We start from the raw sequence: 54886 nt of genomic DNA, 5'->3' as shown, positions 1-54886 counted from the left end.
CCCTGATTGGTGCGCTGCTGATCGGATTGATCCGCTCGTTCGGATCGCTCGGCTTCCCGCTGTTCACCGAGGGGCTGATGTATCTCTTCATGGTGATCGTGCTGGTGTCGCGTCCGACCGGCCTGTTCGGCAAGGAGGTCGCATGACCGAGTTGCAGGCCGGGCAGGGCGCGCAGCCGCTTGCCCCTCCCCGGATCGACGCCAGGCCGCAGCGCTATCGCGATGTGCTGATCGCGCTCGTGGCGTTCGTCCTGCTCGCGCTGCTGCCGTTCATCTTCGGCAGCAAGCAACTGCTCGACTTCGTGATCCGATGCGCAGCCTACGGATTGTTCGCGACGTCGCTCAACCTGCTGGTCGGCTACACCGGACTGATCTCATTCGGGCACGGCATGTTCTTCGGCCTCGGTGCCTATGGCTTCGGCCTGATGATGCAGAAGGCCGGCGTCGCGATTCCGGTGGCCTTCGTCGCCACGCTGGCGATGACATTCGTCGTCGCCGTCGTCATCGGTGCGATCTGCGTGCGGCTGAAGGAGATCTATTTCGCCTTCGTCACGCTGGCGTTCCAGATGCTGATCCATTCGACGATCCTGTCGTGGCAGTCGCTGACCGGCGGCGACCAGGGCCTGCGTGGCGGCATTCCGCGGCCGCCGTTTCTCGGCATCGACCTGTCCAACCATCTGCATCTCTACATCGCGAGCTGCGCGCTGCTGGTGATCGGACTGTTCCTGATGCGCCAGATCGCACAGTCGCCGTTCGGCTACACGCTGCGCATGATTCGCGACAACGCCACGCGGGCGAGCTTCATCGGCATCGACGTCTGGCGCGCCAAGCTGACCATATTCGTGCTGGCGGCGTTGTTCGCCGCGACCGGCGGCATGATCATGGCGCTGTTCGTCTCCGGCGCCTATCCCGAGTTCGCCTATTGGACGATCTCCGGCGAGGGCATCTTCATCAACATGCTCGGCGGCGTGACCACCTTCCTCGGGCCGATGGTCGGCACGGTGCTGCTCTTGATCCTCAACGATACCGTCACGCGCCTGACCGAGTATCACGGCATCGTGCTTGGCATCGTAATTCTGTTCTTTGCCATCGGCCTGCGGAAGGGCCTGATGGACTTCGTCGTGGAATGGTTCGCGCAGCGTCGCGGCGAGGGGCGCGGTTAGCCATGCTGGAAATTCGCGGGCTTTCCAAATCCTTCGGCGGCGTCAAGGCGACCGACAACGTCTCGCTCGACTTTCCAGATGGCTCGCTCACCGCAGTGATCGGCCCCAACGGCGCGGGAAAGAGCACCTTCTTCAACCTGATCACGGGTGCGCTGCGGCCTGATTCTGGACAGATCCTGCTCAATGGTGTCGACATGGCGGGTAAAACGCCGCCAGAGATCGTGCGCCATGGCATCGGCCGCGCCTTCCAGGTCGCCAGCATATTTCCGTCGTTGACCGTCGAGGAGACGATGCTGGCCGCGGTCTGTGCCGATCAACGCCGCGCCGGCGTGATGCATCGCCGCTTCCCGCTGGCCGAGACGCGCGACCGTGCTGAGCATGCGATGGAGCTGCTCGGCCTCGCCAGCAAGCGCAACAGGACCGCGGCGACGCTGTCGCATGGTGACCAGAAGCTGCTCGATATCGCGCTCGCGCTGGTGCTCGAACCCAAGGTGCTGCTGCTGGACGAGCCGACCGCGGGCATGGGCACCGAAGAGCGCTGGCGCATGATCGACAAGGTGCGCGAGCTCTGGGAGAAGCAGAAGATCACCGTCGTGTTCATTGAGCATGACATGGACATCGTGTTCAAGATCGCGCCGCAGATCGTCGTGCTGTGCTACGGCCGGATCCTGGCGACCGGGACGCCGGATGCGATCCGCAGCAATGAAGCCGTCATCGAAGCCTATCTCGGCAGCGACGACCACGCGGGAGCGGTGGCATGAGCGCGCAGCCGGTGGTGCAGGTTGAGGACCTCGACGTCTACTACGGCACCAGCCAGATCCTGTTCGGCGTCGGCCTGTCGGTGCGCAAGGGCGAGACCATGGCGCTGCTCGGCCGAAATGGCGCCGGCAAGTCGACCACCATGAAGGCGATCATGGGGCTGGCGCCCGCACGGCGCGGCACGGTGAGCTTGCGCGGCCGGGTAGTGTCCGGAATGCGGCCGCATCTCATCGCCCGGGCCGGGCTCGGCTTCGTGCCGGAAGACCGCCAGATTTTTCCCGAGCATACGGTCGAGGACAATCTCGTCATCGGACAGAAGAAGGGGCCTGAGGGCGAGGACGAGTGGTCGATCCGCCGCGTCTACGACGTGTTTCCGCTGCTGGAGCCGCTGCGGCACCGGATCGCCGGAAGGCTGTCCGGCGGCGAGCAGCAGATGCTGGCGATCGCCCGCACGCTGATGGGCAATCCGGTGCTGCTGCTGCTGGACGAGCCGAGCGAGGGGCTGGCGCCGATTATCGTGCAGCGCATCGGCGAACTGCTGCGGCAGCTCCGCGGCGGCGGTGCCACAGTATTGATCGCCGAGCAGAACATGCATTTTTGCCTTGGCCTTGCGAGCCACGCGACGGTTATCGACAAGGGACAGATCGTCTACACATCCTCCATCGAAGAGCTGAAGGCCAACGACAACATCCGGCAGCGCTATCTGGCGCTGTAGGGCGTGATCCAGAGGATCATCCGATAGGGCTGTTCGACGGCTGTGGGAGGACAAATGGCGGGGAAGCTGACGCCGACGCACGAGGCGCCGTACCGCGGGCTGAAGGTGCTCGATTTCGGGCAGGGGATCGCCTCGCCCTATTGTGCGATGCTGCTCGGGGTCTATGGCGCCGACGTGATCAAGGTCGAGCCGCCCGAGGGCGATTGGTCGCGCTATCTCGGCACGACCTACGGCAATCACACGACGCTCTCAGCGGTCTACAACCGTGGCAAGCGCAGCCTGTGCCTCGACATGAAGAACAAGGATGGGATCGCGGTCGCCCAGCGGCTGGCGCGCGAGGCCGACGTGCTGATTGAAGGATTTCGCCCCGGTGTCGCCGGGCGGCTCGGGCTCGGCTACGAGAGCCTGTCGCGCGACAATCCTGGCCTGATTTATCTCTCGGTCAGCGGCTTCGGGCAAAGCGGGCCGTATTCAAAACGGCCTGGCTCGGATTCGGTGGCACAGGCGTTTTCGGGGCTGGTCTCGGTCAACGTCGGCACCGATGGCGTACCGCATCGGGTCGGTACGACTATTTCCGACGTCGTCACCGGCGTGTACGCATTCCAGGCGATCGCGACGACCCTGTTCGCGCGTGCGACGGTCGGCACCGGCCGCTGGATCGACGTCAATCTCTGCCAGTCGACGTCGGCGCTGCTTGGCCACAAGGTCGCCGAGTTCATCCTCGAGGGCGGTGCGCCGCGCGCGCTCAATGTGCCGGCCGGAACGTACCAGACGCAGGACGGCTGGATGATGGTGACGCTGGTCAACGAGCCGCAATACAAACGTCTGTGCAATGCAATCGCGCGCAAGGATCTCGCCAGCGATCCGCGTTTTGCCGACTTCGCGCGGCGTGCCGATGCGGCCGACACGCTGATCCCGCAGCTGCGCGAGGTGTTCCTGACGCAGCCGACGGATGCCTGGCTCACGGCGCTGCACGCGGCCGATATCATCGCGGAGCGTATCCTCAATCCCGGTGAATGGCTGCGCAACGCTCACGTCGACGCGACCAGGGCGTCGGTGCGCCAGGACACGCCCGGCGTCGGCGCGGTCTATTCGCCGCGGACGCCGGGGATCGCGAGCCTGTCCGAGGATCACCTCTGCCCTGCGCCGGATGTCGGGCAGGACAGCCGCGCTGTGCTGACAGAAGCCGGATTTGGTTCCGCTGAGATCGACGGCTTGCTGCAATCAGGCGCGGTGCGGCAAGCCAAGCGATAGAGGAGACGACACATTATGAGCACGGACCTCGTTCGTTACTCGGTCACTGGACAGATCGCGGAGATCGTGCTGGACCGCGCGCCGGTCAATGCGCTCAGCATCCCCTTGATCGACGCGCTGTTGGAGGCGCTGGCAAAAGCCCGCGATGACGAGGCGGTGCGAGCCGTCATCATCAGCAGCACCCACAAGGTGTTCTGCGCCGGCCTCGACCTCGATATCGTCAGAGGCAAGCCCGCGATCGAGACGAAGACATTCCTCGAGCGGCTGTATTTCGCACTGAACGATACGCAATATCGAATGGGCAAGCCGACGATTGCAGCGATCGACGGCGCGGTACGCGCCGGCGGCATGACGATCGCGATCTCCTGCGACATGATCATCGCGGGCGACGGCTCCACCTTCGGCTATCCCGAGATCGACGTCGGCCTGATCCCGGCAATCCATTTCGTGCAATTGCCGCGGCTGGTCGGCAAGCACCAGGCGTTCGGCCCGTTGTTCCTCGGCGAGCCCTTCGATGCGGCAGCGGCCTTCCGCATGGGCCTGCTGAGCGAGGTGGTGCCGAAGGGCACGGCGCTGGAGCGTGCTCGCGAGATTGCGCGAAAGCTGGCAATAAAATCGCCGATCGTGATGAAGATCGGCCGCGATGCCTTCATGCGAGCGGTCGATGCCGATTTCCGCCGCTCGGTGGAGAACACGGCCGAAAGTTTCGTGGTGGTCGCGTCGACGGAAGATTGCCAGGAAGGGCTGAATGCGTTCGTCGAGAAGCGGACGCCCAACTACAAGGGACGGTAAATGGCTGGATTGTATTTCGAAGAGTTCGAGGTCGGGCAGGAATTCCATCATGAGTTCAGCCGGACCGTGACGGAGATGGACAACACCATGTTCAGCCTACTGACCATGAACCCGCAGCCGCTGCACCTCGACGCGCATTTCTCCGAAAAGACCGAATTCGGCCAGCGGCTGTTCAACAGCCTCTACACGCTCGGCATCATGATCGGCATGAGCGTGTACGATACGACGCTGGGCACGACCGTCGGCAATCTTGGCATGACCGACGTCAAGTTTCCGAAGCCGGTGTTTCATGGCGATACCTTGAAAGCGCATACCAAGATCGTCGGCAAGCGGGCCAGCAAGTCGCGGCCGACCCAGGGTATCGTCGAATTCGAGCATACCATGACCAATCAGCGGGGTGAGGTGGTGGCGAGCTGCCGCCGCACCGGCCTGATGCACTGCAAGCCGAAGGCGTAAGCGATGCGATCGTTCCTGTTCGTTCCCGGCGACAGCACCCGGAAATACGAGAGTGCGAAGAAGACCGCGGCGGATGCCTGATCCTCGATCTCGAGGATTCCATAGCGCCGGACCAGAAAGTGGTTGCGCGCGACATCACGCGGCAGATGCTTGATGCGCGCAATCCGGACCAGAAGCTCTACATCCGCGTCAACGCGCTCGACACCGACCTGACGCTCGGCGACCTCGCTGCCGTGATGCCCGGGAAGCCCGATGGCATCGTGTTGCCGAAATGTGCCGGCGCTGCCGACGTCAACAAGCTCGCGCTCTATCTCGACGCGTTCGAGGCGGCCTCGGGTATCGCGCAGGGCACCACCCGAATCGTCACAGTCGCCACCGAGACGGCGCGGGCGGTCTTGAAAATCCTCGACTTCGAGAACATGAGCCCGCGGCTCTGGGGAATGATGTGGGGCGCGGAGGACCTCGCGGCGTCGCTCGGCGCAACCCGCAACCGGACTGACGGCCGCTATCACTCACCGTTCATTCTTGCCCGCGATCTCTGCCTGATCGGCGCGGCCGCGGCCGGCGTGGTTGCGATCGACACCATCGCCACCGACATCAACGATCTCGATGCACTGAAGGCAGAGGCGATCGCCGCGCGGCAGGACGGCTTCCTGGCCAAGGCCGTGATCCATCCCAAGCATGTCGATGTCGTCAACGCGGCCTTCATGCCGACCGATGAGGAGATCGCTTGGTCGGAGCGGGTGATCGCCGCGTTCGCCGATAATCCGTCCGGGGTCGCCAAGATGGATGGCAAGATGCTGGACAAGCCGCATCTGCGCGCCGCTGAGAAGATCCTGGCGTCACGTCGGAAATAGTCAGGACGAACTGGGCTCGATCAGCGCGCCCTCCTTGAGGAGGGCCGCAATCTCCGCATCCACAAGCCCTGCCTCGCGCAGGATCTCGTGGCCATGTTCGCCGAGGTTCGGCGGATAGGCCCGGATCGATGGCGGTGTACGGCTCCAGGTCGCGGCTGGTCCGGCGACCCGCAGCGTTCCTTCCGTGGGATGCTCCAGCGATTGGATCAGCCCGACGGTGGCGAGATGCGGATCATCGATCAGGCTATCGAGATCGTGCAACGGCGCATGCGGAATATCGGCCTCTTCAAAGAACCGCATCCACTCGGCTGTGCTGCGGGTTTTCATCATCTGCGAGAACCAGTCGTAGACGAAGTCGTAGTTCCGCGTGCGGGCCGAGATACTGTTCAGCCGCGGATCGCGGTCGGCCTCTTCGGCAAGGCCGATCTTGGCGAAGAAGGCGTTCCATTGCTTGTCGGAATAGACCAGCGCGCAGATGTAGCCGTCGCTGGTCTGGTAGGGGCGGCGGTCGGGCGATAGCAGACGGGAGTATCCGGGCGGTCCGATCGGGGGATCAAAGCTGCGGCCGGCCATGTGATCGCCGAGCACGAACTGCGCCATGGTCTCGAACATCGGGATTTCGATGGCTTGTCCCACGCCGGTGCGCTCGCGATGGAACAGAGCCGCCAGGATGGCATGGACCGCGTTGAGGCCGACGATGCGGTCGGCCATGGTGGCCGGCGAGTAGCGCGGCTCACCGGTGATCTGGCCGGTGAGCGCGGGCAGCGCCGTCAGTCCCTGGATCAGGTCGTCATAGGCGGGTCGGCCGGCATAGGGGCCGGTCTCTCCGAAGCCGTGCAGGCTGGTATAGACGAGCTGCGGGTTGGTCGCGAGAAGATCGTCGGCGCCAAGCTTCAGCCGCGCCATCGCCGCGGGACGGACATTGTGGACGAACACGTCGGCCGTGGCGGCCAGCCGCAGCAGCGCAGCGCGGCCGCCCGGCTTCTTCAGGTCTAGCACGATCGAGCGCTTGTTGCGGTTGCCCTGCAGGTACATCGCGCCCATCCCGGGATGGCGCATCGGGGCGGCGTGGCGCATGACGTCGCCATCTGGGCTCTCGACCTTGATCACGTCGGCGCCGTAGTCGCCGAGGATCATGGTCGCGTAGGGCCCCATCATGACGCTGGTGAGGTCGATGATCCTGACGCCGGCGAGCGGGCCTGCCGGCGTGGTTGGCGTGTCTCTCGTCGGAGCGTTGCTCAATGGGTGGCGGCCAGCGCTTCGGTGAAGGCCTTGAAGACGTCGGTGCCCGGCTTGCCGCGCTTGTCGACGTCCTTCACCCAATCCTGTGCCACCGACTTGAAGGCGGTGTCGAATACCTTCTTGTCGTCGGCGCTGAAGTTGATCACCTTCATGCCCTGCGACTTGATCTTGTCGGCTGCCGCCTTCTCGCCGTCCTCGAACCGCTTGCAGGCCTCGTGCGTGGTCTGCTCGCCGGCTTCGATCAGCGCCTTGCGCACATTCTCGGGCAGCGACTTGAACTTCAGTTCACCTATTGAATAGGTGAAGATCGCAGTGCCGAAATTCAGGCCCTCGGTGCCCGATTTCAACAGCTTGCCGAAGTCGTAGGACGCAGAGCTCTGGAAGGAGAAGATCAAGCCGTCGAGCGTGCCGCGGGTCAGCGATTCATAGATCTCCGGCGCGGCCATCCGTACCGGCACGCCGCCGATCGAGCGCATCATCAGATCCATCGCGCCGCCGGTGGTGCGGATCTTGAGGCCCTCAAGGTCCTTTGCGCTCTTGATTTCGCGGCTGGTTGCAAGCTGCACCTGATAGGCCGGGAGCGCCAGCGTCACCAGCGGTCGAAGCTGGTTGGGGGCAAATTCCTTGGTCTCCAGGATGCCGCCATTGTGCGAGACCTTGTAGAAGGCGAGCGAGCCTGGCATTCGTTGTCGAAGATGCCGGGCAGTTCGGCGACGGCCGTCAGCGGAAACTTGTCGGACGAATAGGACGGCACGATGTAGGACACATCGGCGACGCCGAGCGCGGTGAGCTGGGCCATGTCCTTGGCCTTGCCGAGCTGCTCGGCCGGGAAATGCTGGAAGGTGACCTGGCCATTGGTCAGCTTGGTGACGAGCTCCGAGAATGGCTTGCCGACGAGCTCATGAATCACGTGGCCCGACGGCAGGCTGTCGGCAAGGCGCAGCGTGATCTTCTCCTGGGCGAAGACCGGCGACGTGGAAGCGGCCAGCAGGGCCGTGCCGACGCCGGCGAGCAAGCGGGAATAGAGGTTCATAAGGGTCTCCCAGAACTGGCCGTCACGGCCGACGGCTTCTTCAATGTTGCATGTGGTTCGGCAGCCAGAGGATGATCTCCGGGAATGCCACGAAAATGGCGATAGCGATCAGGTGCGCGATGAAATGCGGGAATGTGCCGTGGAACACCTCGCCCACGGGGCGATGTGCATAGCGCGCCACGATGAAGCAGTTCAATCCGATCGGCGGCGTGATCATGCCGACCTCGGCGGTCACGATCTTGATGACGCCGAACCAGATCGGGTCGAATCCGAGCGACTTGATCAGCGGCAGCACGATCGGAACCGTCAGCACCAGGATCGCGATCTGATCCATGAACGAGCCGAGCACGATGTATCCGCACAGGATCAGCGTGATGATGATCCAGCGCGAGACATCGAGCCCGCCGACCCAGCCGACGATGTTCTGCGTCACCTGCGTCAGCGTGAAGAAATAGCCGAAGATATGCGCGCACATGATGATCAGGACGATCATGCAGGTGCCCTGGGCGGCATGCCGTAACGTCGTATAGAGCGAGGTCAGGTTGATCTTGCGCTTCCAGCAGGCGAGACAGAACGCGCCGAATGCGCCGAAGGCCGAGGCTTCGGTCGGGGTCGCGATCCCGAGATAGATCGTGCCCGTAACGATCGAGAACAGCACCACCATCGGGCTGACCTGCCAGAGCAGGCTGAACCGCTCCGACCACGTCACCGCCGAGATTGTCGGCGCGCGCGAGGGATCGAGCAGCACGAGGATGTAGATCGTCGACATGATGATGATGGTAACGAAGATCGCCGGGATGATGCCGCTGATCAGCAGCTTCCCGATGTTCACCTCGGCAAGCAGGCCGAAGATGACCAGTGCCACCGAGGTCGGCAGCAGCATCGCGAGCGTGCCCGAGATCGCGACGACACCGGCCGCCATCTTCGGCTCATAGCCCTGGCGGATCATCGCGGGCAGGCTGGTCGAGGACAGCGTCGCGGCGGAGGCCGTGCTGGTGCCGCAGATCGAGCCGAAACCCGCGCCGGCGAGCGCGGTCGCCATGCCGAGGCCTCCGGGAATACGCCCGACCCAGGCCGCCGCGGTCTTGAACAGGTCGTCGGCGACGCCGGACAGCAGCACGAGGTCCGCCATCAACAGGAACATCGGGATCGTGATCAGCTCGTAGGAGGTGACCGCCGAAAGCGGCGTGGTCTGCAGCACGCCGAGCAGGATCGGAAGACCTCCGGTCAGATAGAGGCCGAGCCCGCCTGAGAACGCCATCGCGAACGCGACCGGAGTTCCGATCGCAAGCAGGAAGAACAGCAGCGCGAGGATGAAGGTCGGGATCATTCGAAACCTCCGGCAGCCTTCTCCGAATGACCGGAGATAGCCGGCAGCGGCAGCAGATTCTCGCCGGTCAGGAGGCTTGCGGTATTGGCGATGAGATGAACGGCGAGGCGCAGTGCGAGGATACCGGCACCGATCGGCACGAAAATCGAGGATGCCCAGGTCGGCCACGGGATCGCACCCGCCATCACGTCGCTGGAGACATAGTTGTCGAGTGCGCGCTGGTAGCCGAGCCAGGTGATCGGAACGAAGATGGCGAGACCAACGAGGTTCGAGATGATGACGCAGAGGCGCTGGATGATCGCTGAGAAGCGCGGCAGCAGGATATCGACGCTGATATGTCCGTTCACCGCGTAGGTACCGGAGAGCGACAGAAAGAACACGCCGGCCATCACATAGAGCGAGATCAGGTCATAGGCCCAGGAGAACGGCCGGTTGAAGACGTAGCGCATCACGACATCGGAGAAGACGATGATCATGATTGCAAACATCAGGGCCGCTGCGATAGCCGAGGTCACCTTCTCGATGGCGGTCAGGGCTTTCAGACTTGTCTTGATCACGTATGGCTCCGTCGGCGTTACTGGGCCGGCACCGCCGCAACGGCAGCGCCGAATTCCTTCAGGGCGTCACTGCCGTGCTTGCCGCGTGCATCCAGCCCGTCGGCCCATGCCTTGCCGACGCCCTTGGTCAGGTCCTTGAGCTTTGCGACCACGTCGGGTTGCAGGGTGTCGAAATGGACGCCCGCGGCCTCCATCGACTTCATGGTTTCGCTGTCCTGCTTCTGCACTTCCTTGCAGGCAGACGGCAGGATCTCCTCGGCGACGTCGATCATCGCCTTCTGGATCTCGGGCGACAGTTTCTTCCAGCTGCTCTCGCTGATCGAATAGGCGACGACGAAGCTCGCGAAACCGAAGCCATCGGTGGAATGTTTCACGAGCTTGTCGGCGCCATAGGCCACGACGCTTTCGAGCGGAAACAGCAGGCCGTCCATCGTGCCGCGTGACAGCGACTCATAGGCGTCTGGCGCCGCCATACGTACCGGCACGGCGCCGATTGCGCGCAAGGTGAGGTCCTGTGCGCCGCCGGTCGATCGCAGTTTCAGTCCGTTGATGTCGGCTGTGTCCTTGACCGGCTGTTTCACGGTCAGGATGCGATAGGGCGGCAGGCTCACCGCGAGCAGCAGGCGGATGCCGTTCGCGGTATAATCCTGCTGCGCGATCACGCCGTTCCGCGCGGTCTTCCAATATGCGAGCGTACCCTGGCAGGAATGCTCGAACGCGCCGGGGAGCATCGCGACTTCGGAGACCGGCATCTTGTCGGAGACATAGGCGGGCGCGACATAGCCGATATCGGCGACGCCGGTTTGCGTCAGCTTGAGCATGTCGGCGGCCTTGCCGAGCTGCTGGGCCGGATAGTGCTCGAACGTCACCGCGTTGTTGGTGCGCTTCTGGACTTCGGCCATCCAGGGCTCGAGCACGAGACGGACGAGATAGTGTCCCTTCGGAAAGGAGTCGGCGACCCGCAGCTTGATCGGTTCCGCCGCTGCCGCCAGATTGATCGATGCGATGAGGAAGCCGTAACCGGCCAACGCCCGTCGAAGCCCGCCCATATGTCCTGCCCCCGATTAGCCTTGTTGTTTTAGGCAGCTGCGCACAAACAAAATTGCGCGTCAAGCAAACGCTTGGCTAAGCGTCCTGACGAAAGTGGGGCTTGGGAAGCATCGGGATCTCGATATCCATTTTGTCCATCGCGCGGGAAATTGCCCGGTGCGGTCACTGGCCTGCCACCGGTCAGACTGCTGGGAATTCCAGCTCGAAGGCGACGCTCCGACTGGACGGCCGCAGGCGGATCGAGCCACCGTGACTCACCATCACGGCTTGCGCGATCGCGAGCCCCATGCCGGTGCCGCCCGCATCACGGCGGGTGGTGAAGAACGCATCGAAGATCCTGTCGCGATTCGGCTCGGAGATCGGGTCGCCGTCATTGCCGACGGTGACCCGGATGCTGGGCGTCTCGCCGACCGCCTCAATGGCCAGCGATTTTGCGTTGTGACGGATCGCGTTGTCGGCCAGATGGGCCAACACGATCATGGCCTTTTCGGCCGACATGCCGATCGAACGTTCAAGGCAACCGTGGGCGCTGATGGCAAGGGCCGGAAATTGTTTCCTCAGGCTCTCGATGATGTTTGATAGTCGGGTCTGCTCGTTCTCCGGCACGCCCTGGGCGCGGGCCAACTCGCGGAGCCGGTGGCTCATGGCCTCCAGGCGCTCGGCATCGCCGAGGATGTTCGATACGAAATTCGTCTGCTCGGTCCGCGTGAGTGTCGCCGTTTTGCTTTGCAGCGAGTCCAGAAGCAACTCGGCAGCGCCCTTGATCGAGGTCAGCGGCGACTTCAACTCATGCGTCAGGTGCGCGGAGAAGGTGGCGATGTAGTCGGAGCGGCGCGACAATTGCTGCGCCATGCCGAAGAAGCTGTCGGAGAGTTGCGCGAGCTCACGGGTGCCGTAATGGTCCAGCGGCTTGAATGCATCGCGGTCGCCGCGGCCGATCCGCACGGCGCGGTCGACCAGTTCACGCATCGGCCGCGTGACGGTGCGTGAGAATACCAGGCCGATGGCGATCGTGGCCAGGACGACAACGATCGCGGCCAGCAAAAACTTGCCGCGCTCCCGATAGAGATGCTCGAAGATGTTGCTCGGCGTCCGCGACGCATAGATCACGCCGGCAACCCGGTTATTGACGATAACGGGCATTGCCGAGAAGACGTGAACGCCGACGCCGCGGCTGATCGAATAGATCGGCGGCGGAGGCTTGTCGGGGATGCGGATGCGCAACGCGGCGCTGTACTGGCCGCGCAGCGCCGCCGCCACCTCTTCAATATGAGCCAGGGATTGTCCGACCTCCTGGCGTCCCGCGATGACGACGCCCTGCGGGTCGAGAATCCGGAAGCCTGCCAGCGTCACCTTTTGGGTTTCCAGCACGAGGGGCATGAGCCGCGCGCCGATAGCAATATGGGCCGGATCTGCCGGCTTGGGTGCGGGCAGTGCGTCGGGCCGTCGCCGCAGAAGATCGTTGCCGGCAAGATCGAGCTCGGGCCGGATCGGTGTCACCTGATCGCCCGGATCCGGAAGCGCCTCGGGTGGAACCGCGGCGCCGAGAGGGATGTCATTGGCAAGCTGCGCCTGCACGTCCTGCGCATAGATCACGGCCAGTACGCGGCTCTGTGCGATCAGTTCGGCCTGGGTTTGGCGAATGAGCTGGTTGTCATAGAGCCGGAAGAAGAACAGCCCGAGCAAGGGGAGCACGGCGACCAGGGCGAGCACGGCAAAGATGACGAAGCTGAGCGACGGGCGCCACTTCTGTCGGGCACGGAACGACGTCATGCGGGAGGCTCGCACCTGCCGAGCTTGAACCCGACGCCATGCACGGTCTCGATGACATTGTCGCATTTCACCGCGGCGAGCTTGGCTCTGATGTTGCGGATATGGCTATCGATGGTGCGGTCGGAGACCTGGATATTGAGTTGATAGGCAGCGCTCATGATCTGCTCACGGTTGAATACCGCGGTGGGCCGCGTCAGGAAGGCCCGCAGGATGCCAAACTCGATCGCGGTCAGATGTAGCGGCGTGCCTGCGAACGTTGCGACGTGCTGCTCGGGGTCGACCGAGAGCTGCCCCTTGAAGAGCGCGCTCGATTCCGGCGGGCCCGGCCGCGGTGCCAGCCGTCGCAGAATCACATTGACCCGCGCGATGAGTTCGCGTGGGCTGAACGGCTTGGTCACATAGTCGTCGCCGCCGATCTCGAGCCCGAGGACGCGATCAATCTCATCGTCGCGGGCGGACAGGAACAAGATCGGCACGTCGGATGATTTGCGGACCTCCCGGCAGACATCGAGGCCGTCAAATTCCGGCATGCCGATGTCGAGCACGATCAGGTCCGGTTGCTCGGCGGAAAACCGGGTCAGGGCCTCCTTCCCGTCGCGTGCCTCGATCACGTTCATACCCGCCTTCTTGAGGGCGACGCGGATGACCTCCCGGATATGGAGGTCATCGTCGACGACAAGAATGCGGTTGGTCACGGTCCACTCCGGATACGAGGCGATCTAGCTTGCGGCGGAGTCCTGCTGGCGATCCAGCATGCGCTGAAGCCGCCAGTTGCGGAAGCCCCAGCTGCGCCAGGAGGTCATACGCTCGCGCTGCTCTTTTACAAGGCAATTGCGGCGGTAAACAAGGTTGGGATCGTAAGCGTGGAGCGCGAGCCCCCGATCGATGGCCGGGAGAGCCTGCGGTCCGAGCCGGACCAGATAGTCGATATCCAGGTTGACCCCGCTGCCCAAGGCTTCCCGGCTATGGCTGATGTTGTAGTCGCCAATGATGGCGGCAAAGTTGATCAAGGAGCAAGCGTAGAGGACGACCGTCAATGCGAGCAGGTTGGTACGGATCAGCCAATCGTTCGAGCGCTGCAGGACGATACGCCCAGGATCAGGACCAGGCCGAGCACGACAAGCAGCATCCAGACGAAAGCCGCGATACGCCAATAGGTGAGCAGGTAAGTCTGAACGTAAAGGTCAAGCCGGAGCATCGACGAGATCACCAGCAGGACATTCTGTCCGATCCAGAAATAAACGAGTGCGCGCATCACGCGCGACCGCTCGGCGGCGCCACCCGGCCGCATGGTCACCAGGACGAAGCCCGCAGCGAGCAGCGCGGTGACGATCAGCGGATACGCGCCGCGATGTGCGTAGGACGCGTAGGTCACGTCGGAGGGCAGGGTCCCGTTGCCCCAGAGATAGATCAGGTCGAGGACGGTCTGGATCGAAAACAGCAGGTTGAACAGGATCAGCGAGCGCAGAATCGTACCAGCACTGAGCAAGCTCATGATATCGGCTGTGCGCGGCGGATCGTTTGCGGCAAACCGGCGCGCGTCGTCCGCAAGCTCGGCACTGCTCCGCCATTTGACCTGGACGAAAGGCCACACCATTGCCAGCGCCGCGATCCAGAACAGCGTACGGCCCATGCTGAGATAGGAGGAAGGGTCACTCGGATTCAGCTGGCCGATCCATTCGCCAGCAATGGGTTGGCTGCCACGAACAGCAGGATAAAGAGGCTTCCGAGCACCAATGGCACGCACCATAGGGTGAAGCCTCTGGTGAATGCAGGCCAATTGAATGCGCAGATCACATCCCGGAACAATCTGAAGGGACCGACCAGATAGAGATCGAGCAGGGAGGAAGCTCCCGCGGCTAGACCGTCGAGATGATGATTGGTCGTCAGCATCAGTCCGGCGCCGAGCGCGAGGACAATAATGACCAGTGAAGCCGCGTTGAGCTCCTCGATCGCAGGCAGCAGCCCGGCGAGCAGCAATCGACGATGGCCGAGATTGCCAAGGTTGACGAACAACGACGCGCAAGCGAGCGCGACTGCAAAAATGACGACGGAAAGTCCGAGACGCTGGTCGTAGAACAACCAATCGGCCAATGCCGCGAGAGCGAGCGTGGCCGCGATTTTGACCGGGAGAAGCTTGTTGTCGACTGATCGGGTTTCGATCTCCGGTGGCGCAAGGCTTGTCATGATGACCTCAGGATCGCTGGGATGTGTCGGCCGCAGCGCCTCGAGCCGCTTGCTTGGGTGCGGGATCGAAGTGCCGCTCGGACGAACCTTGAGGCGTACATGTGCAAATGCCGGGAACATGATCTGCAAGAGTTCAGGATTCTTATGCAGATTGCGTGCAGACGCGACTTTACGGCTCGCGCCAGTGAATCCCGTCTGATACGGACGAAGCCGATCGGCCTCTCCAGTCGCGCGTGGTCCAATGCAAGTCAACAAATGTATCGGCACACTCCTGCTCTGGATCGCGGGCCTGGTCTTCGTCCTCGCGGGCATCAACCACAACGATCCGTATTTGGTCCCGCTGCGCGGGCCGGGTAACCTTCTCCTCGTGGTTGCAAGCATCATCATCGTATTCATGCTGATCCGCCGCGCCGCCTGGCGCAGGCGGAGTTGGGCGACGAGGCTTTTGGTCGTCCTGTGGTGCCTGCCGCCGCCTGCGATGCTGGCCGCGCATGGTGTGTTCGAGGTGCGGAGGCATCTTGTTCTCCAGACTGAGCCGGTGCTTGCGCGGTCACTCGGTCAGCATTTTATCGTCGGCTATCGGTCGTTCGACGAGGTCGCGCCGCTCGTGGAGAAGGGGTTCATTGCCGGCATCTATGTCACCCGGCGCAATGTCGCCGGCAGGACGGCTGATGACTTGAAGGCGGAAATCGCCAAACTGCAGGGCAAGCGGCGAGCTGCGGGGCTGCCGCCACTAATAGTCGCGACGGATCAGGAAGGTGGCATCGTCTCGCATCTCGCCCCGCCGCTGACGAGGCTGCCCGCGCTTGCCACATTGGCGGAGCTGGCGCCGGACGAGCGAAGAACGCGAGCCGAGGAGTTCGGGCGGGTTCATGGACGTGAGTTGGCGTCGCTTGGCATCAACCTCAATTTTGCTCCGGTGCTCGACCTTCGGCCGGAAGCCAAGCGCAATCGGCTCGATTTCAACACGCTGACCAATCAGCGTGCGATCTCCGCCGATCCGGCCACGGTGAGCGCGATCGCAGGCGCCTACATCCATGGCCTCGAGACTGCGGGCGTCAGCGCCACGGTGAAGCACTTTCCCGGACTGGGCCGGGTGCGCGCTGACACCCATCATTTCAATGCCGATCTCGATACGCCGGTCGGTGAACTGGAGGCGACCGACTGGCGTCCGTTCCGTGATGTGCTGTCGACGAGCGGCGCGCGACTGATGGTCGGACATGTGGCGGTGAGTGCGCTCGACCCCGGACGGCCGGCGTCGCATTCCAAGGCGGTCGTCGACGGGCTGATCCGGAAGACCTGGAACTATCAGGGCATCGTCATGACGGATGATCTGGTGATGGGCGCGATCTATCAGCACGACGTCTGCACGGCGGTCGTGGAGGCCTTGAATGCGGGCGTCGACCTGTTGCTGGTCGCCTATGACGGCTTGCAGTTCTACCGCATGTTCGCCTGCGCGACCGGTGCAGCGGCAGCAGGCGGGCTCGATACCGCAATGTTGCACGACAGCGAGACGCGGCTAAGGCATGCACAGCTCATCGATTAGACCGTCGGGTTCAGGAATGAACGCCGACGGCCGATTTGCTGTCCTGTTGCTTCGACCACGAGACGTAGTAGGCAACGGCCGTCATCGCCGCGATGCCGGCGAGGCTGACCGCGACCTGCCTTGCCAGCGAGTACGGGCCGGTAATCAGAATGAGGTGCGCAGCGAAGGAGAGGAACACGCCCGCGCAGAACACGGCCAGCCACTCCTCGCCGCATTTGATGATCGGCTGCAAGGCGTATGAGCGCAGGTGCTCCCAGTCGCGCGGCACCAACCAGGTGAACAGGAATGTCAGGGTCAGGAAGTGCAGGATACGGTGAGGGGCGACATCCTCGCGGTCGTTCTGCAGCAGAACGTCGCTCAATCCGCTTGGCATCATCTGGGCGAGTGCCGGGATTTCGCTGCTGGAAACAATCGTCAACGCGAACAGCAGATAGAGCAGCGCTGTCGCGCGCAGCGCGGAACTGGCCTGCATCGCGCGGATCGCAGGGGCATAGCGCGTGCCGATGAGCGCGAGCCAACCGCCCATGACGAACGGCAATTGCCAGCAGAACGGATTGAGATACCAGGCCCCATACGGATAGGATGTCAGGTTCCAGTCGAGTACGCGGGCGGCCGCGTAAAGTGTGACGGATGCGAGAAGTGTCGCGTTCGGGACGTACAGCAGTCCGAAGACGACGATCGGCTGGAATGCCATCAGTGCGATGATGAGTTGCAACACGTCGAGATTGAGCGGTTTGGCCTGCAGGAACAAGCCGTAGATCAGCGTCCGGACCGGGTGGTCGATAAAGCCGGTGATGTTGAATTCGCTGATGATCTCGGGCGCCGCGGTGCGCGCGGCGACATAGCTGATCAACTCGACATAGATCACGAACAGAACGATATAGGCGGCATAGAGCTGCCATACCCGCTTGAAGATGCGGGTTGCCGCCACCAGGAATCCGCGCTCCAGCGTCATCCTTGCGTAGAAGAGCGTCACCGCGTAGCCGCCGACGAACACAAAAAGGTCGGTCGCGCCGCTAAAGCCGAAATTGCGCATGGTTAGCGCGCTGACGAAGTTATGCGGAATATGGTCGAGGAAGAGGAACCAGTTTGCGACGCCAAGCAGCAGCGCGATCCGGAGATCGCCATCGGCTCTCGCGATCTCGGCGTTTGTTGTCGAAGTCATTTGAAGCTGAAAGCTGCCGGCCCGAGAAAACGATTCGCTAATCTAATGGGAACCCACGCCTGGTCCGAATAGACTCTGCGTGAACCCTATCTAGTCCGTTTCGGGGTCCGGCCAAGTGGCCGGCGCAAGAAAGATCACGTTTTCGCAATCACCACGTGAGTGCCGTCACACCGGTTCGTGCTTCCGCCGGTCGCAGATGTGATCCAGCGTATTGGCTTGCAGCTCCGCGCCGGTGAGGGGGATCTCGGGTAGGGCGGCCTCGGAGAGGATGTCGTCCGTGACATCCTCAACCGAGCATCCGGCGATCTCGTGAATAAAGCTCACGTTCGTATATTCCCCCGACGCGATCCGCGAGACGACCTCGCGCCGCGTCAGTTCGGGGTCGACGATCGCCTCGCGGCCGCGGCGGCCATAGTCGATCATCACAACGAAATACTGCATGCCTGGTGGTTCGGTGCGTTGACTGACATCGACCATTATTTCCGATAATCGGAATTATGTCAAGAGAAATTGCCGATAATCGGAATTCGAGCTCGACGGCCCAGACCGATTCGGTGCAGTGGCGCCGAATCGGTCTGGCCGGCTCCAGAAGGAGCGTTACTTCTCGGACGATCGGCCGCCCTTGGGTGCGGATTTCCGTCCCTTCGCCGCCGTCTTGCCGCGCAGCCGCTCGATCTGGCCACGGGGCAGGGTGACGCAGATCTCGCCGATCCATTCGAGCTTGACGCCGTTGATCGGCTTGGCATTGAAGCTCTTGAGATTGACGGTGCCAGAAGAGCTGCCGCGTTCAATCGTCTTCAGGTAGCGCTCGCCGCTCTTCAGCCGGACCGCAGCTTCCTCTCCGTAGAAGCTCGACAGCGGATAGCGCTGCTCGCGATAGACCACGATCACATCGCCGTTCTCGTATTTCGGCAGCATCGAATCGCCCGAAACCTCGAAAGCAACGGTCTCCTCCGTCATCGGGAAAGGAAGCTCGATCTCCCCGAGACCTTCCGGCGGCACCTGCTCCAGCTCCGGCTGGATAGAAGCGCCGGCGCCGACCCGGCCCACGATCGGCACCGAGTTCAGCTCCAGATACTCCATGATCGGGGCGATCTCCGATGCTTGATCAGTCGTATTCCCGACAGGATTTCGGACACCGCGCCGGCCCGAACCCCCATCGCGCGGGCCAGCCCGCCTTTGCTCTTACCTGTCTTTTCCAGTGCTCGTTCAATCAGCGCCGCGTCCAGCATGTTTCATCCTCTCCAAACCCGGATACATTACTACCGTTACGATTATCAGAATTCAAGCTTGACTTTTTGTTCGGAATATCGGAAGTTATGCAAGGCGCCGGCAGAATGACAGAAATGGGAATTTGGAATGGAAATGATGAACTGGCTGCCGGAGCATTCGGCTGCCCTGCAGGACCTGCGCGCCCGCGGCTTGTCCTATTCGGAAATAGCTGACACGATCAACGCAACCTTCAATACGGCCTATACCCGCAACGCGGCGCTGAGCCGGGCGCAGCGCATGGGACTGGCGGGCCTCGATCGGCCCGAGCCGACCTTGCCGGGTCACCTCGATCCACCGAAACCATCCTTGCCTGAACTCCGCGGGTGGCCGTGTGACCGGCGGGCCGAGCCGAAGCTCGATCTGCTTCGCTGTCCAAGGATTTTCACCGAAATGGTGGAGATGCCCCGGCTTCGCTGCGCGGCGGTCGCGCCACGGCACCTCTCGTTGCTTGATCTCCAACCCGGAGACTGCCGTTATCCCTATGGCGGGGATGCCGAGGACGAAGCCATGACCTTCTGTGGTCATCCGCGCCGACCGGGCTCGAGCTACTGCACCCCGCATTTCCACTTGAGCCGCGATCCCGACACCTCGGTGAGACCTGTACTGAACGACGCCTGGCTTCAAGCCATCGGGGCCAGCTGAGGCTGTCATCCGACCGACGCATGTCGATCCCACTACCGCAACCGCGCGGGAGATGCCGCGCGCTCTCACGACTCATTTTTGGAGCTTGCCAATGCCGCGCACAAAGGGCCGGAAACCGTACGATCCCGCTGGAACGCATGATCGTCGCTCCCAGGATCTGCCCTTCAATGCCGAGGTGACGACCGTCGCGGTCGACGATCCCCTGGCACTCGAGCCGGGCGATAAGATCATCGCGTTTCGCTCGATCCGCAACGATCCGCTCGGCCGGTTGCATGCACACCGGCAGATCGACGACACGCAATATCGGAGCGGTCGGGCTTTCCAGAATGACTGGGAGAAGGCCGAGCGTGGCCCGCGCGCGGTAGACACGACGCGGGAGTATGTTGATGGCGGTCAGCAACGTGAGCCGATCACGGAGGGGCAGCGCCAGGCGACGCTGCGCTTGAATCGTGCGGAACACGAGCTCGGCGCCGACGGTTCGGCGCTGGTGCACGACGTCCTGATCCTCGGCATGACCATGGAGCAGGTTGGGCAGCGGCGTGGATTGCGCACGCAGCGCTGGCAGGACTATTTCGCGCGGCGCCTCAAGGAATGCCTGGATCGGCTGGCGCTGATGTACGGGCTCGCAACACCGGACCGGGGTCCGGCGAAGGACCGTCAACGCTGATCCAGGGTGACGTGCTCACGTGCCGGTTGCCGTGCAGGCAACCGGTACGACAACGATTCATCACATTGCGGCATTGTGCTTTGCCTCACAGTGAGCGCCATCCTTGGGTGATGGGTGATGGGTGATGTGCGCGGCCGTGCCGGGTGGAAGATGGTCGACAGCGGCGCGGACTTTCATGTAACTTCGCTCGCGTCGACGACCTGCCTGCATGCGAGCGCAATGTGATTGCCTCTTGTGTGGGGAATGGTCTGGTACGTCCACCAGGGAGTTCGCCGCGGCTACGTCCGCCTACGTCTTATCCTGCATCGCGAACATCACGAGTAACGTGGGTCGATGCCGGCGCGAAGTCCGACCACTTCACCCAAGGAGAACCGACCGATGAATCATACTGGAAACTGCTTCTGCGGCGCCGTCGAGCTCAAGGTCACGGGGGAGCCCGAGGCGATGGGCTACTGCCACTGCCGTTCATGCCGTTCCTGGTCCGGCGGCCCGGTGAATGCGTTCAGTCTCTGGAAGCCTGAGGCGGTCGAGGTCACCAAGGGCGCCGACCACATCGCGACATTCGAGAAGACCGCAATGAGCCAGCGCAAATATTGCAACAAGTGCGGCGGTCACCTGATGACCAACCACCCGACGCTTGGGCTCGTCGACGTCTTTACCGCGACGATCCCGACGCTGAAGTTCAACCCTGGCGTTCACGTCAACTATTCCGAGGCGGTGCTGCCGATACGCGACGGCCTGCCGAAGTTGAAGGACTTCCCGGCCGAGTTCGGCGGCTCCGGCGAGATAATTGCCGAATAGCGCCGCGGTTCGCGGTGACGAAAGCGGGTGGCGACCGAATGTTGCTACCCGCAGATATCTATTCCCCTGCTTGCCGGACGCGGCTCTCGCTTCAGCATCCAGCCGATTTCCGCGACGTTCAAGTCGCCCGACCGCGCGTAGGCACTGCGGGCCGTCTTTTGCCGACGACAGCCATGTCAGGCGAAGGTCCCGCCCTGCAAAATCCGGGTTTGGTTTTGGTCACGAGCTTCCGCTAAAAGGCGTGCAGTACCGGTCCTGGTAGGGCCGTCGTATTTCGCCTGACAAAATAACATGGGAAGCGCCGGATCATGACCAGACCAGAATTGCCAGGGCGCGCGCGCGCGGGGAGGGAGTTCCGACGGCGCTTGACGGCCTGCTGGTTGTCGACTTCACCCGCGTCGTTGCCGGCCCGGCCTGTACGCAAACGCTGGCCGACTTCGGGGCCGAGGTCATCAAGATCGAGAATCCGGACGGCGGGGACGACACGCGCGCCTACGAGCACGCCGAAATCGGCGGAGAGAGTGCCGCGTATCTCAGCCTCAACCGCAACAAGCGTGGCATTGCGCTCGATTTCAACAATCCGGCTGCGCTCGACGTCGCGCGCGCGCTGATCGCCAAGGCCGACGTCGTGGTGGAGAACTTCTCCGGCGGCGTAATGAAGAAATTTGGCCTCGACTATGCATCGGTCGCGGAGACCAATCCGCGGCTGATCTATTGCTCGATCTCGGCCTACGGCCGCAAAGGCGATTTCGCGCTGCGCCCGGGCTTCGACCCGATCACGCAGGCCGAAAGCGGCTTCATGTCGCTCAACGGCTTTCCGGATGGAGAACCGGTGCGCACCGGACCACCGATCGTGGACATGGCAACCGGCATGTCGGCCTGCAACGCCATCCTGCTGGCCTTGATCGCGCGGGATCGGCTTGGCCGCGGCCAGCAGGTCGAGGTCGCGTTGATCGACACTGCGGTATCGATGACCGGCTTCTATGGAATGGCCTATCTCATCAATGGCAACAACCCCGGCCGTTTCGGCAACTCGCCGAACGGCTCGCCGACTGTCGGCGTCTACCGGGCGTCCGATGGCCCGCTCTATATGGCCTGTGCCAACGACCGGCTCTATCGCCGGCTTGTCACCGACGTGCTCGAACGCCCGGATCTCGTCACCGACCCCGAATTTGCCCACCGCAAGGCGCGGTCCGCCAACAAGGAGAAGCTGCGCGGCATCATTGCCAGCGTGTTTGCAAGCGACACGCTCGAGCACTGGATGGCGAAGATGAAGAAGGCCAACATTCCGGTGGGATATTTGCGTACGGTCGAGGAGGGCTTCAACGCGCCTGAAGTGCGCGATCGGCATCGCCTCAGCAAGATCGCGCATCCAACCGCCGGCTCGGTTCCGAACATCGAATCGCCGGTCGGCATGAGCTTGACGCCGACGGTCGATCCCGTCGCGGCGCCGCTGCTCGGTCAGCACACCGGGGAAGTGCTGAGCAAGACGCTTGGGTATGACGACCGGCGCATCGCCGCGTTGGCCGAGGCAGGCGCGTTCGGCAAGGCAGGCAACACCGGCTAGCCAGTCAGCCTGCGCCAAAGATCAGATCCACGTAATGGCAACCTGACCCGCAGGCGAGAGCAAAGCCTCTCGCCTCGTGCGATGTCGTTTACGGCGTCGATGCGGGCCGGAGGCCCCGTGAAGCGGAACCGGCCCGTGCCGGAACCTCAGTTCGGCTTGCTGCGCAAGTTGTTCCTTGGCATAGTTTCAACCTCCTCGGGCTCCGCCCGATCGATCTCGAGGCGTGCCATCCGGAGTATCAAGGTTGCCGTGGTCAGGCCGAGGCGTTCGGCCTCTTGAGCTGCGGTGTCGACCTTCTGGGCCAAGCCTTCACGCTTACCTGGGTATGCCATTCGTAATCCTCACTTAAGGTGCGAGATGAAAAATCCCACATATGTTGCAGAGCTGCAGAACAAGCTCGGAGCTCCATCGAGCGAAACACTGGAAAGCCTGCGACTGTTGAAGGCTCTCCGTCGACTTGCGCCCGGCCAGCGTTCCGAGATCATCGAGCTGGTCGAACGTTTGGCGGTTGAACCGCCGCGCGATCCTTCACTATCCTGAGGTGTTCGCGTTTTCCCTGTGTGTCAGTTGCTCATCGGTCTGGCTGGCGGCTGCGTCGCAATGACGTAGATCGCACCGCCCTCGAGCGCTTCGGATTGATGTCGGGTGCCGGCAGGCAGAAAGATGGTGTCGCCGGCACCGAGACCCGCTCGCCGCCGTCCCAGATGAAGTTCAGCCGGCCGCTGACGATCATCAGGATTTCATCGACCGGATGGGTATGGAAGTGATGCACCTTGCCTGCCGCATCGTGCTGCAGCTCGACGGAGCCCTGGGCCGGAAGCAGGTTCAGGATCTCCCGATCGATGGCAAATTCAGTCTTCGTGCTGGCGATGATCTGGGTCATGCTGCCTGTTCCTTGTTCGCGATCGGAGGTGTCTTGTTCTGTGCGAGCTTGGCAAACGGGCAGCCTCCGCTCGCATTGTTGTCGTCGTGCAGGAAGTACTGCAGGTATTCGCGGCCATCGGTCGCGCCGTAGCGGCCAAGAAGCGGGGAGGGGCTCGCACTGTCGTATGGGATCAGGCGCTTGCGCACCTCGGAAAATGCAGCATTTGCCGCCTTTTCCGTTCCGAGGATCTTCTCGAATACCCAGCGCGGCTGGAACGTGAGCATGAACGCGCTGGATCGACGGCTCTGGCGCATCACATGCGCGGGCGTCGTGCATACGACGAAGATCGGCTCGCCCGCAAACGAGAACTCCCACATCGGGTGGTCGATCTGTTCCGGAATATCTGATGGCCACGGATTCTTGTCCAGGCGTGCGAGCTGATCGAGCGTCAGCCACATCTTGCGATAATAGGCGTCGAGCGTCTGCACGGGGCGGGGCCTCGTGAACACGATCAATGAGGTGTTGGGGCCGAACGAGCGTGCCTCCGAAACATATTGTGCAAGCTGTTCGCCGAGCACCGCAACGTCATACGGATCGAGGAAGAGGTAGCGGAGCTGATCCTGGCGATGCCCGGTCACTCCGAACACGCAAGGAAACGGCCTTGCCTCGCTGCTCATCTGCGCCTCAAACTCGGAGAACATCACGCTCTGCCAGCTGCTGACCGGAAAGTTCGACGCAACGTCGCCTCTTTTCAAGAACAAGCGCTCCATAACACCCCCTACACTCATAACGACACTAACGAGCTATCAACTTGCTTCTCATCATCAGCGGCCCGGCAACGCCGGGCAGCGACATCAGAAGCAGAATGACGATCAAGGCGCTGTAACCGCCGTCACCGATCGCGGCTGCGTTGTGCACGGCGTCGGTGCCGGAGACGCTGCTGGCGGTAAGCATCGCAAAGCCGATGATCGGCTGCGAGACGCCGGCGAAGAGTCCCGCGGCGGTGGTGTTCACGGAAGCGCCCACGCCGATCAAGTCGGAGGTGTAGAGCTTCTTGACGCATTTCAGCACCAGCGGGACGGTGCCGCCGGCGACGAGGCCCAGGATCGTGAACACGACGGTGACGTAAGCGAGACCGAATGTCTGGGCGACCGGCGGTAGCAGCATCGCGATCAGCAGCATGCGCAATGCGCAAATGCCGATCAGTGCGCGGTCGAGCGCCGCGGCGGCACGATCGGCGGCGTGACCGAGGAAGATCGAGCCGAACGCATTGCCTATCATGAAGGCGAGCAGCGGCGTGCCGGCAGCCGTCGGCGAGATGTGGAAGAGGTGGGCGACCATCGGAATGCCCCAGACGCCCGACAGCGTCGTCACGACCGCGAAGTGCGAGGCAAACGTCATTGCGCAACCCCAGTTCGCGACATGGGCCAGCGATTGTCGCGCGGCGATCACGACGCCCTTCAGCGTCTTGTTGCTGTGCGGCGCCGGATCAGGCTTGAGCGTGACCTTGGCGAAGGCCAGGTTGGCGAGGCCGATGCAGGCGATGAACAGGAAGCAGGCCCGCCAGCCGAACCCCGAGACGGCGGCTGCCAGCGGTGTCGTCGCGATCACGCCGCCGACATAGCCGGAGACCTGTGAAATGCCTGACATCATGCCGAAACGCTCGTCGGCAAAGCTTTGCGCGACGAGCTTCAGCAGTGCGGTAAAGACAAGCGCATCGCCGCAGGCGACGATCAGGCGCGCAGCAAACACGTCGAGCAGATTCGGCGCCAGCGCGAACGCCGCGCTGCCGAGTGACGAGGCGATCATGCTGACGAGGACGACGCGCTTGACGCCGTAACGATCGACCAGAAGGCCGGCCGGAATCTGCATCAAGGTGTAGCCCCAGAAGTAACTCGAGGCCAACATCGCCACACCGGCCGCGTCGGTGTTGAAGTCGTGCATGAAGCTGAGGCTGACCGATTGCGGCGCCACGCGCTGCAGGAAGGCGATGGCATAGGCGATAGTCACAGCCGTCCAGGCCAGGTAGGCGCGATCGGTTAAGCGCGACGTCGGGGCGAAAACGGCTTGTTGTCCGAGCATCGACATCACACCCTCGCGTAACCCACCGAGAAAAGGGCATCCGCTGAATTTGGAATCTTTCGCGACATCGCGGCATCGACCAGCGACGCGGTGCCATGATAGGCCTGCCGATGGTGCTTAATGTGGCCGTAAGCGCCACGCATGATCATGTCGGGCAGTTCGAGCGGCTTGCCCGGATAGAGCGAAGTGCACATCTCGACACAGGCCGCCTGCAGTGCCGGGTCCTGCGCACCATCGAGCAATGATGGAGACACTTTTTCGCAAATCTTAGCGTTCGCTGCCCACACGATCGGATTGCGCGTCCGCCACCCGTAGAGCACGTTGCCGTCGGCTCGCTCGGCGGCGCCCGAACATTTCAGGACTTCTGCCGTGAAGAAGCCGTACAAGCCGCGGCCCTGATGCGCCGGCAGTACTTCCGTGCCGCTGCGATAGATTCCAAGCCCGGCCGACATTTGCAGGATGCGGTAGACCGAGAAGGCCACGAGGCCGGAGCCGTCATAGACGAGGATCAGGCTGTACTTCTTATCGAAGGGTGACGAGGCCGAGGTCCAGTGCGGCTCGGTGGCCTGCCAGTTGACGGCAATGATGCCGTTCATGGCGTCCATCAGCGGCTGACGGTCGCAGGCTTCGATCCGGGAGGCGTCGGGTAGACTGTAGATCGCGTAATCCGCCCACGGCGATTTGATCGCCTCGTATCCGCCGCCCAGATGTCGCGACATGGCAGAACTCCAGAATTCCATCGCGAGCTATACAGGGCGGGCTCGAATGGCTTAAAGGACAATATGCCCTCGAAAGCTGCCAAACCGCCCCGGCCTGAGCCGCGCGACAGGAAAGCGCCGCGACGGATCGCGATCGTCGCCTTTCCGGGCGTGATCTTGCTCGACATTTCGGGGCCGGCTCAGGTGTTCGCTGAGCTGGAGGCGATCGAACTGCCCGGGCCGGACTATTCGCTTTCCTATCTGTCGACGTCTGGCGGCTTGGTGCCGACCGATGTCGGCATGATGATCGACACGGCGCCGATCACCAGTGTTGCGCCCACAGAGGTCGACACGCTGGTGATTCCGGGTGGGCCCGGCATCTGGAAGATCCGCAACGACGCCGAGTTGATGGACTGGATTGCGAAGGCGCTGCCGAAGGCGCGCCGCATCGCATCGGTCTGCCTCGGCGCATTTGCGCTGGCTTGGACCGGGATCCTGGATGGCAAGCGTGCTGCAACGCACTGGCGCTATTGTCCTCGTCTGCAGGACAGCTTTCCCAATATCCGCGTCGAGCCCAATGCGATTTTCGTCAAGGATGGACATGTCTGGTCATCGGCGGGCGTCAGCGCCGGCATCGACCTGGCGCTCGCGATGATCGAGGAGGATTTCGGCCACACCATCGCGCTCGATGTCGCGCGCAGGCTCGTGGTGTTCCTGAAGCGGCCGGGTGGGCAGAGCCAGTTCTCGACCGTTCTTGCGGCCCAAGCGTCGGACGTCGAGGGACGTTTCAGCGCGCTGCATGCCTGGATCATCGAGAACATCACTGAAGACCTCAAGGTCGAGACCCTCGCGGAAAAGGCCGGGATGACGCCGCGCACCTTTGCCCGGACCTATGTCAGCCGCACCGGCATGACACCTGCAAGCGGTGTCGAGGCGCTGCGGGTGGAGACTGCGCGCCTGCTGCTCGAAAGCCGCCAGATCGGCGGCGTCGTCGAGGTCGCCAAACGAGCGGGGTTTGGTGATGATGAGCGAATGCGGCGGGCCTTCCTGCGCCACCTCGGCGTGTCGCCGACCGAATACCGAAACCGGTTTTCGGGCAGCTAGCTGGCAGCGAGGCAAGGTCAATCTGGAGCGGTAGCGGCGCGTCGAAGGCCGATCTATCTCATGGGCGAATAGCTGGCCTTCGCTGGCCGGATTCGTGGGTCATGGTGGTAGCTTTTCCGGTTTGTCTGCGGCTAATGTGCCGGCCAAATCGGGAGAAGAAACACCATGAATGACGGGACCCCCATTCGGCAGGCGCGCAATGTCGAGCTCGGCGCCAGCGGCGAGGAATTTCAGAACCTGCACGAATTCGCGCGAAGCGCCCGCGCCAAGCTGAACCAGAATGCCTGGGATTACATCGTCGGCGCTTCGGAGACCGAGACCACGATGCGCCGCAACAGAATGGCGCTCGACGAGATCGCGTTCCGGCCGCGCGTGCTGCGCAACGTCATCAATGTCGATCCCTCGACGGAGGTGTTCGGCCGCAAGCTCCGGCTTCCCGTGATGATCGCCCCGGTCGGCGCGCTCGAAATCTTCGATCCCGACGCGGGCGCGGCCGTTGCGCGCGGCGCCGGTTCGTTCGGCGCGGCCCATATGCTGAGCTCGGTGTCCGAACCCGGGCTGGAGAAAACCGCCAAGGCGGCGCCTGAGGCCTTGCGCATATTCCAGCTCTACGTGCGCGGCGACGATGCTTTCGTCGAGGATGTGGTGAGCCGCACCATCGACAACGGTTACGCCGCGTTCTGCCTCACCGTGGACACCGCCCACTACAGCCGGCGCGAGCGCGACATTGCCAAGCGCTACGTCCGGGAAAGCCGCATCCGCGCCACCGGCGGCGACTTCCAGAAGGGTCTGGAATGGCGGACGGTGAAATTGATCAAGGACAAGTTCAAGATTCCGCTGATCCTCAAGGGTATCGCCACCGCGGAAGACGCAAGGATCGCGCTCGATCACGGGGTCGACTGGATCTATGTCTCAAATCATGGCGGCCGGCAGCTCGACCACGGCCGCGGCTCCATGCATGTCCTGCCCGAGATCGTCGAGGCCGTCGCCGGCCGTGCCAAGATCATGGTCGACGGCTCGATCTGCCGCGGCACCGACATCGTCAAGGCCATCGTCTCGGGGGCAGACCTTGTCGGGATCGGCCGTCTGCAGTGCTGGGCGCTCGCCGCGGCCGGCGAGGCCGGCATCGTTCGGATGCTTGAACTGCTGGAGGACGAGGTGATCCGCTGCCTCGGTCTGCTCGGCGCTACCAGCTTTGCCGAACTGGACAAGTCTTATCTGCATCCGGCGATGCCGACCAACCTGCCGAGCGTGTTCAGCGCATTCCCGCTGCTCGATATCGAGCCCTATCGCTACTGAGCGGCTGCGAAAGACATATGGCGCGATCAGGGCACGCTGGGCACCCCGATCGCGCCAACTCATAATCAACCGTGATATCCATGAAGCCGCCGCGGCAGAGACAAAGTCTGATCCAAATGCGGCACTAGTCGAGGCGAATGGCAGATAATCCATTCGCCGAATTTTCACTCGAGCGCGCCATCGGCCTGCGCTGGACCCTTCGGGACATCCAGGCGCGCAGGCTCAAATTGTCACCGGTCAGCGACGAGGACCTGCGTGTCCTCACCGGGCTTGGCCTCGTCGAACTGCATGACGGCGAGCCCGAGCTGACGGAAGCGGGGGCTGCGGTGCTGAACGACTGAATGGGCCGGCGGCCTAGCGCGCGTTCAGGAAGCTTTCGCCGGAATTGCAGGGCGTGCACTGATAGGTCAGCACGTCGTAGACCTGATCGCGCGGCTCGATCAAGGCAAGCCGCATCTGCGTGCCGCACTTCATGCACGGCATCTCTATACTGGTCTTGAAGCGGGTGCAGGTCGGTGTCGGACGAACGGCGCGCAGCATCGGATCCCCATATTCCCCAAGAGACGCGAGACGAGACGCGAACGCGATCAACGGTAAGGCCGAATCACTATGCCACAGTGCTGACATGATTGGAATCCCGCGATGGCGCAGTCCCGTCGCTGCTAGGTAATTTTTCCTCGGTGGCCGGAGCGAACGGGGCCTCTTATCGTTGGCGATACGGCGCTGACGCCGTCACAATCTATGCTAACGTCGGCCGACGCTAATTTCAGGGGGCGTGATCATGATTGAACCGAAGCTTGAAGTTCCCGCCGAGTTGCGCGATCTCGCGGAAAAGACCATCGACCAGGCCGAGCAGGCCTTCGGCCTGTTCTTTGATGCGGCGAGCAAGTCGATGACGGCGATGCCGGGGACGGGGACCGAAATTTCCAAACAGGCTCTTTCCTTCACCGAGCAGAACATGAAGGCGGCGTTCGAGCATGCGCGCAAGCTCGTGCACGCGACCGATCTGCAGGAGGCGATGCGGATCCAGTCGGAATTCCTGCGCAGCCAGTTCACCAATGCCGGCGAACATATGCGGCAGATCAGCGGAAGCGTGATGTCCGCAACCAAGGACGCCGCGAAGGGCAAGTTCTAGGACGGTCGTCGCGGGCATCGACGCCTAGCGCCGGCGCGCCACGGCAACGCCGAGCAGAAACGCGACGAACAGACTTGCGAGCGGCGCTTCACGTGTGACCGCACTCACCGTGGCCAAGGTGCCGCCAGGCCGGCGCGAGCTTGCGATCGCCTCGCTGAGGCGATCGGCCGCCGCGCGAAGTCCGTCCGAGACCTCCGTGATGGTGCGCGAAACATCCGTCGCGGTGTCGATCGCTCGCTCACCGAGCGTGGGCTGAAGCGGGGACTCGGGTGTTTCGGAGTTCATGTGCCGTGCCGCGATTTCACTGAAAGCCAGGTGCCACTCTTGACTATCCGGGCGTGCTTTGAACGACCGGTAGCGGCCGCGTATCGGGGAAATTCGGTGGCTATGGATTGGTTCCACCAACATGTCTGGCTTTCACATCGCGGAACCGGAAACTTACGCGCCGGTCGCGGCTTGTTTCCGTGGAGGAGACGGTGATGACAATGCAGGCGCATGGCATATCGGATGGTCGTTCGGTCAAGCATAGAAATCGGCATGGTGGCGCGCCGCTGCTGGTTGCGGCGGTGGTTGCGATCCTCGGCGTGTTGGGCATGCTGGTCGTCGACCACGGTCCGTGGAGCAAGCCGAAGGTGCAGCCCGCCGCTTCCGCCAATTACTCGACGACTGGCGAGGCCGCACGTGCGGCCGGCGCAAATGTGATGCCGACCGAGCCCAAGGCGCCGATTGAGCCTGCTCCGCCCGGCCCAAAGCCTGCTCAACCGGCAAACCCGATCCCGCCGCAATAGGTGCGGGCGTTCGCGCGGGATGATCAGCGCACGCTGACGAGCATGCCCCACGCCGCGGCGAACCCGGCACCGACGAGAACCAGCACCGGGCTGTCGCAGAAGATGCCGCCATACTGGCACATGGTGGTACCGATCGAACCAATCTGATGATGGCCCGCGGCATAGAACAGGCCGGACAGGACCGCGAGCACGGCAGCAACGAAATACATCGGCGCTTCCTCCTTGCAATCTAACGGCGGCGCGGGTCGGTTGGACTGACACGCGCCAAAAACTGTCCTGATGTCGATCCAAACATTGTGAGCCGGCTGTCCGCTTGACGCGTCGGGCAACTCAGCGGCACACTGACATCATCGCAACAAACATAGGGCGACCGACGCCAGCTCGTGTTGCGATTCCGGCATCATGCGCGGACTTTCGGTGAAGGAGGTTTCTCACCGTCGAAGCTGACGCATCATATTTTACCGATCGCGTTCAGCTCGTAAAAACGGGTTGACTCGTCGGGCAACTCACCGGCATAATCGGAAAATCAGAAATTGTTGAGCCCGCGCGGAGCAATCCGCGGCGGGCTTTTTGTTTGCCGTTTCACCCATCGGACGGCGGCCGCAACGTCACGACGCCACATCCTCCCAGCCGTCGTCTGAGCGTCGCAAGCGAGCCGCGTCCGAACCCATTGAAACGAGCACGAAATTGGCCGGTGCGCGCGAACGCGCCGGTCCTGCGGCGCGGCGAAAGTCGGCGCCGCCCGCGGCCCCATTCGTCAGGGGATAAGGCTCGCGCCCCAAAGATCGCCGCCCACTGCGCGATCTGCCGCACATTCCTTTCTATGGCTACATGTACCGCGATGATGGTCGCTGTGATCAAGCAGCTGGCGCGACGCAATTTACCGATCGCATTCAGCTTGCAAAAACGGTTGACACGTCGGGCAACTCACCGGCATAATCGGAAAATCAGAAATTGTTGAGCCCGCGCGGAGCAATCCGCGGTGGGCTTTTTTCTTTGCCGTTTCACTAATCGGACGGCGGCCGCCACGTCACGACGCCACATCCTCCCAGCCCGTCGCCTGAGCGTCGTCAGCGCGCCGCCGTCCGAACCACCAGAACGCTTACAAATTGGCCGGCGCGCGCGAACGCGTCGGCCCGGCGACGCGGCGAAAGCCGGCGTCGCCCGCGGCCCCACTCATCAGGGATAAGGTTCGCGCCCCAAAGATCGCCGCCCGCCGCGCGGTCTGCCGCACATTCATTCCATCGCCGCATTGCGCGCTGTCGGCCTATCAACGAGGTATGTATGACCGCCTATCTGATATCGCTTGCGCTCGTGAGTTTGATCGCCGTTGCTTTGCTGGAGGCGGCATGAGTGCCGAGATCATCCAGTTCATCCCGCGACCGCGCCTGGATCGCGAAAGGACGGACTTTCCCACGATCGCATTTCGCTCGGCGTTGCCGGATCTAGAACCAGATCACGCGGACACGGCTCCGAGTGAATATCTCCCGTCCGATTGGCAGGAGAAGTGAGGTGGCGAAGACGATTACACAGATCCGTTCGCTTGCGAGGAGTCATACGAGAAGCGCGATCAACGTTTTCTCGGCGAACAACTTCATTCGCCAGGGGTACAGGCTGTTCGAGCCCGTTTCGCCCTGGGCATGGCAGCACACGCTCTATTGGCGAAAGGAGCTCGTCTAACGCCGGAGTGGGGATTGGGCTGCTGTCATCCGCTCGGCGACGTTGGAAGCCCGGTGGCCGAATGGCCGCCGGGCTTCTTCGCGTATCCGGTTCGCAGATTGCACCTTCGGCAAGCTGCGATGGGCAACTGGAGCGTCGACGGCACATTGAAGCTAGGCGAGGCAATGTTGGAGTGGCTTGCCGTATGCGGACGAAGTACCGCCGCATGCGTTCCCTCAACGGGCGGCGGCGGTAGTTGTCGATTCTGTGCCTCGAATGGACGGGCCGCAGGTCGCACGCCTTGATCTCTGGTGATCGCTCGATAAACTGAGCCGACCCCGATCGCCCGAGTGTCTGGAGCTCGAACAGAGGAAGAGACCATGGTTGAGGTTGGCCGTAGACTCGACGCAGGGGTGCCGCCAGGGGCAGACCGGGATCGTTACGCGCTGATGGTCGCGAGAGCGAAAGGGCTTGTGCCGGCCTTGCGAGAACGAGCGGCACGGACCGAAGAGTTGCGCCGGTTGCCACCTGAGACCGAGCGGGATCTGCACGATAGTGGGCTGTTTCGAATCCTGCAGCCCAAACGTGTTGGCGGAAGCGAACTCGACTACGTCGCGCTCGTCGACTGCGCTGATGCCCTGGGGCAGGGCGACGCCTCGGTTTCGTGGAACTTTGCCAATCTTGCCAGCCACCACTGGATGCTGGGCATGTTCGCGCCGGAAGCGCAGAGCACAGTGTGGGGGGGCGATCCAGACACGCTGATTGCGTCTTCCTTTGTCTTCCCGGCAGGTCGTGCCAGGAAGACAAGTGGCGGATATGTGCTGAGTGGTCATTGGCCGTTCTCGTCCGGGGTAGAAGCATGCGGGTGGAACATGCTCGCGAGCGTGGTTGCTTCGGATGATGAAGCCGATGGTGTCGAATACCGGCTATTCCTGTTGAACAAACTAGACTACAGCATCGACGACACCTGGAATGCGGCTGGTTTGCGTGGAACCGGGTCGAACGATGTGCGGGTAGCTGACGCATTCGTTCCCGAGCATATGACGATTGCCGTCAGCGATCTGGCCGGTGGCGCAACGCCAGGCAGCGTTGTCAATCCGGGCGCGCTCTACATGCTACCGGTGTTCTCGTTGTTCCCCTATGTATTGTCTGGAGTCGGTCTGGGAAACGCGCAGGCTTGCCTCGACGATTATGTCGAGAGCGCGCGGCACCGCGCCTCGACCTATAATCGGGCCAAGATCGGGGACCTGCAGAGCACGCAGATCAAGATCGCGGAGGCGTCCGCGAAGATCGATGCCGCGCGGCTGATCATGCGCACGAACTGTGTTGAGGTGTTTGCCGACATTCAGTGTGGCAATATCCCAAGCATTGCCGCGAAGACGAAGCTCCGACGCGATGGTGCGTTCGCGGTCAATCTTTGCACCGAAGCAGTCTCTCTCCTGTTTGCAGCGAGCGGCGCGCGCAGTCTGTTCACATCGGGCGCGTTGCAGCGCCAATTCCGCGATGCTCATGCCGCGAACTCGCATCTCGCCTTCAATTTCGACGCGGCGGGCACCAATTACGGGCGGGTAGCGCTTGGGCTGCCGTCTGAAAACCTGACGCTTTGAGGTGAGCTGGATGTCCGACTCACCCAAACAACCACCGGATCCCGCCAATGAGCTCGCGAGCGACAGTTCGACGATCGATCCTCGTGACTTCCGCAATGCGCTCGGTACCTTTGCGACTGGTGTAACGATCGTCACCGCGTTGTCGGCCGAAGGGCGGCCGTATGGAATTACCTGCAATTCTTTCGCATCGGTATCGCTCAATCCGCCGCTGGTGCTGTGGAGCCTGGGGATGTTTTCGCAGGGGCTGCCGATCTTCCAGAATGCCAGCCATTTCGCGGTCAATGTTCTTGACGCCTCGCAGCAGACGCTGGCGATGCAATTTGCCAGGTCGTCGGGTGACAAGTTCGCAGGCGTGAACTGGACGCCAGGCCTTGGGAACGCCCCCGTACTTGCCGGCGTGGTCGCAAATTTCCAGTGCCGTGCCGCCAACCGCTACTACGGCGGCGATCATGTCATCTTCCTGGGGGCGGTGGAGGCCTACGCCTATGGCCGGAACGATCCGCTGTTGTTCGCGCGCGGAGGTTTTGGCCGCTTCTTGGCTGACGATGGTAAAGAACCATCATGAATCGAAAGACGCCCCTCAAGCGAGTTCGTACCAAGCAAAAGCGACTGTCAGCTGACGACCGTCGCAGTGAATTCGTCACCAAGGCGACCGAGTTGTTTGCGGAGGAGGGATTCGGGGGCGGCACGCGTGCGCTCGCCCGCAAGCTCGGTGTAACCCAGCCGTTGCTTTACCGCTATTTTCCCAGCAAGGACGATCTCATCAAGGAGGTCTACCGCAAGGTCTATCTCGAACCCCTTGAGATCGGCTGGGAGAGATTGCTGTCGGATCGGTCGCGTCCGCTCCGCGCGCGGCTGCAGGAATTTTACGAGGTCTATACGGACGCGATCTTCAATCGAAGATGGCTGAGGATCTATCTTTATTCAGGCCTGAAGGGTCTCGATATCAATCGCTGGTATGTTGGCATGGTCAAGGACAAGATCCTGACCCGCATTCTCAGGGAGTGCCGCCACGACGCCGGACTCGCGACGCAGAGCCGGCCCAGCGCTGCCGAACTGGAACTGGCCTGGGTGTTTCACGGCGGTATCTTCTACTACGGCGTACGCAAATACATCTACGAAGCGCCTGTCCTCGAAGACAAAGCGCAGATGATCAGTGACGCGCTGGACATTTTCCTCGCAGGGTTCGAGCGGATGGCGGAGAGCGCGACCGATCGTCGGAGGGCGCCGATCAAGGTCGTCGGCTGAGCCGAATTAGTTCGCCGCCATCTGATCCCGATACCAGTCGCCGATCTCGCTCGCCGTCATGAGCGCTACGCCGTCATGGCCGATGACGTAATCAAGCAGGGCCTCCAGGTACTTGATTCGATGTGGCACACCCGTGATGTAGGGATGCACCGAGATCGCCATGATCCGGGCATTCTCTGCGCCTTCGAGGTACAGGCGATCGAATTGATCGGTGCAGCGCGTCAGGAACTGCTCCGACGGTAGGTGTTGCAGCGCGTGGATGACGATGTCGTTGGTCTCGACGGAGTAAGGGATCGTCGTCACGGTTCCGTGCGGCGTGGCGATGTCCTGCGGAAGATCATCGATCACCCAATCGGCCACGTATTCGATCCCGTTGAGACGCAAGAGGTCGAGCGTTTCTTCGGTTTCGGTCAGGCCCGGGCTCTCCCATGATCGTGGCGGCTTGCCGGTGAAGCCGGCAATGGTGTCGACCGCGCGCTTGATTGCATCCGCCTGGTTTTCCACCTTGTGCATCGGTCCCTGGACGAATCCGTGTCCCATAAATTCGAAGCCAGCCTCGAGCGCCGCGGATGCGACGCGCGGATAGCTGTTGCAGACGTTGGCATTCGCAGCCAGCGTCACCGGTATCTTTCGGTCCGTGAGGGCCTTGAATTGCCGCCAGAAGCCGGCACGCATGCCGTACTCATGCCAAGACCAGTTCGGCACGTCCGGCAGCAGTGGCTGCCCCATCGGCGGGCTCAGCACGGTACGCGGCATCGGATTCCCAATGCGCCATTCCTCGATATTGAGGATGACCCAGACAGCAAGCTTCTTGCCATCCGGCAATGCCAGTTTCGGCCGGTCGACCTGTGCTGGTACGGAATGCGATCAGTGAAAGCCACGTCAAAACTCCTTCACGTCGATGCGCCGGCGCCGGCGGCATTGATACGCGGCAAGACCTTCTCGGCCATCAGGATCATCGATTGGCGGCCAAGCTCGCGATCCTTCCAGTCCTTCCCGGCATAGAGCAAGGTTCCGAAGGGGCCGATCTCCTGCTGGAAAGACAGCAGCTGGTCGGCCACACTTTCGGGTGTGCCGTGGATGATGAGCTTGTCGCAAATCGATTCCAGCGTCACCTCCGCGTCGGGCTGGTCCCGACGTGTCTTGAACAACTCGAGCCGGCCGCCGCGTTTCAGCTTCGTGAACAGCTGATGATAGTAATACACATAGGGACCGTCGGGTGCCGTCGCATAAGCCCTCGCGGTGGCGGCGTCCTTTGCCACGAACACGCTCTTGGCGACGCGCCAATTGGCAGGGTCGACTGTCCGGTTCATGCGCTCGCATCCCTCGACGTATTTGGGCCAGTGACTCTTCACCCAGGCAGGCATCAGGAAGTTTGCTGAGATCGGATCCCAGCCGCGAGCAGCGGCCTCCGTGACGCCTTTCGAGAACGGCGCGACCGCGGTCACCACGATCGGCGGGTGAGGGGTCTGCAAAGGGCGAGCCACGATTCCCTGGCCGATATCCTCAATCAGAGTCCTTCTGACCGAGACATTCCAGTATTTGCCCTGCAAATCATAGGGCGGCTTTCCTGCCCAGATTTCCAGAACCTGATTGATCGCCTCGAGGAACATGGCATTGCGGTCGGCGTCGAGATTGCCGAAAATCTCCGCGTCGGACAGCAATCCGCCGGGGCTTATTCCAAATATGAACCGGCCATCAAGCATGTGATCGAGCATGGCGATCGACGCAGCGACCGCTGCCGGGTGGGTGTTCGGCATGTTGACGGTGCCGGTCCCAAGCTTGATCTGTTTGGTTGCGGCTGCGAGCCACGCAATAAACGCGATGCTGGAGGTGATGTTCTCGGCCTTGTCGGTGACATGCTCGCCGACATACGCCTCCGTGAACCCGAGCTCATCAGCAAGCAGGAAGGCTTCCCGATCCTCCCGCAGCGATTGCCGCCAGTCCTTGTCGAGAGGATGGATCGGCATCGTAAAGAACCCGAGCTTCATGATCCGCCTCGCTGCGCGTTGAACTTTAGTTGGCAAGGAACCTGCGGCCTTCCCAAGGCGAAGACAAGCCCTGACGCACAAATAATCACTCGATAAACAAGCTTGACCTTTGAGCAGGGCGGCCTTCTAATCTGACAAACGAAAATTGGGCCGGGAGGCCACGCCCACATGAAAGCTGCGGCTTTCGCCTACGCCCGCGCGACCAGTGTCGTGAATGCGCTCGAGTTGCTTGCCGTGCATGGCGACAAGGCGAAGGTTCTATCGGGTGGCCAGAGCTTGATGCCGGCGATGAACTTGCGGCTACTATCGCCGGAGATTCTGGTCGATATCGGCGGCCTCGCCGAGTTGCGCGGCATTGCGATGAGGGGAGACGTCCTCGTCGTTGGCGCGCTGACCCGGCATGTCGACCTGCTCAGATCGCCGGAGATTGCGCTGCACGCACCGCTGTTGCGGCATGCCGTCAGCCACGTTGCCCATCCTGCTATTCGCAACCGCGGAACGATTGGCGGTAGCCTCGCTCACGCCGATCCCGCGTCGGAGTTGCCGGCCTGTGTTGTTGCGCTTGACGCCACGATCGTTGCTCGCGGTCCGACAGGCGAGCGGCGGATTGCTGCGACCGAACTTTTCAAGGGAATCTACGAAACTGCGCTGGCACGGGATGAATTGCTTGTCGCGGTCGAGGTACCGGTCCCAGGCCAGGGCTCGACGTTCTTCTTTCAGGAATATGCCCGGCGGCACGGTGACTATGCCATCGTCGGTCTTGCCGCGCGTGCTGTCGTCGCAGATGGCAAGTTCACGGATCTTCGGCTCGGCTTCTTTGCGGTTGGCGACCGCCCCTTGCTGGCAGCCGCCGCCGGCAAGCTGATCGATGTATCCGTGACTCCCGCGTTACTCGCAGAGGTTACGACAGCGCTCACCCGCGAACTCGACCCGCAGGAGGATCAGCAGGCGAGCCCCACGATGCGCCGACATCTCGCCGCAATCCTGCTCCGGCGCTGCGTGGCCGCATTGCTCGCGCGGCCCGAACTGGAAACGGGAGCGACGGCGTGAGCGCTCCGGTATCGGTTTCGCTTCTGGTCAACGGCGAGCCCATCGACGCCTTTGTCTTGCCGCGGCTCAATCTCGCGGATTTCCTTCGGGAGAATCTGAAGCTGACCGGAACGCATGTTGGTTGCGAGCACGGCGTCTGCGGCGCCTGCACCGTCCGGATCGATGGCGAGATCGTTCGCTCCTGCCTGATGCTGGCGGTCCAGGCGCAAGGCGCGTCGGTCGAAACCATCGAGGGGGTGTCCGACAGCGGTGAAATCGCCGACCTTCAGGCGGCATTCCGCGAACGCAATGCGTTGCAGTGTGGCTACTGCACACCTGGGATGCTGATGACGGCGCAGGATCTGCTGAAGCATACGCCCGAGCCTGATCGGCAAGCGATCCGAGAGCATCTCTCCGGAAATTATTGCCGCTGCACCGGCTATCAGGCCATCGTGGACGCTGTGGAGGCGACCGCCAAGACGCGTGCGGAGCGGCGGGCATGACAGTGACCCGTGCGCCAGCAGAGACGCTTTCGGTGCTCGATCGCCCGAATTCCTACATCGGCAAGACGGTGCCGCGGCCGAACCTCGACAGGTTGCTGCAGGGGCGTGGACAATACGTCAGTGATCTGGAACTGCCGCGCATGGCGCATGCGGTCTTCCTGCGGTCGCCATACGCCCATGCCAGAATCGTGGCGATCGATGCCGACGCGGCGCGACGTATGTCCGGCGTCATTGCCATCGTGACAGGTCGGGAACTCGAATCTGTCATCACGCCGTGGGTCGGCGTACTCTCGCATCTGAAGGGACTGAAGTCGGCGCCGCAGCACGCGATCGCGGTCGACCGGGTCTGCTGGCAGGGTGAAGCGGTCGCGGCGGTTGTCGCAACCAGCCGCGCGGCGGCCGAAGATGCAATGGAACAGATTGCCGTTGACTACGAGGAGCTCGAGGCGGTCACGGACATGCGCACTGCGCTCGATCCGGCAACGCCTGTCATCCACGCCGCGCTTGGTGACAATCTTGCCTTTGAACGGACACTCGATGCCGGTGACGTCGACCACGCATTATCGGAATCCGAAGTCGTCGAGGCCGATTTCATCTTCGGGCGCCACACTGGCGTGACGCTTGAGCCGCGTGCCGTGGTTGCCGACTGGAATGCCGCCGAGGCGCGGCTCACGATCTATCAGGGCACGCAGCGCCGCACATGGTGCAGAACATCGCAGCCCTGCATCTCGGGCTGAACGAAGCGCAGATCCGGGTGGTCTGCAAGGATGTCGGCGGGTCGTTCGGCATCAAGGTTCACATCTACGCCGACGAAATGGCGACATACGCACTGTCGAAGCTGTTGCGCCGGCCGGTCAAATTCGTGGCTGACCGTATCGAAAGCTTCAACACGGACATTCATGCCCGCGATCATCGATGCCGGGGGCGGATAGGCGTCAAACCGGATGGTACCATCACGGCCTTCGAGATCGACGACCTGACGGGGATCGGTCCCTATTCGATGTATCCGCGCACCAGCGCCATCGAGGCCAATCAGGTGGTCAACCTGGTCGGCGGGCCATATGTCACGCCGAACTACCGGGCCCGGGCGCGTGTCGTCTTCCAGAACAAGAACGTGATGTGCCAGTACCGGGCGGTCGGACACCCGATTGCCTGTTCGGTCACCGAAGGCCTGGTCGACCTTGCCGCGGCGAAGATCGGCATGGATCCCGTCGAGATTCGCCGGCGCAACCTGATCGCCGACGATGCCTATCCCTGTGCATCCCCCTCGGGCATGAAGTTCGAGCAGCTCTCGCATCATGCTTCGTTGGCCAAGCTGCTTCAGATGATGGACTACGACGCATTGCGTGCCGAGCAGGCAGCCTTGCGAGCCCACAACATCTATCGGGGCATCGGACTAGCCAGCTTCATCGAGGTCACCAATCCCAGTGCCGCCTTTTACGGTGTCGGCGGCGCGAAAATCTCCTCGCAGGATGGCGTTGCGGTTCGGCTCGACGCGCAGGGCTCGGTCATTTGCCAGACCAGCATCACGGAGCAGGGGCAGGGGTCCGAGTCGCTGACTGCCCAGATCGTCGGCAGCGTGCTCGGCGTCTCGATGGACCGGGTCCGGGTGACCCTGGGCGACACCGACAATACGCCCTATGGCGGCGGCACCTGGGCCTCGCGCGGCGCCGGCATCGGCGGCGAAGCCGCGTTGCAGGCGGCCAAGGCGCTGCGCCGGAACATTCTGGATGTCGCCGCGGCCATCCTGCAAACGACACCGGCCGGGCTCGATATCGTCAACAACAGTATCGTCAATGCCGACGACGGGGGGCCGCGGATCGAGCTGAACGAGCTGGCGCGGATCGTGTATTTTCGGCCGGACACGCTCCCGCCAGGCATCCGGCCTGAGTTGATGGCGACCCGACATTTCGTACCGCGGCAATATCCCTTCGCGTTCACCAATGGCGTTCAGGCCTCGTGGCTTCAGGTCGACACCGAGACCGGGTTCGTGAAGCTGCTGAAGCACTGGGTTATCGAAGATTGCGGCACCATCATCAACCCGCAACTGGTCGACGAACAGATCCGGGGTGGGGTCGTGCAGGGGCTCGGGGCGGCGCTGTTTGAAAAGTGTATCTATGACGAACGTGGTCAGCTGACCAACGCCAACATGGCGGACTATTTGGTCCCGATGTCTGGCGAGATGCCTGATATCGAGGTCGGCCACGTGGTATCGCCGACGCAGGAAACCGAGCTGGGAGCCAAAGGCGCGGGCGAGGCGGGCACAGCCGGCGCCGCAGCCGCGGTTGCCAACGCGGTCAATGATGCGCTGCGGCCGTTCGGCGCAACAATTACCGAGATTCCGCTCACGCCTCAGGTTATCCTGACGGCCTTGGGACGAATCTGAGGTGGAGACGTTCCAGGCAAAGACAAGACGATAAGCAAAACACAGACAGTTCTTGGGGAGGAATAGTCATGACGAAGAAGGTCGCCAAAGCCGGATCGATATCGCGGCGTCGTCTGCTGACAACGGCAAGCGCCGGCGCCGTTCTCGCCGTCTCACCGTTTCGCATCAATCTGCTGCAGGCCGAGGAAGCACCGATCAAGATCGGCTTCCCCGTTCCCTTGACCGGTCCCTATGGCGCCGAAGCGCAGGACCAGGTGCGGGCCGGTCAGCTGGCCGTCGCCCAGTTCAATGATGCCGGCGGCCTCAACGGCCGCAAGGCCGAGCTCGTCGTGCGCGACGACAAGCTCAATCCCGGTGAAGCGGCGACGCGGACATTGGAGCTGGTCGAGAAGGAGAAGGTGAATTTCGTCGTCGGCAGTCTGTCGGCGGCGGTTCAGCTCGCGATCAACAACGTCACCAAGGAACGCGGCGTCATCTTCAATTCGATCAGCCAGTCGGATGCCATCAATGAGGCGGCGGACTTCAGCAAGTTCACCTTCCACGAAGCACTGAACCCGCACATGACCTCAGGCGCGGTCGGCCGCTATGCCTTTGCCAAGTTCGGCAAGAAGGTTGCGTTCCTCACGGCAGACTACGCCTATGGTCATGAGATGGTTCGCGGCTTCCTCGAGGTTGGCAAGGAATTCAACATCGAGAACCTCGGCGACATCCGCCATCCCTTGGGAACGACCGACTTCTCCACGCTGCTGCCGCGTCTTCAGGCGCTCAAGCCCGATATCCTTTGCATCAGCAATTTCGGTCGCGACCAGCAGATCGCGCTGAAGCAGGCAACTGACTTCGGCATCAAGAAATCGATCCAGATCATTGCGCCACTGCTTTCGCATGCCAGCCGCGTCGCGGCCGGACCCCAGGCATTCGAGGGCGTCGTCGGCGGCTGCTCGTTCTATTGGGGGATCGAGGACAAGTTCGCCTCGACCAAGGCGTTCAACGACGCATTCCGCAAGATGTACGACGGCAAGTTGCCGACCGACTACGGTGCGCTCGGCTATGGCGGCGTGCGGACCGTGCTCGAGGCGGTCAAGGGTGCCGGCAGTGTCGAGACCGACAAGGTCGTCGCGGCATTGGAAGCGCTCAAGTATGACTACTACAAGGGACCGCAATACTATCGCAAATGCGACCACCAGTCGGTGCAATCGGTGCTGGTGATCAAGTCGAAGTCCAAGGACATGAAGAACGAGTCCGATGTGTTCGAGGTCCTGTCGACCGAAGAACCCAACGAAAAGTACCTGCGCACCTGCGAGGCGCTCGGTCATAAGAGCTGAGCCGTGCGCCGGCGCGCGCCGCACGGCGGTGCGCGTCGTGCCGAGGGGGACAAATGGCGGGCTTGAGCTTTGACCTGATCGCGCTGCAACTGTTTGCCGGGTTGGCGCTCGGCGCGATCTACGTGCTGTTTGCGATCGGCCTCTCGCTGATCTTCGGGATGTTGACGGTCGTCAACTTCGCCCACGGCGCCTTCTACATGGTCGGCGCCTATGTCGGACTCTATCTGATCTCGATCGGGGGCAATTTCTGGACTTGCCTCATAGCTGTGCCGATCGTGATCGGACTGTTCGGCCTTGCCGTCGAGCGCGTGCTGATCCGGCCGCTTTACGGCCGCGGCATCGATTATCCGCTGCTCCTGACCTTCGGGCTGAGCTACGTGATGGTCGAATGCGTGCGCATTGCCTTTGGCAAGACCGGATATCCGTTCGACACGCCGGAGGTTCTGCAGGGCGCCGTCGACATTGGTGTCGGCTATTTTCCGCTCTACCGCCTGTTCGTCATTGGCGCGACGGCCGTCGTTCTGCTGGCACTCTGGCTGTTCCTCGAGAAGACCAGCTTCGGGCTGATTATCCGCGCCGGCGCGCGCGACCCGCAGATCGTCCGTGTCCTTGGCGTCGATGTTTCCAGGGTCTGGTTGATCGTGTTCGGGATAGGCACGGCGATCGCGGGATTTGCCGGCCTGCTGGCTGCCCCGCTTCAAGGCGTCATTCCGGAGATGGGCGGCACGATCCTCGCCGAGGCCTTCGTGGTGACGGTTGTTGGAGGGATGGGGTCGATCGGCGGCGCCGTATTGGCGGGCCTGCTGGTCGGCGTGGTGGTCAGCATGACCTCGTTGTTTGCACCCGAGATGGCCAAGGTATCGATCTTTGCGCTGATGGCGATCGTCCTGATCGTTCGTCCGCAGGGCTTCTTTGGCCGCGCCGGATTGATGAGCTGAGCCCGGCATGACCGACGCGACCGAATCCATCAAGGAGCCCCATACCACGACGGTCAGCTGGTACGAGTTCGCCACGCGGCACCGCGCCAGCATTGCAGCCGCGGTGATCCTTGTTTTCCCGTTGCTGATGCCGTTCACGGCTCTTGCGGTGAACATCCTGATCTATGGGTTGTACGCTCTCGGCTTCAACCTCGTGTTTGGTTATCTGGGCCTTCTGTCGTTCGGTCATGCGGCGTTGTTCGGGACCGGTGCCTACCTCTGCGGCATTGCCATCGTGCACCTCGGCTGGCCATGGTATGCGGCGATCGCGGCCGGGGTTGCTGGCGGCCTGTTGATGGCGCTGGTGATTGGCGTGCTCGCGATCAGAACCCGCGGCATCTACTTCGCCATGGTGACAATGGCGCTGTCGCAATGTGTCTACTACCTCTTCTATCAGGCGGTTGACCTGACCGGGGGCGAGAACGGGCTTCGCGGCATCAACGTCCGCACCATCGATCTGTTTGGCCTACGGATCGATTTCATCAACCCGATGATCCGGTATTACGTGATTGCGGCGTTCGTCATCGCCGCCTTCTTCGTGATGTCGCGCATTCTGGCCTCGCCATTCGGTGCCGTCATTGAAGCGGTGCGGGAGAACGAGATGCGGGCCCGGGCGTCGGGCTATGACGTCACCCTGACGCGATTGCTGACCTTCGTCCTGTCAGGCGGCTTCTGCGGCCTCGCCGGCGCCTTGCAGGCGCTGCACTTGTCGATCGTTCCGATCGAGATCCTGCACTACGAGACCTCGGGCCTTGTCGTGATGATCGCCCTGCTCGGCGGGATGGGGACATTCTTCGGGCCGATGATCGGCGCCGCGGTCTTCCTGGTCCTGGAGAACATCGTCTCGGTCTGGACCGTTCACTGGCAGTTAATCGTTGGCGCAATCTTCATTGCATGCGTGCTGTTCTTCCCGGCCGGCATCTGGGGCACGCTGATCGCGCGGGGCAAGCGATGACGGCTGCAGCAGGCCAAGCCAGCGAGATCATCCTGCGCACCCGGGGCGTCGGCAAGACGTTCGGGAAGTTCGTCGCGCTCAACAACATCTCGGCCGAGTTTTCCAGAGGGGCGATCACCTCAATCATCGGTCCGAACGGGGCCGGAAAGAGCACCTATTTCAACTTGCTGTGCGGTGCCTTTCCGCCGACGAAGGGCAGTGTCGAGTTTGAGGGCAGGGACGTCACCGGCCTGCCGCAGCACCGCTTCGCTCACATGGGGATCGCAAAGTCCTTCCAGATCACGAGCGTGTTTCCGCAGCTCACGACGCGTGAGAACATCCGCGTCGGCTTGCAGGCACTGGTGTCGCGATACGACATCTGGCGTCCGCGTGCGCGCCTGACCGAGCTGGTCGAGCGGGCGGACGAGCTATTGGCACTGGTCGGGTTGTGGGAATCCCGGGAACGTGCCGCCAAGACGCTGGCACATGGCGAGCAGCGGGCGTTGGAGATCGGCATGGCGCTTGCGAGCCGGCCTCGCTTGCTGCTGCTCGACGAGCCCACAGCCGGCATGAGCCCGGAAGAAACCCGGACCATGATGGATCTGATCGTGAAACTTGCCAAGGAGCGCACGGTCATCCTTGTCGAGCACAAGATGAAGCTGGTGCTCGGGATCAGTGATCGCATCCTCGTGCTGCACCACGGAGAACTGCTTGCCGAGGGAACGCCACAGGAGGTCCGGCAGAACGAGGCGGTGAAGCGTGTCTATCTCGGCCAGCGGGAGCACTGACGGGATGCTTCAGGTCAGCAAGCTCAATGCCTGGTATGGTGCAAGCCACGCCTTGCAGGACATCAGTCTCGAGGTGACCAAGGGCGAGATTGTTTGCCTGATCGGCCGCAATGGAGCCGGCAAGACCACAACGCTGAAATCGATCATGGGCCTGATGGGGCGGACGCGCGGTTCGGTGACCTTCAAGGGCGAAGAGCTGCTGAACCGGCCGGCGCACGTGCGTTTCGCGTTGGGGCTCGCCTATGTTCCCGAAGAGCGGCGGATCGTGCAGGGACTGTCGGTGCGAGAAAATTTGCGGCTTGGCCTGGTGGCATCAAAGCAAAAGAAGCGCGAGGCCGAACTGATCGACGAGATCGCATCGATATTCCCGCGACTGGCCGAGCGTATGGAGCAGGAGGCGGTCACGATGTCCGGCGGCGAGCAGCAGATGCTGGCGATCGCGCGGGCAATGATCGCAAAACCCGCCCTGATCATGCTGGATGAGCCGTCGGAGGGCATCATGCCCGTGCTGGTCGACGAGATGTTCGAGCTGTTCCGCAACATGAAGGCGCAGGGAACGACGGTGCTGCTGGTCGAGCAGAATGTCGAGCTTGCACTCGGTATCGCCGATCGAGCCTATGTGCTGGATCAAGGCTCGGTGGTGCACCAGGCCTCGGCGCAGGCGCTGCTCGCCGACGACGAGATCAAGGAGCGCTACTGCTCGGTGTGAGCAGGCGTTCCAGGTAGCGCTCCTGCGCGCAGCCCCGATCGGACCGCTACTCGGCAGCGCGCGCGGTCGCGCCAGCCTTTCGATTGGTCACGACGACCTTGATCGCATCGTCGACACGATCCCGCGCATATCTCAGCGCCGTCGGCAGGTCGGCCAGCGGAAACGTATGCGTGTGGATCCTGGTGGCGTCGAACCGCTTCGCTGCCATCAGCTCCATGGCGCGGTGAGTGGCACTGCGGCCTTCGCCGCGGATGCCGTAGGCATAGATGTTGTTTCGCACCAGATGTGCGATGTCCAGCGTCGCGGCCTCGTGCGGGAAGGCGGCAAGACAGATCTTGCCGCCGCGATTCGTCATATGGATCGCCTGGTTGAGTGTCGCTTCGGTGCCGGCACATTCGACGACATAGTCAGCACCGATCCCCCCTGTTAGTTGCCTCACGACGTCAACGGCATCCTCGTCGTTGATATTGACAACGCGGTCGGCCCCCAGCTCCTTGCCGATTGCCAACCGCTTGTGGCGCGTTCCCGTCAGGATGACCGGGCTCGCGCCTAGCGCCTTGGCCACCGCCACTGCGAGCAGTCCGATCGGCCCCGGGCCGATCACCACGACGCTCTCGCCGGCCACCAATCCCCCCAATTCCGTCAAGCCATACATCGATGTCCCGGCGGTCACCACGAGCGTCGCTTCGGCATCGCTCATGGTATCCGGGACGCGCGCCAGCGTGTTGATGTGGTTCACCGCATACTCCGCGAATCCGCCGTCGGTCGTGAAGCCGTTGGCGCGGTGTCCCTTCTCCGGCTTTCCATAGTTGAGACAGGACGTGTACATGCCCTGGCGGCAGCGTTTGCATTGGCCGCAGCCGGCATGGATCTCCACACTGACCCGCTCGCCGATCCTGAACTCGTCGACTTCAGGGCCGAGCGCGGCGACCGTGCCCATGTACTCGTGACCCGGCGTGAAGTTCTTGTTGAAGGGCAGGCCCCCCTGAATGCTTGCCGGCGACCCGGCATGGATGATCTCGAGGTCGGTGGCGCAGATCGCAACTGCGTCGATACGCACCAGCACTTCGGCACGCGACGGGATCGGCGTGGGCTTCTCGGAAAGATGGAGCTGGTCGCGGTCACCGAGGACCCAGGCTTTCATCAGATCGGGGACGGGAAGGTCGGGCGATGTCTTGACGCCGGGCGGCTGGTACATGGGCGCTTCCTCTTTTGGCTGGCAGCCTAGCGCGAAACGCCGTGCTGCCGCGAGCATCCGGTGGCCGGCACGCTCCAATTGCTGCATGGCAGCAAGCGTGTCGCAAAACATTCATACGCGGCCTATACTTGGTCGCTCCGTTGATGTTGAAATCCTCATTGCATCCTCGTCCAGACCGGAGCCTCCCATGAAGACCGTCCGCCTTGTCCTTGCGTTGCTGGCGCTGACACTGCTCGCGCCGTGGCAATCCGCCAAGGCGGCCGACGTGATCTGCTACAATTGCCCGCCGGAATGGGCCGATTGGGCCTCGATGCTGAAGGCGATCAAGGCGGACCTCAACTACGATATCCCGCATGACAACAAGAACTCCGGCCAGGCGCTGGCCCAGATCCTGGCCGAGAAGAGCAATCCGGTCGGCGATATCGGCTATTTCGGCGTCACCTTCGGCATGAAGGCCAAGACGCAGGACGCGCTCGAGCCCTACAAGCCGGCGCATTGGGATCAGGTCCCCGCCGGCCTCAAGGATCCGGATGGCTATTGGACCACGATTCACTCCGGCACGCTCGGCCTGTTCGTGAACAAGGATGCGCTCGGCGGCAAGCCGGTGCCGGCCTGCTGGAAGGACCTGCTGAAGCCCGACTACAAGGGCATGGTCGGCTATCTCGACCCGTCCTCGGCGGCGGTGGGCTATGTCGGCGCGGTCGCCGTCAATCTGGCGTTGGGCGGCTCGCCGACCAATTTCGATCCGGCGATCACCTTCTTCAAGGAACTGCGCAAGAACGATCCGATCGTGCCCAAGCAGACGTCCTATGCCCGCGTCGTCTCCGGTGAGATGCCGATCCTGTTCGACTACGACTTCAACGCCTACCGCGCGAAGTACTCGGAAAAGGGCAACTTCGAGTTTGTGATTCCCTGCGAGGGCTCGGTGGTGTTTCCCTATGTCGTCGGTCTCGTGAAGAACGCGCCCGACAAGGAGAAGGCCAAGAAGGTGATGGACTATCTCCTGTCCGACAAAGGGCAGGCGATCTGGACCAACGCCTATCTCCGTCCGGCCCGCCCGATCGAACTGCCGGCATCCGTGAAGGGCAAATTCCTCCCCGACAGCGACTATGCCCGCGCCAAGAGCGTCGACTGGGGCGAGATGGAAAACGTGCAAAAAGCCTTCGTCGACCGCTATCTCGCCGAGGTTCGCTGAGGCAATATGGTGCCCTTCGCGGGGCACCACTCTTCCGATGTCGCAAAAGTCCTTTGTCTGGCTCTGCCTGCTGCCGCTTGCGGTCGTGACCACGGCATTCTTCCTGTTGCCGATGGCACGGCTGGTGGTTGCGGGCGCCGAGGGGCCGCACGGGCTCGCCGGATATCTCGCCATCCTGACGGAAGGCCGCTATCGCGCGACATTGATCAACACCGTGCTGCTCGCAGCGGCAACCACGATCGTCACGCTGATCGTGGCGACCATTGCCGGGATGTTCCTGCAGCGGCACCGCTTTCCCGGGCGGGCCGTGCTGATCGCGATGCTGACTTTTCCGCTCGCCTTCCCCGGCGTGGTGGTCGGTTTCATGATCATCCTGCTGGCTGGGCGGCAGGGATTGATCGGCGATCTGTCGAACCGGATGTTCGGCGAGAAGTTCGTGTTCGCCTACTCGATCTACGGGCTCTTCCTCGGTTATCTCTATTTCTCGATTCCGCGCGTGATCCTCACCATCATGGCGGCCGTGCAGAAGCTCGATGTCGGGCTGGAGGAGGCCGCGCGCTCGCTTGGCGCAAGCCCCTGGGCGGTGCAGCGCGACGTCGTGCTGCCGGCGCTGGCGCCGGCTTTCGTTGCGTCCGGCGCGATCGCGTTTGCCACCGCGATGGGGGCGTTCGGAACCGCCTTCACGCTGGCGACGAACATCGACGTGCTGCCGATGCTGATCTACACCGAGTTCACGCTGGCCGCCAATTTCGCGACGTCGGCGGCGCTGTCGGTGGGACTCGGCCTGATCACTTGGTTTATCCTGGCGCTCGCCCGCACGTTCAGCGGCAGCGCAGTCGCAGCGGCCGGGTGAACGCATGCGCGATCGCCTGATCTTCACCGGCCAGTTCATCTTCACGCTGCTCGTCGCGGCCTTCCTGGTGGTGCCTGCCGGGCTTTCGATCTCCGCCGGCGTGACCGTCAATTATTTCAGGGGCATCCAGTCCGGCGTGACGCTGCAATGGGTCGCGCAGGTCTGGGAGCTCTATGCCGGCACCATTCTGCTCTCCTTCGTGATCGCGTTCGCAACCCTTGCCGTCACGCTGCTCGCCGGTGTCCCCGCGGCCTACGCGCTGCATGCGCGGGGAGGCCGGCTCGCCCGCATCGTCGAGGAGATCATCACGCTGCCGCTGGCGATCCCCGGGCTCGCGATCGCGCTGGCGCTGTTGCTCACCTATGGCAGCTTCGGCGACTTCCGCCGTTCCTGGCTGTTCATCCTGGTCGGCCATGTGATCTTCACCATGCCGTTCATGGTGCGCTCGGTCATGGCGGTGTTTGCGACCGTGGACATCAAGACGCTGGATGAGGGGGCAGCCTCGCTGGGTGCCTCGCCATGGCGGCGGTTCTGCGATGTCATCGTGCCGAACGCGCTGCCGGGAATTCTGGCCGGCGCATTGATGGTGGTCACATTGTCGCTCGGTGAATTCAACCTGACCTGGATGCTGCATACGCCATTGACGAAGACGCTGCCGATCGGGCTCGCCGACAGCTATGCCTCGATGCGGCTCGAAGTGGCTTCGGCCTACACGCTGATCTTCTTTGTGATGATCATTCCGCTCCTGGTCGCAATGCAGCTCTTGGCCGACAGGGACACCAAGCGATGAATACGGCGGGACACGGTGCAGCGGTGCGGATCGAGGCCTGCGGCAAGACCTTTGCCGACGGGACCCGCGCGCTCGATCCCGCAACGCTCGACATTGCGCGCGGCGAGACGCTGGTGCTGCTTGGCCCATCCGGATGCGGCAAGACCACGATGCTGCGCATCATTGCAGGTCTCGAACTGCCGGACGCCGGCGGCAAGGTGCTGTTCGACGGCAAGGATATGACCTCGGTCCCGATCGAGCGGCGCAATGTCGGGATGGTGTTTCAGTCCTACGCTTTGTTCCCCAACATGACGGTGGCGGACAATATCGCCTACGGGCTGAAGATCCGGGGTGTCCCCAGGGAGGAGCGTGCTGCGCGCGTTGCCGAACTGGTGGCTCTGACGAACATCACGGGCTTGGAGAACCGCCGTATCGACCAGCTCTCGGGCGGCCAGCGCCAGCGCGTCGCGCTGGCGCGTGCCGTCGCGATCCGGCCCGGCATATTGCTGCTTGATGAGCCGTTGACCGCGCTTGATGCCGCCTTGCGGGACCGGCTGCGGAGCGAGCTTAACCGGTTGTTGCGCGCACTCGGCATTACGACGATCTACGTCACGCATGACCAGGCCGAGGCGATGGAATTGGGCGATCGCATCGTGGTGATGCGGAAAGGTGCGATCGCCCAGATCGGCACGCCGCGCGAAGTCTATTTCGCGCCGAAGGATCGCTTTGTGGCCGAATTCATCGGAGCGGCGAACATCGTGGAAGCTCCGATCGAGAACGGCGTATTGGTGCTGCCCGGCGGGCGATTGCCGATCGAGGGTGGTGCGACGGCCGCGATTGCGACGGTCATGATCCGCCCCGAAACCATTCGCGTGACGAGCGCCGGGGCGGACGCGCTTTCGGGCGTCGTCGATTCCGTCAGCTTCATCGGCGACCGGCAGCGAATTGTCGTGAGCGGTGCATCGAGCAAGCCGCTTAATGTCGACGCGCCCAACACGATTCAAGCCAGGGCCGGTGATCGGGTCGGCCTGTCCATCGCGCCCGATGCGCTTCGTCTTCTGCCGTCCGAACCCTGAGATACATCGATGCCGTCGAAGCCCGTTCTCATCGCCCAGATATCCGATCTCCACATCAAGCCGCCGGGAACGTTGGCCTACGGCAGGGTCGATACCGCCAAGGCGCTCGAACGCTGCGTAGCTGATCTCAGCGCATTCGAGCCGGCGCCCGATTTCGTCGTCATCTCGGGTGATCTGGTCGATACGCCGTCGGTCGAGGAATACGATTATCTCAAGCGATTGCTCGCACCGCTGCGCCTGCCGTTTGCCGGGATTCCCGGCAATCACGACTCGCGGCACTGGATGCGCGAAGCGTTTCCGGCCGCGCCCTATGTTCGCGCGACGGGCCCGCTCGATCAGAAGATCGAGGTCGGCGGCATCGATCTCCTGCTGCTCGATTCAAGCGTGGCCGGCAAGCCCCACGGCATGCTCGAAGCGTCCACGTTGCAATGGCTGGATGAGGCGCTGGCGACCGCGGTCGACCGGCCGGCGCTGCTGTTCCTGCATCACCCGCCATTCAAGGGCGGCATCTGGCATATGGACCGGCAGGACCTCTTCAACGCCGACGAGTTGGCTGCCGTCGTCACGCGACACCCGCGTGCGCGGCTGATCGCATGCGGGCACGTCCACCGTGCCATGCTGACCACCTTCGCCGGGCTTCCCGTGACAATTTGCCCCGCGCCGAACCATGCGGTCGACCTGGACCTCGGGCAGCTTCGCGAACCGTCGTTCAAGGTGGAACCCCCTGCATTTCACTTGCACACGTGGTTTCCTGGGCAGGATTTTGGACAGTTGGTGACGCACCAGGTCCCCATCGGTCAGTTTGACGGGCCGCATCCGTTCTTTGGCCCGGACGGCAAACTGTTGTGAGTTGGCGGCGTTGCCCCTCCGACAGACGGGTTTTGCCGGGCGAGATCGTCGTTGCTGGACCGGATATTCCGGATCACGGGCAGCGGCTGCCTGCAATTGAGCGTTGCATAAGCACGCATTTATTCCAAATTGTACTTGGATGATTTCTAGCGGATCGGACCATTGGTTGCTGTAGGCCCGCGGTGGGGTTATAGTCCTTTCTGCTTTCATTGATCGATGGCTCTGTCGGCGTCGCGCTGTGGCGCGCCGATTGAACGCAACACAATCAGTCTGGATCACGATGACCGGTGCGCCGCCCATTGAACGAACTGCCGGCGCGCCGTCGTTTGCGAACAACAAGCTATCGGTGCTGCGCAAGCATCCCTATTTCGCCGATCTCGAGCCCGAGGCGTTCGATCAGCTCTGTCGTTACGCCAAGCACATCACGCTGAAGCGCGGGACGACGATCTTCTCCAAGGGCGATCCCGGCACCAGTCTGATCGCGGTGATCTCGGGTACGGTGAAGATCAGCATCTCTTCGCCGGATGGTCGCAACGCCATCCTGAACCTGATCGAGGCAGGCGAGATCTTCGGCGAGATCGCACTGCTCGACGGCCTGTCGCGGACTGCCGACGCCACCGCCAACACCAATTGCGAGCTGTTCGTCATCGACCGGCGCGAGTTCATTCCGTTCGTGCGCAGCCAGCCGTCGCTTGCGATGAAGTTCATCGAGCTGCTGTGCGCGCGGTTGCGCTGGACCAGCGACCAGGTCGAGCAGGTGATCCTGCAGGACCTGCCGGGCCGACTGGCGAGCGCGCTGCTGCGTCTCAGCGACAAGCACAAGCCGCAGGGGCGCACCATCTCGATCACCCAGCAGGAGATCAGCGAGATGGTCGGCATGACCCGCGAGAGCATCAACAAGCAGCTCCGCGCGTGGGCGACACGCGGTTGGGTCAGGCTCGAGCATGGCGCGATCGTCGTGCTGAAGCCCGAGTCGCTGCAGGCGCTGGTCGACGCCGGCGCTGACGACGCCGAGTAGCCGCGCCGGCTGCGGGGCAGTCCCGCGTTTCACGAAATGGTGAGCCGAACAAGGCCTGTGAAATCATTCACATCGGCCTTGCGTGCCCTGCGGTAAGTGAGCCCCGGGTGGATCACGTCCGCACTGTGGAGGAATCCATGCAGGGCTCTTTCGATAACCGGCAACAGGACCCGGAGAGTAATTATAGGAGCTTCAGCATCAAGCTGATCGCATTGCCGGTGCTCGTGATCGTTGCCTTGATCGGGATGCTGGTCAGTCACCCCGCGGCAGTCAAATGGATATCGGACGCGGCGCAAGCCGAGTTCGCCGGAACTGACGCCGTCGACTCTGACCCGCCGTCCAGCATTGCGCAGCCGGCGACAACGTCGCTGCCGCGCAACGAGATGCGGACCGTGAAGGCCAATTGATCGTTCTCGCCGTCGCCGTGCATGCGGGCGCGACAACGGCTGTTCAGATCGTTCAACGGTCCGCTGCCCTCCTCACGCGGCAACGCCGAGCAGCCTCGCTGCGGTGCGGCCGAGAATGTTCGCCTTGTCGTCGTCGCTCAGCGTCGAACAGGCGAAGATGTGGTCGACCGGTGCCAGTTGCCAGGGATAGGGATAGTCGCTCCCGAGCACGATCTGGCCGGCGCCGACCTGGGCGGCGAGATGCCGGATCGCCTCGGGCGTGAAGATCAGGGAGTCGAAGTAGATCTGCTTGAGATATTCGGTCGGCGCCTTCTGGAGCTTGACCTCCGGACTGCATCCCTTCGGTCCGACCAGGCAGGGATGATCCGAGCGATCGGCATAGGAGGGGAGGTAGCCGCCGCCATGCGCGGCAATGATCTTCAATCCCGGGAAGCGGTCGAGCGTGCCCTCGAAGATCAAATGCGAGAGCGCGATCGTGGTCTCGAGCGGATTGCCGATGGTATTGCCGAGCCAGCCATTGCCGGAGAGGCGCTTGCTGAGCTCGGGCACGCCCTGCGGATGGATGAACAAGGGGACGCCGAGTTCCTCGGCCTTGGCCCACACCGGATGAAACCTGGGATCTGAGAATTCGACCCCATCGACGACGCCGCCGATGGCCGCACCCTTCAGCCCCTGCTTCCTCACTGCTGTCTCCAGCTCCTGCACCGCAAGGTCCGGTGCCTGCAGTGTCAGCGAGGCGAAAGCCGCAAACCGGTCGGGTTTCGAGGCGCAGAGTTCGGCGAGCTTCTCGTTCTGGATCTTCACGATCTTGCCGGCGAGGTCGCGATCGCGGTCATACCAGAACGGATTGATCGAGAGCACCTCCATGTCGACGGCCTGTGCGTCCATCGCCGCCAGGCGCTTGTCGATCTCGATGAAGGCTTCCGCGGCGCCGTTGACCGGCGGCAGTTGATACTTTCCGGCGTCGGCGCCGAGCAGGCGCCCGCCTCGCGGAAGTGGCAATGCGAGTGAATGTCGATCGTCTTGACGCGTTTGCCGTCGACGCTGACCGGTAACTTCTGCCGCGATGGCTGTGCATTCGCGTTGTGGACGAGCCCGCAGCCGCAGAACACGATGCCTGCTGCCGCCGTCGCTCCCGCTTTCAGGAAATCACGCCTTGTGCTCATGACGATCGCCTCCCTAGTCTTTTTGTTATGGATGGCGAGCCTAGGGGATGACAGCTAGTGGTCGCAAGATCACACGCTTTGCGTGTCGCGCAATGTTGATCTGCTCAGACCGGCTTGATGCCGGCTTTTGCGATGATGTCGCGCCATTTCGGAACTTCATCCGCGATGCGCTTGCGCATGCCGTCGGGGCCGTTTGCCAGCACCTCGAATCCGTCGTTCCGCAGCTGGTCGGCGATCTCCGGCGTCTTCAGGATCGCAATCGATTTCGTCGACAGGAGCTCCACGATCGAGGAGGACGTATGCGCAGGCGCGAGGAAGCCCTGAAAGGTGTCGGAGACGAAATCCTTGTAGCCGAGCTCGATCATGGTCGGCACATCGGGCAAATCGAACCAGCGATGGGTTCC

61 protein-coding genes and 7 pseudogenes (1 of these 68 cut by a window edge) are annotated in these 54886 nt (G+C 62.6%); 40 read left to right on the top strand and 28 right to left on the bottom strand.

Annotated elements, in window-relative coordinates; genetic code table 11:
* The 8 genes and pseudogenes from ALC15_RS19320 to ALC15_RS19285 all read left to right on the top strand — a co-directional run.
* Positions 1-146 (top strand): annotated as a pseudogene (locus ALC15_RS19320) (branched-chain amino acid ABC transporter permease); it begins 756 nt to the left of the window's first position.
* Entirely contained in the window at positions 143-1162 is a 1020-nt protein-coding gene (locus ALC15_RS19315; protein WP_050628617.1) for a branched-chain amino acid ABC transporter permease, read from the top strand. Before ALC15_RS19320 ends, ALC15_RS19315 begins: the two are co-directional and overlap by 4 nt.
* 2 nt (positions 1163-1164) lie before the next feature.
* Positions 1165-1923 (top strand): ABC transporter ATP-binding protein, encoded by a 759-nt coding sequence (locus tag ALC15_RS19310; protein ID WP_050628616.1) that lies wholly within the window; start codon positions 1165-1167, stop codon positions 1921-1923.
* Positions 1920-2636, top strand: coding sequence for an ABC transporter ATP-binding protein (locus tag ALC15_RS19305; protein ID WP_050628615.1), 717 nt, complete (start codon positions 1920-1922; stop codon positions 2634-2636). Before ALC15_RS19310 ends, ALC15_RS19305 begins: the two co-directional genes overlap by 4 nt.
* Positions 2637-2690: 54 nt before the next feature.
* The gene (locus ALC15_RS19300) at positions 2691-3890 is read left to right on the top strand and encodes a CaiB/BaiF CoA transferase family protein (protein WP_050628614.1); all 1200 of its coding nucleotides are present in this window, start codon (positions 2691-2693) and stop codon (positions 3888-3890) included.
* 15 nt (positions 3891-3905) lie between these two features.
* Complete coding sequence (locus tag ALC15_RS19295) at positions 3906-4682, top strand: enoyl-CoA hydratase/isomerase family protein (protein WP_050628613.1); 777 nt, start codon at positions 3906-3908, stop codon at positions 4680-4682.
* Complete coding sequence (locus ALC15_RS19290) at positions 4683-5138, top strand: MaoC family dehydratase (RefSeq protein ID WP_050628612.1); 456 nt, start codon at positions 4683-4685, stop codon at positions 5136-5138.
* 3 nt (positions 5139-5141) lie between these two features.
* Positions 5142-5995, top strand: a pseudogene (locus tag ALC15_RS19285) (HpcH/HpaI aldolase/citrate lyase family protein).
* Here ALC15_RS19285 and ALC15_RS19280 read toward each other — a convergent pair.
* From ALC15_RS19280 to ALC15_RS47610, 11 genes are all read right to left on the bottom strand, one after another.
* Positions 5996-7237: a CaiB/BaiF CoA transferase family protein gene (locus ALC15_RS19280; RefSeq protein WP_094193967.1), complete on the bottom strand. Its 1242-nt coding sequence runs from the start codon at positions 7235-7237 to the stop codon at positions 5996-5998.
* Positions 7234-7920 (bottom strand): TRAP transporter substrate-binding protein DctP, encoded by a 687-nt coding sequence (gene dctP / locus ALC15_RS19275; RefSeq protein WP_094193966.1) that lies wholly within the window; start codon positions 7918-7920, stop codon positions 7234-7236. The genes ALC15_RS19280 and dctP overlap by 4 nt, the downstream gene beginning before the upstream one ends.
* Entirely contained in the window at positions 7827-8270 is a 444-nt protein-coding gene (locus ALC15_RS47220; RefSeq protein WP_050628610.1) for a TRAP transporter substrate-binding protein, read from the bottom strand. The genes dctP and ALC15_RS47220 overlap by 94 nt, the downstream gene beginning before the upstream one ends.
* A 40-nt stretch (positions 8271-8310) precedes the next feature.
* Positions 8311-9600: a TRAP transporter large permease gene (locus ALC15_RS19265; RefSeq protein WP_021080340.1), complete on the bottom strand. Its 1290-nt coding sequence runs from the start codon at positions 9598-9600 to the stop codon at positions 8311-8313.
* Positions 9597-10157 (bottom strand): TRAP transporter small permease, encoded by a 561-nt coding sequence (locus ALC15_RS19260; RefSeq protein ID WP_094193965.1) that lies wholly within the window; start codon positions 10155-10157, stop codon positions 9597-9599. Before ALC15_RS19260 ends, ALC15_RS19265 begins: the two co-directional genes overlap by 4 nt.
* A 17-nt stretch (positions 10158-10174) precedes the next feature.
* Positions 10175-11206, bottom strand: coding sequence for a TRAP transporter substrate-binding protein (locus ALC15_RS19255; protein ID WP_050628609.1), 1032 nt, complete (start codon positions 11204-11206; stop codon positions 10175-10177).
* Positions 11207-11387: 181 nt separating this feature from the next.
* Positions 11388-12980: an ATP-binding protein gene (locus ALC15_RS19250; RefSeq protein WP_050628608.1), complete on the bottom strand. Its 1593-nt coding sequence runs from the start codon at positions 12978-12980 to the stop codon at positions 11388-11390.
* Positions 12977-13675 (bottom strand): response regulator transcription factor, encoded by a 699-nt coding sequence (locus tag ALC15_RS19245; protein WP_050628607.1) that lies wholly within the window; start codon positions 13673-13675, stop codon positions 12977-12979. Before ALC15_RS19245 ends, ALC15_RS19250 begins: the two co-directional genes overlap by 4 nt.
* Before the next feature lie 24 nt (positions 13676-13699).
* Positions 13700-14017 carry a DUF4153 domain-containing protein gene (locus ALC15_RS47620; protein ID WP_347336299.1) on the bottom strand — a complete coding sequence of 106 codons (318 nt, stop codon included), beginning with the start codon at positions 14015-14017 and terminating at the stop codon, positions 13700-13702.
* A 20-nt stretch (positions 14018-14037) separates the two neighbouring features.
* Positions 14038-14730: a DUF4153 domain-containing protein gene (locus ALC15_RS47615; protein WP_347336298.1), complete on the bottom strand. Its 693-nt coding sequence runs from the start codon at positions 14728-14730 to the stop codon at positions 14038-14040.
* Positions 14643-15296, bottom strand: coding sequence for a hypothetical protein (locus ALC15_RS47610; protein WP_347336297.1), 654 nt, complete (start codon positions 15294-15296; stop codon positions 14643-14645). Before ALC15_RS47610 ends, ALC15_RS47615 begins: the two co-directional genes overlap by 88 nt.
* A 112-nt stretch (positions 15297-15408) precedes the next feature.
* On the opposite strand from ALC15_RS47610, the gene ALC15_RS19235 reads away from it, so the two are divergent.
* Positions 15409-16713, top strand: a complete 1305-nt coding sequence (locus ALC15_RS19235; RefSeq protein WP_050628606.1) for a glycoside hydrolase family 3 N-terminal domain-containing protein — start codon at positions 15409-15411, stop codon at positions 16711-16713.
* A 10-nt stretch (positions 16714-16723) separates the two neighbouring features.
* Here ALC15_RS19235 and ALC15_RS19230 read toward each other — a convergent pair whose 3' ends face one another.
* From ALC15_RS19230 to ALC15_RS19220, 3 genes and pseudogenes are all read right to left on the bottom strand, one after another.
* Positions 16724-17878: an OpgC domain-containing protein gene (locus tag ALC15_RS19230; protein WP_050628605.1), complete on the bottom strand. Its 1155-nt coding sequence runs from the start codon at positions 17876-17878 to the stop codon at positions 16724-16726.
* 165 nt (positions 17879-18043) lie between these two features.
* A complete protein-coding gene (locus tag ALC15_RS19225; RefSeq protein WP_050628604.1) occupies positions 18044-18319 on the bottom strand; it encodes a hypothetical protein in 276 nt (91 codons plus the stop codon).
* A 156-nt stretch (positions 18320-18475) separates the two neighbouring features.
* A pseudogene (locus tag ALC15_RS19220) lies at positions 18476-19110 on the bottom strand (S24 family peptidase).
* A gap of 127 nt (positions 19111-19237) precedes the next feature.
* On the opposite strand from ALC15_RS19220, the gene ALC15_RS19215 reads away from it, so the two are divergent.
* The 4 genes and pseudogenes from ALC15_RS19215 (at position 19238) to ALC15_RS19200 (ending at position 22827) form a co-directional block, all read left to right on the top strand.
* Positions 19238-19792, top strand: a complete 555-nt coding sequence (locus ALC15_RS19215) for a GcrA family cell cycle regulator (protein WP_050628603.1) — start codon at positions 19238-19240, stop codon at positions 19790-19792.
* Between the two features lie 91 nt (positions 19793-19883).
* Positions 19884-20459: a DUF6456 domain-containing protein gene (locus tag ALC15_RS19210; protein WP_050628602.1), complete on the top strand. Its 576-nt coding sequence runs from the start codon at positions 19884-19886 to the stop codon at positions 20457-20459.
* Positions 20460-20837: 378 nt separating this feature from the next.
* Positions 20838-21260 (top strand): GFA family protein, encoded by a 423-nt coding sequence (locus tag ALC15_RS19205; RefSeq protein WP_050628601.1) that lies wholly within the window; start codon positions 20838-20840, stop codon positions 21258-21260.
* Between the two features lie 305 nt (positions 21261-21565).
* A pseudogene (locus ALC15_RS19200) lies at positions 21566-22827 on the top strand (CaiB/BaiF CoA transferase family protein).
* Between the two features lie 146 nt (positions 22828-22973).
* On the opposite strand, the gene ALC15_RS45475 reads toward ALC15_RS19200, so the two are convergent.
* Positions 22974-23132, bottom strand: a complete 159-nt coding sequence (locus ALC15_RS45475; protein ID WP_244486155.1) for a hypothetical protein — start codon at positions 23130-23132, stop codon at positions 22974-22976.
* A gap of 52 nt (positions 23133-23184) precedes the next feature.
* Between ALC15_RS45475 and ALC15_RS42000 the strand changes: the two genes are divergently transcribed.
* Positions 23185-23367 (top strand): hypothetical protein, encoded by a 183-nt coding sequence (locus tag ALC15_RS42000; RefSeq protein ID WP_094193964.1) that lies wholly within the window; start codon positions 23185-23187, stop codon positions 23365-23367.
* A 31-nt stretch (positions 23368-23398) separates the two neighbouring features.
* Here the strand turns inward: ALC15_RS42000 and ALC15_RS19190 are convergent, their stop codons facing one another.
* From ALC15_RS19190 to ALC15_RS19175, 4 genes are all read right to left on the bottom strand, one after another.
* Positions 23399-23710 carry a cupin domain-containing protein gene (locus ALC15_RS19190; RefSeq protein WP_244486154.1) on the bottom strand — a complete coding sequence of 104 codons (312 nt, stop codon included), beginning with the start codon at positions 23708-23710 and terminating at the stop codon, positions 23399-23401.
* Complete coding sequence (locus tag ALC15_RS19185; protein WP_050628600.1) at positions 23707-24462, bottom strand: YqcI/YcgG family protein; 756 nt, start codon at positions 24460-24462, stop codon at positions 23707-23709. The genes ALC15_RS19190 and ALC15_RS19185 overlap by 4 nt, the downstream gene beginning before the upstream one ends.
* Before the next feature lie 25 nt (positions 24463-24487).
* On the bottom strand, positions 24488-25702 hold the full coding sequence (locus ALC15_RS19180) for an MFS transporter (protein WP_244486153.1): 1215 nt from the start codon (positions 25700-25702) through the stop codon (positions 24488-24490).
* 77 nt (positions 25703-25779) lie between these two features.
* A complete protein-coding gene (locus ALC15_RS19175) occupies positions 25780-26493 on the bottom strand; it encodes a hypothetical protein (protein ID WP_050628679.1) in 714 nt (237 codons plus the stop codon).
* A 63-nt stretch (positions 26494-26556) separates the two neighbouring features.
* Here ALC15_RS19175 and ALC15_RS19170 point away from each other — a divergent pair, with 63 nt between their 5' ends.
* From ALC15_RS19170 to ALC15_RS19160, 3 genes are all read left to right on the top strand, one after another.
* On the top strand, positions 26557-27576 hold the full coding sequence (locus tag ALC15_RS19170; RefSeq protein ID WP_050628598.1) for a GlxA family transcriptional regulator: 1020 nt from the start codon (positions 26557-26559) through the stop codon (positions 27574-27576).
* Positions 27577-27741: 165 nt separating this feature from the next.
* Entirely contained in the window at positions 27742-28875 is a 1134-nt protein-coding gene (locus tag ALC15_RS19165; protein WP_050628597.1) for an alpha-hydroxy acid oxidase, read from the top strand.
* Positions 28876-29012: 137 nt separating this feature from the next.
* Entirely contained in the window at positions 29013-29216 is a 204-nt protein-coding gene (locus tag ALC15_RS19160) for a hypothetical protein (protein WP_050628596.1), read from the top strand.
* A 13-nt stretch (positions 29217-29229) separates the two neighbouring features.
* Here the strand turns inward: ALC15_RS19160 and ALC15_RS43360 are convergent, their stop codons facing one another.
* On the bottom strand, positions 29230-29415 hold the full coding sequence (locus ALC15_RS43360) for a hypothetical protein (protein WP_018272817.1): 186 nt from the start codon (positions 29413-29415) through the stop codon (positions 29230-29232).
* 241 nt (positions 29416-29656) lie between these two features.
* Here ALC15_RS43360 and ALC15_RS19155 point away from each other — a divergent pair, with 241 nt between their 5' ends.
* A complete protein-coding gene (locus ALC15_RS19155; RefSeq protein ID WP_050628678.1) occupies positions 29657-30010 on the top strand; it encodes a phasin in 354 nt (117 codons plus the stop codon).
* A gap of 24 nt (positions 30011-30034) precedes the next feature.
* Here the strand turns inward: ALC15_RS19155 and ALC15_RS19150 are convergent, their stop codons facing one another.
* On the bottom strand, positions 30035-30295 hold the full coding sequence (locus tag ALC15_RS19150) for a hypothetical protein (protein WP_050628595.1): 261 nt from the start codon (positions 30293-30295) through the stop codon (positions 30035-30037).
* 200 nt (positions 30296-30495) lie between these two features.
* On the opposite strand from ALC15_RS19150, the gene ALC15_RS19145 reads away from it, so the two are divergent.
* Positions 30496-30798 (top strand): hypothetical protein, encoded by a 303-nt coding sequence (locus ALC15_RS19145; RefSeq protein WP_050628594.1) that lies wholly within the window; start codon positions 30496-30498, stop codon positions 30796-30798.
* Positions 30799-30821: 23 nt separating this feature from the next.
* On the opposite strand, the gene ALC15_RS19140 is transcribed toward ALC15_RS19145, so the two are convergent.
* Entirely contained in the window at positions 30822-31007 is a 186-nt protein-coding gene (locus ALC15_RS19140) for a hypothetical protein (RefSeq protein ID WP_050628593.1), read from the bottom strand.
* Between the two features lie 1140 nt (positions 31008-32147).
* Between ALC15_RS19140 and ALC15_RS44180 the strand changes: the two genes are divergently transcribed.
* The 5 genes and pseudogenes from ALC15_RS44180 to ALC15_RS19125 all read left to right on the top strand — a co-directional run bounded on the left by ALC15_RS44180 (position 32148) and on the right by ALC15_RS19125 (position 35312).
* The gene (locus ALC15_RS44180) at positions 32148-32309 is read left to right on the top strand and encodes a hypothetical protein (RefSeq protein ID WP_157860917.1); all 162 of its coding nucleotides are present in this window, start codon (positions 32148-32150) and stop codon (positions 32307-32309) included.
* Between the two features lie 61 nt (positions 32310-32370).
* Positions 32371-32478 (top strand): annotated as a pseudogene (locus tag ALC15_RS46320) (GNAT family N-acetyltransferase); the annotation flags it as partial.
* Between the two features lie 359 nt (positions 32479-32837).
* Positions 32838-34064, top strand: coding sequence for an acyl-CoA dehydrogenase family protein (locus tag ALC15_RS19135; RefSeq protein ID WP_050628592.1), 1227 nt, complete (start codon positions 32838-32840; stop codon positions 34062-34064).
* A gap of 10 nt (positions 34065-34074) precedes the next feature.
* Entirely contained in the window at positions 34075-34629 is a 555-nt protein-coding gene (locus tag ALC15_RS19130; RefSeq protein ID WP_050628677.1) for a flavin reductase family protein, read from the top strand.
* Positions 34626-35312 carry a TetR/AcrR family transcriptional regulator gene (locus ALC15_RS19125; protein ID WP_050628591.1) on the top strand — a complete coding sequence of 229 codons (687 nt, stop codon included), beginning with the start codon at positions 34626-34628 and terminating at the stop codon, positions 35310-35312. Before ALC15_RS19130 ends, ALC15_RS19125 begins: the two co-directional genes overlap by 4 nt.
* 6 nt (positions 35313-35318) lie before the next feature.
* On the opposite strand, the gene ALC15_RS19120 is transcribed toward ALC15_RS19125, so the two are convergent.
* Both ALC15_RS19120 and ALC15_RS19115 read right to left on the bottom strand, forming a co-directional pair.
* Positions 35319-36137: a polysaccharide deacetylase family protein gene (locus ALC15_RS19120; RefSeq protein ID WP_244486152.1), complete on the bottom strand. Its 819-nt coding sequence runs from the start codon at positions 36135-36137 to the stop codon at positions 35319-35321.
* A gap of 68 nt (positions 36138-36205) precedes the next feature.
* The gene (locus ALC15_RS19115; protein ID WP_050628589.1) at positions 36206-37303 is read right to left on the bottom strand and encodes an LLM class flavin-dependent oxidoreductase; all 1098 of its coding nucleotides are present in this window, start codon (positions 37301-37303) and stop codon (positions 36206-36208) included.
* Positions 37304-37471: 168 nt separating this feature from the next.
* On the opposite strand from ALC15_RS19115, the gene ALC15_RS19110 reads away from it, so the two are divergent.
* From ALC15_RS19110 to ALC15_RS19075, 9 genes and pseudogenes are all read left to right on the top strand, one after another.
* Positions 37472-38353, top strand: a complete 882-nt coding sequence (locus ALC15_RS19110) for an FAD binding domain-containing protein (protein ID WP_050628588.1) — start codon at positions 37472-37474, stop codon at positions 38351-38353.
* On the top strand, positions 38350-38835 hold the full coding sequence (locus ALC15_RS19105) for a (2Fe-2S)-binding protein (protein WP_050628587.1): 486 nt from the start codon (positions 38350-38352) through the stop codon (positions 38833-38835). The genes ALC15_RS19110 and ALC15_RS19105 overlap by 4 nt, the downstream gene beginning before the upstream one ends.
* Positions 38832-40009 (top strand): annotated as a pseudogene (locus ALC15_RS47940) (xanthine dehydrogenase family protein molybdopterin-binding subunit); the annotation flags it as partial. The gene ALC15_RS19105 and the pseudogene ALC15_RS47940, both read left to right, overlap by 4 nt.
* 27 nt (positions 40010-40036) lie before the next feature.
* Positions 40037-41221, top strand: a complete 1185-nt coding sequence (locus ALC15_RS47935; protein WP_430649181.1) for a xanthine dehydrogenase family protein molybdopterin-binding subunit — start codon at positions 40037-40039, stop codon at positions 41219-41221.
* Between the two features lie 68 nt (positions 41222-41289).
* Positions 41290-42543 (top strand): ABC transporter substrate-binding protein, encoded by a 1254-nt coding sequence (locus ALC15_RS19095; protein ID WP_050628586.1) that lies wholly within the window; start codon positions 41290-41292, stop codon positions 42541-42543.
* A 53-nt stretch (positions 42544-42596) separates the two neighbouring features.
* Positions 42597-43481, top strand: coding sequence for a branched-chain amino acid ABC transporter permease (locus tag ALC15_RS19090; RefSeq protein WP_050628585.1), 885 nt, complete (start codon positions 42597-42599; stop codon positions 43479-43481).
* 7 nt (positions 43482-43488) lie between these two features.
* Positions 43489-44475 (top strand): branched-chain amino acid ABC transporter permease, encoded by a 987-nt coding sequence (locus ALC15_RS19085; protein ID WP_050628584.1) that lies wholly within the window; start codon positions 43489-43491, stop codon positions 44473-44475.
* Entirely contained in the window at positions 44472-45242 is a 771-nt protein-coding gene (locus tag ALC15_RS19080; RefSeq protein WP_050628583.1) for an ABC transporter ATP-binding protein, read from the top strand. The genes ALC15_RS19085 and ALC15_RS19080 overlap by 4 nt, the downstream gene beginning before the upstream one ends.
* Before the next feature lie 4 nt (positions 45243-45246).
* A complete protein-coding gene (locus ALC15_RS19075) occupies positions 45247-45951 on the top strand; it encodes an ABC transporter ATP-binding protein (RefSeq protein ID WP_050628582.1) in 705 nt (234 codons plus the stop codon).
* 46 nt (positions 45952-45997) lie between these two features.
* On the opposite strand, the gene ALC15_RS19070 is transcribed toward ALC15_RS19075, so the two are convergent.
* Positions 45998-47260, bottom strand: coding sequence for a zinc-dependent alcohol dehydrogenase (locus ALC15_RS19070; protein WP_244486151.1), 1263 nt, complete (start codon positions 47258-47260; stop codon positions 45998-46000).
* Positions 47261-47336: 76 nt separating this feature from the next.
* On the opposite strand from ALC15_RS19070, the gene ALC15_RS19065 reads away from it, so the two are divergent.
* The 7 genes from ALC15_RS19065 (at position 47337) to ALC15_RS19035 (ending at position 53316) form a co-directional block, all read left to right on the top strand.
* The gene (locus tag ALC15_RS19065; RefSeq protein ID WP_050628580.1) at positions 47337-48344 is read left to right on the top strand and encodes an ABC transporter substrate-binding protein; all 1008 of its coding nucleotides are present in this window, start codon (positions 47337-47339) and stop codon (positions 48342-48344) included.
* 37 nt (positions 48345-48381) lie between these two features.
* Positions 48382-49197, top strand: a complete 816-nt coding sequence (locus tag ALC15_RS19060) for an ABC transporter permease (RefSeq protein WP_050628579.1) — start codon at positions 48382-48384, stop codon at positions 49195-49197.
* A gap of 4 nt (positions 49198-49201) precedes the next feature.
* A complete protein-coding gene (locus ALC15_RS19055) occupies positions 49202-49987 on the top strand; it encodes an ABC transporter permease (RefSeq protein WP_050628578.1) in 786 nt (261 codons plus the stop codon).
* Complete coding sequence (locus tag ALC15_RS19050; protein ID WP_050628577.1) at positions 49984-51042, top strand: ABC transporter ATP-binding protein; 1059 nt, start codon at positions 49984-49986, stop codon at positions 51040-51042. The genes ALC15_RS19055 and ALC15_RS19050 overlap by 4 nt, the downstream gene beginning before the upstream one ends.
* Positions 51043-51051: 9 nt before the next feature.
* The gene (locus ALC15_RS19045) at positions 51052-51891 is read left to right on the top strand and encodes a phosphodiesterase (RefSeq protein ID WP_050628576.1); all 840 of its coding nucleotides are present in this window, start codon (positions 51052-51054) and stop codon (positions 51889-51891) included.
* Between the two features lie 280 nt (positions 51892-52171).
* Positions 52172-52909 (top strand): Crp/Fnr family transcriptional regulator, encoded by a 738-nt coding sequence (locus tag ALC15_RS19040; RefSeq protein ID WP_050628575.1) that lies wholly within the window; start codon positions 52172-52174, stop codon positions 52907-52909.
* A 107-nt stretch (positions 52910-53016) separates the two neighbouring features.
* On the top strand, positions 53017-53316 hold the full coding sequence (locus ALC15_RS19035; RefSeq protein WP_128089536.1) for a hypothetical protein: 300 nt from the start codon (positions 53017-53019) through the stop codon (positions 53314-53316).
* A 72-nt stretch (positions 53317-53388) separates the two neighbouring features.
* On the opposite strand, the gene ALC15_RS19030 is transcribed toward ALC15_RS19035, so the two are convergent.
* From ALC15_RS19030 to ALC15_RS19025, 3 genes and pseudogenes are all read right to left on the bottom strand, one after another.
* Positions 53389-54318 (bottom strand): amidohydrolase family protein, encoded by a 930-nt coding sequence (locus tag ALC15_RS19030; RefSeq protein ID WP_244486150.1) that lies wholly within the window; start codon positions 54316-54318, stop codon positions 53389-53391.
* A 110-nt stretch (positions 54319-54428) separates the two neighbouring features.
* A pseudogene (locus tag ALC15_RS46315) lies at positions 54429-54482 on the bottom strand (twin-arginine translocation signal domain-containing protein); the annotation flags it as partial.
* Positions 54483-54586: 104 nt separating this feature from the next.
* Positions 54587-54886, bottom strand: a 300-nt coding sequence (locus tag ALC15_RS19025) for a Bug family tripartite tricarboxylate transporter substrate binding protein (protein ID WP_249762040.1), incomplete at its 5' end; no start/stop codon positions are given.

It is taken from the genome of Bradyrhizobium viridifuturi (assembly GCF_001238275.1).
Taxonomy (GTDB): domain Bacteria; phylum Pseudomonadota; class Alphaproteobacteria; order Rhizobiales; family Xanthobacteraceae; genus Bradyrhizobium; species Bradyrhizobium viridifuturi.
The sequence above is the reverse complement of the archived record's forward strand: the minus strand, read 5'-3'. Positions and strand labels throughout refer to the sequence as shown.

Excerpts from the sequence above, each read along its gene's own strand:
- ALC15_RS19315 (WP_050628617.1), top strand. The coding sequence starts at position 143 with ATGACCGAGTTGCAGGCCGGGCAGGGCGCGCAGCCGCTTGCCCCTCCC.
- ALC15_RS19310 (WP_050628616.1), top strand. The coding sequence starts at position 1,165 with ATGCTGGAAATTCGCGGGCTTTCCAAATCCTTCGGCGGCGTCAAGGCG.
- ALC15_RS19305 (WP_050628615.1), top strand. The coding sequence starts at position 1,920 with ATGAGCGCGCAGCCGGTGGTGCAGGTTGAGGACCTCGACGTCTACTAC.
- ALC15_RS19300 (WP_050628614.1), top strand. The coding sequence starts at position 2,691 with ATGGCGGGGAAGCTGACGCCGACGCACGAGGCGCCGTACCGCGGGCTG.
- ALC15_RS19295 (WP_050628613.1), top strand. The coding sequence starts at position 3,906 with ATGAGCACGGACCTCGTTCGTTACTCGGTCACTGGACAGATCGCGGAG.
- ALC15_RS19290 (WP_050628612.1), top strand. The coding sequence starts at position 4,683 with ATGGCTGGATTGTATTTCGAAGAGTTCGAGGTCGGGCAGGAATTCCAT.
- dctP (WP_094193966.1), bottom strand. The coding sequence starts at position 7,920 with ATGCCAGGCTCGCTCGCCTTCTACAAGGTCTCGCACAATGGCGGCATC.
- ALC15_RS47220 (WP_050628610.1), bottom strand. The coding sequence starts at position 8,270 with ATGAACCTCTATTCCCGCTTGCTCGCCGGCGTCGGCACGGCCCTGCTG.
- ALC15_RS19265 (WP_021080340.1), bottom strand. The coding sequence starts at position 9,600 with ATGATCCCGACCTTCATCCTCGCGCTGCTGTTCTTCCTGCTTGCGATC.
- ALC15_RS19255 (WP_050628609.1), bottom strand. The coding sequence starts at position 11,206 with ATGGGCGGGCTTCGACGGGCGTTGGCCGGTTACGGCTTCCTCATCGCA.
- ALC15_RS19250 (WP_050628608.1), bottom strand. The coding sequence starts at position 12,980 with ATGACGTCGTTCCGTGCCCGACAGAAGTGGCGCCCGTCGCTCAGCTTC.
- ALC15_RS47615 (WP_347336298.1), bottom strand. The coding sequence starts at position 14,730 with ATGGTGCGTGCCATTGGTGCTCGGAAGCCTCTTTATCCTGCTGTTCGT.
- ALC15_RS19235 (WP_050628606.1), top strand. The coding sequence starts at position 15,409 with ATGCAAGTCAACAAATGTATCGGCACACTCCTGCTCTGGATCGCGGGC.
- ALC15_RS19230 (WP_050628605.1), bottom strand. The coding sequence starts at position 17,878 with ATGACTTCGACAACAAACGCCGAGATCGCGAGAGCCGATGGCGATCTC.
- ALC15_RS19225 (WP_050628604.1), bottom strand. The coding sequence starts at position 18,319 with ATGCAGTATTTCGTTGTGATGATCGACTATGGCCGCCGCGGCCGCGAG.
- ALC15_RS19215 (WP_050628603.1), top strand. The coding sequence starts at position 19,238 with ATGGAAATGATGAACTGGCTGCCGGAGCATTCGGCTGCCCTGCAGGAC.
- ALC15_RS19210 (WP_050628602.1), top strand. The coding sequence starts at position 19,884 with ATGCCGCGCACAAAGGGCCGGAAACCGTACGATCCCGCTGGAACGCAT.
- ALC15_RS19205 (WP_050628601.1), top strand. The coding sequence starts at position 20,838 with ATGAATCATACTGGAAACTGCTTCTGCGGCGCCGTCGAGCTCAAGGTC.
- ALC15_RS42000 (WP_094193964.1), top strand. The coding sequence starts at position 23,185 with ATGAAAAATCCCACATATGTTGCAGAGCTGCAGAACAAGCTCGGAGCT.
- ALC15_RS19190 (WP_244486154.1), bottom strand. The coding sequence starts at position 23,710 with ATGACCCAGATCATCGCCAGCACGAAGACTGAATTTGCCATCGATCGG.
- ALC15_RS19185 (WP_050628600.1), bottom strand. The coding sequence starts at position 24,462 with ATGGAGCGCTTGTTCTTGAAAAGAGGCGACGTTGCGTCGAACTTTCCG.
- ALC15_RS19175 (WP_050628679.1), bottom strand. The coding sequence starts at position 26,493 with ATGTCGCGACATCTGGGCGGCGGATACGAGGCGATCAAATCGCCGTGG.
- ALC15_RS19170 (WP_050628598.1), top strand. The coding sequence starts at position 26,557 with ATGCCCTCGAAAGCTGCCAAACCGCCCCGGCCTGAGCCGCGCGACAGG.
- ALC15_RS19165 (WP_050628597.1), top strand. The coding sequence starts at position 27,742 with ATGAATGACGGGACCCCCATTCGGCAGGCGCGCAATGTCGAGCTCGGC.
- ALC15_RS19160 (WP_050628596.1), top strand. The coding sequence starts at position 29,013 with ATGGCAGATAATCCATTCGCCGAATTTTCACTCGAGCGCGCCATCGGC.
- ALC15_RS43360 (WP_018272817.1), bottom strand. The coding sequence starts at position 29,415 with ATGCTGCGCGCCGTTCGTCCGACACCGACCTGCACCCGCTTCAAGACC.
- ALC15_RS19155 (WP_050628678.1), top strand. The coding sequence starts at position 29,657 with ATGATTGAACCGAAGCTTGAAGTTCCCGCCGAGTTGCGCGATCTCGCG.
- ALC15_RS19150 (WP_050628595.1), bottom strand. The coding sequence starts at position 30,295 with ATGAACTCCGAAACACCCGAGTCCCCGCTTCAGCCCACGCTCGGTGAG.
- ALC15_RS19145 (WP_050628594.1), top strand. The coding sequence starts at position 30,496 with ATGCAGGCGCATGGCATATCGGATGGTCGTTCGGTCAAGCATAGAAAT.
- ALC15_RS19140 (WP_050628593.1), bottom strand. The coding sequence starts at position 31,007 with ATGTATTTCGTTGCTGCCGTGCTCGCGGTCCTGTCCGGCCTGTTCTAT.
- ALC15_RS44180 (WP_157860917.1), top strand. The coding sequence starts at position 32,148 with ATGAGTGCCGAGATCATCCAGTTCATCCCGCGACCGCGCCTGGATCGC.
- ALC15_RS19135 (WP_050628592.1), top strand. The coding sequence starts at position 32,838 with ATGGTTGAGGTTGGCCGTAGACTCGACGCAGGGGTGCCGCCAGGGGCA.
- ALC15_RS19130 (WP_050628677.1), top strand. The coding sequence starts at position 34,075 with ATGTCCGACTCACCCAAACAACCACCGGATCCCGCCAATGAGCTCGCG.
- ALC15_RS19125 (WP_050628591.1), top strand. The coding sequence starts at position 34,626 with ATGAATCGAAAGACGCCCCTCAAGCGAGTTCGTACCAAGCAAAAGCGA.
- ALC15_RS19115 (WP_050628589.1), bottom strand. The coding sequence starts at position 37,303 with ATGAAGCTCGGGTTCTTTACGATGCCGATCCATCCTCTCGACAAGGAC.
- ALC15_RS19110 (WP_050628588.1), top strand. The coding sequence starts at position 37,472 with ATGAAAGCTGCGGCTTTCGCCTACGCCCGCGCGACCAGTGTCGTGAAT.
- ALC15_RS47935 (WP_430649181.1), top strand. The coding sequence starts at position 40,037 with ATGGATCCCGTCGAGATTCGCCGGCGCAACCTGATCGCCGACGATGCC.
- ALC15_RS19095 (WP_050628586.1), top strand. The coding sequence starts at position 41,290 with ATGACGAAGAAGGTCGCCAAAGCCGGATCGATATCGCGGCGTCGTCTG.
- ALC15_RS19090 (WP_050628585.1), top strand. The coding sequence starts at position 42,597 with ATGGCGGGCTTGAGCTTTGACCTGATCGCGCTGCAACTGTTTGCCGGG.
- ALC15_RS19085 (WP_050628584.1), top strand. The coding sequence starts at position 43,489 with ATGACCGACGCGACCGAATCCATCAAGGAGCCCCATACCACGACGGTC.
- ALC15_RS19080 (WP_050628583.1), top strand. The coding sequence starts at position 44,472 with ATGACGGCTGCAGCAGGCCAAGCCAGCGAGATCATCCTGCGCACCCGG.
- ALC15_RS19075 (WP_050628582.1), top strand. The coding sequence starts at position 45,247 with ATGCTTCAGGTCAGCAAGCTCAATGCCTGGTATGGTGCAAGCCACGCC.
- ALC15_RS19070 (WP_244486151.1), bottom strand. The coding sequence starts at position 47,260 with ATGTTTTGCGACACGCTTGCTGCCATGCAGCAATTGGAGCGTGCCGGC.
- ALC15_RS19065 (WP_050628580.1), top strand. The coding sequence starts at position 47,337 with ATGAAGACCGTCCGCCTTGTCCTTGCGTTGCTGGCGCTGACACTGCTC.
- ALC15_RS19060 (WP_050628579.1), top strand. The coding sequence starts at position 48,382 with ATGTCGCAAAAGTCCTTTGTCTGGCTCTGCCTGCTGCCGCTTGCGGTC.
- ALC15_RS19055 (WP_050628578.1), top strand. The coding sequence starts at position 49,202 with ATGCGCGATCGCCTGATCTTCACCGGCCAGTTCATCTTCACGCTGCTC.
- ALC15_RS19050 (WP_050628577.1), top strand. The coding sequence starts at position 49,984 with ATGAATACGGCGGGACACGGTGCAGCGGTGCGGATCGAGGCCTGCGGC.
- ALC15_RS19045 (WP_050628576.1), top strand. The coding sequence starts at position 51,052 with ATGCCGTCGAAGCCCGTTCTCATCGCCCAGATATCCGATCTCCACATC.
- ALC15_RS19040 (WP_050628575.1), top strand. The coding sequence starts at position 52,172 with ATGACCGGTGCGCCGCCCATTGAACGAACTGCCGGCGCGCCGTCGTTT.